We start from the raw sequence: 57,671 nt of genomic DNA, 5'->3' as shown, positions 1-57,671 counted from the left end.
AACCCCACAAACCACTGCCGCTATCGCACCGGAAGCTCCTGCTGCTGCCGTCGAACAGCCAACCCCTGCGAAGAAGGCCTGGTGGAAGATTATCGGCAACTAGCATCCCGAAAGTAATCATGCCGGAAAAAGCAATCATGAATGCCGAGATATACGATCTTCGCGGCTTGAATTGCCCCTTGCCGGTGCTTAAAGCCCGCAGGAAGCTAGCGGATATGATGACTGGTAGCCGCATATGGGTTGAAACAAGCGACCCGCTAGCTGTTATCGACATGCCGAATTTTTGCCTGACTGAAGGTCATAGGCTGATCGAAACACTCAGCACCGACGGTGGCCACCGATTCCACATCGAATGCGGTTCATTAGCCTAGTTTCACACCGGAAATTGCCAACGGATTGTCAATCAGCGCGGTACGATCCGGCATATCGATCTGTGGCCGATCAAGAAATGCGTTGAAGAGTTGGCTGACATAGCTCTTCGGTAAATCCTTGACGATCAACACCAGGCGCGTTTCGCGAACACCATCCGGCCACGCTGCCAGCCGTGCTGGTGGATGAAAAATCTGCTGCACCCCATGTATGACGAGAGGCCGCTCCGGATCGTCCTCTAACTGTACGATACCCTTCACGCGCAGCAATTTTTCGCCATGGGCCGAACGCAACAAGTCAAGGAACATGTCGAAACTGTGCAGGGGTATCGGGGCATCGTGTTTCAGCGAGAATGACCGGATCTTGGCGTCGTGCCTGTTGACGTCGTGATGATGGTGTTCTCCATGCTCATGGTGGTGCCCATGATCGATCTGATCGTGTTCACGCTCGCGATCACGGTAGGCTTCCGCCTTTAGCCAATGCTGAACATCGACGGTCTTGGTTTCTGGATTATAGACGCCGCATTCGAACAACGCCGCATATCCCGTGCGCGAGTCGGCTACGTCGATCAGGTCGGCCCCTGGATTTAACGCAGCAAGCCTTGCGCGCAGCGCCGGGAGTTCATTTTGAGCTTCCGGCAAATCTGTCTTGGTTATAACGATGCGATCAGCAACAGCCGCCTGTTTTATCGCTTCCTCGTGCGCGTCGAGCGTTGCCATGCCATTGATCGCGTCTACGGTGGTGATCACGCCATCAACACGAAAGGCTTGCAACAACACCGGGTGGCCCATAACGGCATGCAGAACTGGCGCAGGGTCTGCAAGCCCGGTCGTCTCGATGATGACCCGTTTTAATCGCCGCAATTTGCCCGTCTGCAATCGGTCGATCAAATCCGAGAGCGTGTCGACCAGTTCGCCGCGTACGGTGCAACACAGACAGCCATCGGAAAGCTCGATGATGCCTTCGCTGGCTTTCTCGACAAGCAGATGATCAACGCCCACATCGCCGAATTCGTTGATAATTACGGCCGTATCGACCAGAGCTGGATCCTTCAACAGTCGGTTGAGGAGCGTCGTCTTTCCTGATCCCAGAAAGCCCGTGAGGACCGACACCGGTATGGGAGCGTCGGACATCAGTTTACTGCCTTCAAGGCATCACTCGCATCCGTCAGCGACGAGCGGGCAGGCCGCGGCATTGGAACAGGCACTCGGCTCAACTCCATCCCCAATGAATTGACCTTCGCGGGCAGCAGCGCAACTTTTTCCACTGCCGGTTCATGCTCCATCCTCTTCATATAAGGCGACCCCTGAACGATGTGCCCTTCAAGGTCCTTGCCGTCCCAGGTATCGGATCCCGATGCGTCTTTCGAACAGACACTCGGTCGCATGTTGACCGCCACGTCGCGCGTGGGTGCACCATAGGGCTGTAGTGTATCGATCGTCGTGCCGCTGCCTTGGGTCTCGAAGCCTTTGGCAAGAAGTTCCGCTGCCTTCGTCGCCCGCGTTGTCAATTTCAATTCGCCTAGCACAACCGTGATGATCGTCCTGCCGTTGCGCGTTGCGGAGCCGATCAAATTGTAGCCCGACGGGCAAACAAAACCAGTCTTCATGCCATCGGCACCCTGAAACCGGCCGATCAGCGCATTCAGATTAGGCTGAAGCTTCTTGCCACCATAGTCGATAGCTTCGATATCAAAATAATGCGCGTACTGCGGAAACTCTCGACGCAACTGCAGAGTCAGGATCGCGAGATCCCGCGCAGTTGTATAATGGTCATCCGAGTGAAGACCGTTTGGATTAACGAAATGCGAACCTGTCATGCCCAGACGCTGGGCTTCGGCGTTCATGAGCACAGCAAACTTGTCTGAAGAACCGCCCAACGTCTCACCCACCGCCATGGCGATATCATTGGCGGACTTCACCATCATGATCTTGAGCGCATTGTCCAATGTCAGCTCGGAGCCAACTTTGTAGCCCATCTTGCTTGGAGGTTGTTTGGCGGACAACGCAGTGATCTTGATTGGCGTATCCAGGGTAACCTGGCCTGACTCAATCATCCGGAACACCACGTAAACGGTCATCAATTTGGTCAAAGACGCTGGATACCAGCGTTGGAAAGCATCCTCTTGCGAGAGGATTTCGCCGTTGCCGGCGTCGACTGTAATATTCGCACCGGCAAGTGCCGCCGATGCAGCGGTCATCGTTATCACGCAACCCGAAAGAAAGAGTGCTACAGTTTTCCGCATTTCTGAAATCCGACCTGTCTATATAAACAACCCGGAAAGGCGTTAAGCCGCGCTTCACACCAGGCTGCAATGCCCTTATCTATCTTATGTGGCAGGCAAAAGGCAAAACACCTTTATTCTGTTCACCGAAATGTCAGACCTGAATTTGGAGTTATCCTCGAATGCCTTTGCTCAATCGCGCGATCGAAATGCAGGATGAGGTCTCCGCGTGGAGGCGCCATCTGCACGAGAACCCGGAAATAATGTTCGACGTGCATGAGACAGCGCGGTTCGTTGCAGAAAAGCTGCGCCAATTCGGTTGCGACGAGGTCGAGACTGGTATTGGGCGCACCGGTGTCGTCGGCATCATTCGCGGGCGCCACGGCGAAGGCCCGACTGTGGGCTTGCGCTCCGACATGGATGCGCTGCCACTTACTGAAATTACCGGTAAGCCCTGGGCTTCCCGTACAGATGGCAAAATGCACGCCTGCGGCCATGATGGCCACACGGCCATGCTTTTAGGTGCCGCGCAATATCTGGCCGAAACCCGCAACTTTGGTGGTTCAATCGCGGTTATCTTTCAGCCTGCGGAAGAGGGCGGCGGCGGGGGCCGTGAAATGGTCAAGGACGGCTTGATGGAGCGCTTCTCCATATCGGAAGTCTATGGCATGCACAACATTCCCGGACTTCCCATTGGTCAGTTTGCCATTCGCAAGGGCCCTATCATGGCAGCAACGGATGAGTTCACCATCATTGTCGAAGGTCGCGGCGGCCATGCAGCGCAGCCGCACCGGACGATTGACCCCGTCGTCATCGGCGCTCAATTGGTCAATGCCCTGCAAACCATCGTCTCGCGCGGTACAGACCCCCTTGATTCTGTCGTTCTGTCCGTCACCAAGTTTCATGCCGGCGATGCCCATAACATTATTCCTCAACGGGCCGAACTCGCTGGCACCGTCCGCACCTTGCGTTCAGAAATGCGCGATTTTGCCGAAAAGCGCCTGATCGAGGTCGCTGAAGGCGTTGCCGGAGCTTTGGGCGCAACCGCAACTGTCAATTATGCCCGCAACTATCCAGTAACCTTCAATCATGCTCGAGAGACCGACTTCGCGGCTAAAACGGCTCGCAGCGTCGCGGGAAATGATGCGGTCAATGAGGAAGTCGCGCCCATGATGGCCGGCGAGGATTTCTCCTACATGCTGGAAGCACGTCCAGGCGCGTTTATTTTCATAGGCAATGGTGAGAGCGCCTCGCTGCACAATCCCTCCTATGATTTCAACGACGACGCAATCCCGCACGGCATCAGTTACTGGGTGAAATTGGCTGAAAGTACTCTTCCCCCGCATCCTGATTGGGACCGGACTCCTGGAAATTTCCACTCATCTTGAGACTTGGCGACCGCCGCGAAAAACAGTATGTCAGGTCAGTTGGTCCCGTAGCTCAGTAGGATAGAGCGACAGATTCCTAATCTGTAGGCCACTGGTTCGAATCCAGTCGGGATCACCACTACATTTTTCGATCAAAAGGAACGAATTCAGAAAAACGTCCACGTTGTGCTCATTCAAAAGCAGTACTTGCAGTTGCGAAGCAAATGCAATATTTTGTTGTTATATGCCCTTATACTAATTTCCGGCCGCTTCCGACTGTAGTCGAAGCGGCCCCTTTTTGGGTGCCTTGCCCAACCGCCCTTGGCGTTTGTGCGAGGCGAGGTGTGATGCCTGATCCTGTTTGAGGCAGTTTTGTTTTATGATAGAGGCGGTTGCATTGGCACGCTTCTGGCAACCAAAACGTTTCAATCGAACTCTTTAGTTTCACCGTTCACCCATGGCTTGGGATGTGATCTCGGCGAGCGGTGAGAACAAGTATTCCAGAATGCGTCTCTTACCTGTCTTGACCTCGACGGTGACAGCCATCCCGGGAGAAAGCGGCATAGCTTTGCCGTCAACGTCGATCGTGATCTTGCTCGGTTTGACTGTAACGGGGAACACCAGGTTCTGTATGCGCTGGGCATTGCCGGTCGGGATCGTGCTCTGCAGCTCCTTGGCAGCTTCTGCCTCCACTTGCTGCGCGTCGGGTTCAGGGATGGCATCCGTAGCGACGCGCAAAACCCGACCTTCAATCATGCCGTAACGGGTGAACGGATAGGCTTCTACCTTGATCACTGCATCCTGGCCTGCCGAAACGAAGCCGATATCGTGATTGGGGAGATAGGCTTCGATCTCAAGCGCCGCATTTTCTGGAACGATCCGCATCAATTCGGAGCCAGCCGAAACCACCTGGCCGACCGTGGTAATGGCCGAGGCCTGCACAATCCCGTCGACCGGGCTCAGAATCGTCATGGATTGCATTTGATTGTTCGACTTGACGACTTGCTGTGTCAATTCATCGACCTGACGCGCTGCTGCCGCTTGTTTTTCGGTAGTGTCCGCTACGAACGTGTGGACCAATTTTGCCGACTCACTGGCCGCCACGTTCAATGCAGTGCGGGCTGTCGCAAGTTGTCCGGTTTGGCTTGCAAGAGTGGCTTGAGCCTCCTGCAACTGCTGAAGTGCATCGATGACCTGCGCTCTCGACCCGGCTTGCGAGGCTATCAGTTCAGAGCGCATAGCGACACGCTCGGTCAAGGTCGTCACCAATTTTTGCTGCGCCGCAATAGTTTCATCCAGGCCCTCGACCTCCGCCTGGCGCTGCTGACGCTGGGCATCGAGATTGTCCAGAGATGCATCGAGCTGCGAGAGATCGGCATTGTAGACGAGCTGTTCACGCGCAGCGATGTCGCCGGGGATGTCTTGTGGGAAGGCCAGCTTCAAGGCCATGCCAGTGCGGATGGCATCTGGGTGTGTGAGCCAATCATCGATCGTTACCTGAACAGCCTTGCGCCGGGAGACTTCGGCCCGATAGGCATAAAGATTTGTTAAGCCTGCGGTTTGCTCGGCCGTGATTTCAGTATCGTCAAGTCTAACCAGCACGTCGCCAGCTTTGACTTTGGTTCCGTTGTTCACAGGTATGGCAATGGTCTTGCCGACCTCGATCGACTGAATGACCTTGACCCGGCCGGTCGGCTGTACCTTGCCCTGCGCAGAGGCAACGATGTCGAATGTACCAAACCATGTCCAGATCAAGGTAGCTGCCGCCAGTACGCAAATGAACCAGATCATGGCAGTGCGCAATGGCGATGCCGGTGTTTCCAAAATCTCCAGAGCTGCGGGAAGAAACTCATTGTCTGAAGCGACACGTTTTGACGGCCGCCGATTTGATTTGACCGACGGTGTTTTCATTTGCACGTTCATTCCCTGCCTCCGGATTGCAGCTTCCACAGGTGCGCGTAAAGGCCACCTTCCCGAGCCACCAATGTCTCGTGCGTTCCCTCCTCGACGATTCGCCCGTCCTGCATGCCGATAATGCGATGGCAGTGACGCACGGTGGCAAGACGATGGGCAATGATGATCACTGTGCGGCCGCGCACGATCTCGCGCATATTGCCGAGCACGATCCGCTCGCTCTCATAGTCAAGTGCGCTGGTCGCTTCATCGAGGATCAGGATTGGCGGGTTGGTTGCCAACGCGCGGGCGATGGCCAGCCGCTGCCGCTGCCCCCCCGACAGATTAGCGCCGCGCTCTTCGATCAGCGTCTCGTAACCGCGCGGAAGTTTTGCGATGAATTCGTCTGCGCCCGATAACCGTGCCATCGCCATCACGCCTTCGCGCGACATGGCCGGATTGGCGAGCACAATGTTGTCGTGAATTGTGCGGTTGAACAGCATGTTTTCTTGCAGCACAACGCCGATATGTTTGCGCAACCAAGCTGGATCAGACTGTGCAATATCCATGCCGTCGATAAATACCTGGCCATTATTGGGAATGTAAAAACGCTGTACGAGCTTTGTAAGGGTCGATTTCCCCGAACCTGAGGGGCCAACGACACCAATTACCTCGCCCGGTCGAATCGCCATGCGGATGTCCTTCAGAACGTCCTGGCTATCGGGACTGTACCGGAACGTAACGCCCTTGAAGACAATACCGCCCTTTGGTGCAGGCAGGCTGATAGGTGTCGCGGGACGCGGCTCCTGAGGGGCGTTGAGAATATCTGCAAGTCGCGAGATCGAGACCTGAACCTGCTGAAAATCCTGCCACAGCTGAGACAACCGTAAAATCGGCTGGGCGACCTGGCCGGCAATCATATTGAACGCCACGAGCGCGCCGACCGTCAGTTCACCATTGATAACCGCCTGTGCACCGAACAACAGCAGCGCCGCATTGGTTAGCTTACTGATATACTGAATAGCATTCTGTCCCTTTGCTGCAAGCATGACTGCAGCAAACGACGAGCGGACATAGGCAGCCAGTCTCTCTTCCCACTCGGCGGCAACGACCGGTTCTACAGCCGAGGCTTTCAATGTCTGCACACCGACTACAGTCTCAACCAATAACTGCTGGCTATAGGCGCCACGATCGAATTTTTCGTCGATGCGTTCCTTTAGGAAGGGCCGAATCAAAAAACCGATGGCGAGGTAGAACGGAATCGACGCGACAACGATCCAGGCGAGCTTCGCAGAGTAACAGAATAGCACAAAGATGAAGATGAACGTAAAAACGAGATCGAGCCCGGAAAACAGACCCTGACCGGTCAAAAAATTGCGGATGGTTTCAAGTTCCCGTATCCGCGCCACCGTCTGTCCTGTTGCACGCGTTTCAAAATAGCTGAGCGGCAGATTGAGGAGGTGCCGGAAAAGCCTGCGGCCAAGTTCGACATCGATACGGTTTGTCGTATGTGATAGGGCATAGGTGCGCAGATATTGCAGGACGACGTCGAAAAGGCCGATCGCGGCCAGACCAATGACGAGAACGATCAGTGTTGAGTAGCTGCGATGCGCCAGCACTTTGTCGACTACGACCTGGAAGAACAGGGGCGTGACCAGGGCGAAGAGCTGAACGAATAGCGAAGCGATCAGGACGTGGCCGAATGCTTTGCGGTAACGCCAAATCGACGGTAAAAACCAACGAAATCCAAAACCTTCGCGCGACGCACCCGCTCCGCCAATACGCCGCTGAACCAGAATAAAAATCCCGTTCGTCAACGCCAAAAGTTCCGAGCCGCCAATCGCTCTAGACTTAAAACCGATCGGATTGATGAGTTTGAAATCTCCGCCGGAGGATTCGCCAAGAAGCGCAAAGCTTCCATCGTTAAGACAAGCAATCGCGGGAACCGGCATGGTCTTGAGCCGGCCTTCGCCGCCGCCGCTCACGATACGTGATTTAAGACCGATCGATTGTGCGGCCCTCAAAATGTCTTCTGATTTTGCCGCGCTACTGAGCGCCAATTCGTGCGCCATTGTTTCGGGCTGTGCTGCAATGCGGTAAAAACCGGCAATGGCCGCCAGCGCGATTAAACCGCTATCGGCTTTACCCTTATCGCTAGTCGATCGAGAAACTTCATCAACAATAATATCTGCATCATTCATGATTCAAAACCAAATATACTTCTAAAAAAACACGATGCGCCGGCTAATAAGAGCCGTGAAAGAATATGAAACACCCGAGAGACCGGATTGCTGCCGATACCACTGCCGTCCCAAAAAGTCCAACGGTACAGCACCAGTTACTGGTCTTGGGCGTATGGATACGCAAAAAAGCACGCCGACATGTGTCAGGGAGAGTTGAGGTATTTATTTTCGCTGGTATGGCTTCGTTCAAGCAATCCTGAAAGTGCCGTTGGTTATGACAAGGCCGGCACGCCAGTTTAAATTAGTTTGCGAAGCATGTACGAGGAGGCAGCGCAGATATCGCGGGGAACGGGCCGATGATAATCTCAAATTGGCCGGCGTTGGAACCAATCGAGAATGGTTGCCGCCCGGCAGTGTTCGGATCCGCGTCGGCTAATGAAAGGTCGATTTGTCATTGCTGAACCGGCCGATCCGAAATGCGGGATTCGGCGGGATTGTTTCCGCCGGCCAAGTAACCGATTCTATTGGTCGGCTATGATCATACCTTTGAACAGGTCAAACTTTAGCCTTCTGCCAGTTCATCACGCTTTTGTTAAGATCCGCTTTGGCAGATTGGTATTCGTTGACCGAAGTCCAGTAGCGTAATGTTATTGCTGCGGTCGCGTCACCCAGTTCGGCCACAAAGGCTGAAGGAGCCGGGTCTTTCTTGACCCGCTCGTCGGTTTCAGCCTGTTCGATCAAGGATTGCTGCACCTGGTCCAAATCATCCTCGTTGGAAACCGTAATCGTGATGTCATTGCGCCGAATACCGTTTCGGGTAAAATTCTTGACGGGCAGGGTCCAAAGCGTCGAATTTGGCGCAAGAATGTATATGCCGTCCGCAGCACGCAATCGCGTCGCAAAGAGTCCGATTTCTTCGACTGTACCGCTGACGCTGCCGACCTCTACGTATTCACCGATGCGAAGGGGACGGAGCGCCAAAAGCATGATTCCTGCTGCGATATTCTGCAACGTTCCTTGCAAAGCCAGCCCGATTGCCAAGCCGACAGCACCGATGGCAGCAATTACAGAAGCCGTCTGGATACCAAATTGACCGAGCACCATTACCACGACAAGGCCGAGCACCACATAGCGCGCGATCTTGGAAAAAAACCGGCGCAATGTCAGGTCAAAGCCGCCGACTTGCCCAAGCCCGGCATAGACCCAACGCTCCACGAGACCTGCTACAACAAATCCGATGATCAGCAACAGAACTGCGCCAATTACTGAGAATGCATAAGCAACAACAAGGGCGCTTGCTTCACGAATGCCAGTCTGAATTGCGGAAAACGCGTTCTGAGGATCAAGTTCCATGAGAGATTCCTTTCCGGCAAGAGAATACCAACCTTACAACTGTGATGTTGGTTCCCCTATTGAAGGCAAAAGGCCAGTAAGTATTCATAATGTTTCCTGCGTTGGACGGACAATCACATCGGCTTGCGAACAGCATAGACAGTAACCGGCAGAGCAGAACGCCACGTATCAAAACCACCCAGAGGTTGCGCGTACGAAAAAGCAAGCTTTGTGAGTTCGCCGCCATGGGCGGAGCGCCAGCCAACAATTGCCATTTCACTCTGAATTGTCACAGCATTGGCAACCAGGCGCCCACCTGGCTTGAGGCCCTCCCAGCACGCCTCCATTACCCCTTCATCGGTCACGCCGCCACCGATGAAGACGGCATCGGGTTCTGCGAGCCCTTGCAAAGCCGCCGGCGCTTCACCGCGCACAAGTTGAAGGTCAGGCACACCCAACGTCCGGCTGTTGCGCAGGATCAAATCTTGCCGCTTGTCATTGGCTTCAATTGCCAAGGTCCGGCATGAACTGTGTGCGCGCATCCACTCAATGCCGATCGAGCCGCAACCCGCCCCGACATCCCATAAGAGCTCCCCCGGCAGCGGCGCGAGATATGCCAGAGTAACGGCACGGACATCCCGTTTGGTCAATTGCCCATCATGTTCGAACGCTTCGTCGGGCAAACCGGCACACGTAGAATAGATCCGGGCTGGTGGCATCGCTTTGCCGCAATCCACAGCAAGCACATTGAGATCGGCACAGCGAGGTTGGTTCCAGGCATTTGCAATGCCATCAATTCGCCCCTGCGCAGCACCCCCCAGATGTTCCAGCACAGTCAAGCGCGCTGAGCCGAACCCGGTTTTGCTCAGCATCTGCGCAACCCGCAAAGGTGTGCCTCCATCATTGCTGAGAATAAGCAACTTTGCCCCAGGCGCGAACGCCTTGAACAGGGCCTCGATTGGCCTGCCATGAACACTCAGCAGTTGTGTCTCCTGTATCGGCCAGCCCATGGCAGCGGCCGCCAGCGAGAATGATGAAGGAGCCGGAATTATTCGCATCTCATCGGCCGCGACATAGTGCGTCAGAGTGGCACCCATGCCGAAATGCATCGGATCGCCGCTGGCCAACACAGCGACAGGCTGGCCGCGCACGGCAAGGAGCATGGGGTACGCGTCCGAGAATGGGCTGGGCCATGCAATACGTTCACCAGTCAGCCCTTCGGGCAACAGATCCAGATGGCGCTTGCCGCCGAAAATGGTTCCAGCACCTGCGAGGGCATCACGGGCATTCTGACCGAGACCACTATATCCATCCTCGCCAATCCCGATAATCGTCAACCATTGTGTCATCATACATTCCATCGAATTGCGGCTACCATGCATGCCCGAAACCGCTTGTTGGGTCAACGAAGCGAGCGCTATGAGAAAGGTTGGCACGCCCCGAGGCATCCTGTAAAACCGACAATGCCATGAGCCATCTGAAAACCACTATCCAGCGATCAACCGTCGACGCACGGCGCTCTGCCTGCCCTGGGTTGTTCCGCATGGCAAAGGCCCTCGACGGCGGTATCTGCCGTTTGAAACTGACCTTTGGCGATCTGAGCGCAGTTCAGGCGCGCTTCGTCGCGGATGCAGCACAGCGTTGTGGCAACGGCACGATCGAAATCACCAATCGCGCCAATCTGCAGATTCGGGGCGTGCGTCCGGAAATGGAAGAAGCATTGGTTACTGCTTTGCTGGAAGCAGGGCTCGGACCGTTGACCGACCGCGGCGATGACGTTCGCAACATTATGATCAGCCCGTTTGCCGGATTTGACCGGACGCTGCCGGACGTGCGGCCTCTGGCCCTGCGCGTCCTGACAATCGTGCAGACGAATCTGCTCTACCAGACTCTTTCGCCCAAGTTTTCCATCCTCATTGATGGAGGCGAAAGCGTTGCGATGGTTGATCACCCCCATGATCTTTGGCTCAGTCCTGTCGATCTGGAAAGTGGTGCGGCGCGCTTCGCCTTCGGCATTGCAGGCGTGCCGCCCACAAAAGCCGATGCTCAGCCTGCTCTTGGTAGCATCGCAACCAAGCAAGCATTTGGTCTCATCACTGGCATGCTCGATATCTTCATCGAATGGTGCCGTGCACACCCGCAAGCTTCGCGCCTCCGTCATATGACGGACGAAACTGGGGCCGAATACCTCGTAGACCAGTTGGAATCGCGCCTCGGAGTTCCGATACGAAGTGAGAAGATTACAAATTGGCGCAGATACCCTGCCCGCGAAAATGGCCATCTTGGCCCCTCGCCGGAAGCTGAAAACTCACACTGTTTTGTAGGCGCCATGCCTCCACTTGGCCGCCTTGATCCAGGCCTTTTACAATCGCTGGCAGACGTTGCCGAAAAGTATGGCAACGGAACATTGCGCATGACACCTTGGCAAAGCGTTCTCTTGCCGCAAGTTTCAATCGGTGATGCAAAGACAACGCTCGCTGCGCTCGAAGCACTCGGACTGGGCGCCAATCCTAAAAAAGCGCTTGCGACGATGATCAGCTGTTCGGGGTCGGCGGGATGCAGTTCGGCCTTGGCAGCCACCCAGTCAGATGGGCTGAAGCTCGCGTCGCTAATGCAGGGTAGTCCCGCGGTTCCGCGAATCCATATGAGCGGTTGCAGCAAATCCTGTGCGTCGCCCTCGGCCAAACCTATCACGCTCGTGGCAACTGCCGCAGGACGTTACGACGTCTTTCTGTGCGCGACTAATGGACCGTCGCGTTTTGGCAAGCTATTGGCTGCCAATGTCACTATCGACGAAGCTGCCGAATTGATCGGTGAGAATTCCGGCTCTGGGGGGCCAATATATGCTTGACTATATCCGCGACGGTCAGGCGATCTATGATCGCTCGTTCGCTATCATTCGTTCCGAAGCCGATTTGAACGGCATTCCAGCTGACCTGGAAAAGCTGGCCGTGCGCGTCGCCCATGCTTGCGGCATGGTCGATGTGATACAGGACCTGGCGTTTTCCGAGGGTGCTGCAACAGCTGGTCGCAACGCATTGCTGAGCGGCGCGCCGATCTTGTGCGACGCACGCATGGTGGCGGAGGGTGTTACACGGTCGCGTCTGCCGGCTCAAAATCAGGTGATTTGCACCTTGGGAGATCCCTCGGTCGCCAAATTGGCGCTCGACATAGGCAACACCCGCTCCGCCGCGGCTTTGGAACTATGGCGCCCCCACTTGGCGGGTGCGGTTGTTGCCTTCGGCAATGCGCCCACTGCCCTGTTTCGATTGCTCGAAATGATCGACGAAGGTGCTTCGAAGCCGGCGCTGATTCTCGGCTTTCCAGTCGGCTTTGTCGGCGCGATGGAATCCAAGGCGGCGCTTGCCGAGGACAGCCGCGGAATTCCCTATGTCGTCGTGCATGGCCGCCGCGGCGGCAGTGCCATGGCTGCCGCAGCGATCAATGCTCTCGCGTCGGAGAAAGAATAATGCCGAAGCCCGGGCGGCTTTTTGGGCTGGGCGTTGGTCCCGGCGATCCTGAACTCATTACATTGAAGGCGTTGCGTCTGCTTCAGTCTGCTCCCGTGGTCGCCTATCACGCTGCCAAAGGCAAGAAGGGTAACGCATTGGCCATCGTCGAGCGCTATCTTGATGAGAAGCAGCTTCTCGTCCCGCTGATTTATCCAGTCACGACGGAGATACTACCCGCTCATATGAACTACGATGCTATCGTCAGCGATTTCTACGGCGAAATAACTGCGCTTTTGCGCACCCATCTCGACGCGGGAACCGATGTCGCGGTTATCGCCGAGGGGGATCCATTCTTCTACGGCTCCTTCATGTACATCCACGACAGACTGGCTGAAGACTACGAAACCGAAGTCGTGCCAGGTGTATGTTCCGTCCTGGGCGGAGCCGCCGTGCTTGGTGCACCTCTGGTCTATCGGAATCAGACGCTTACCGTTCTCTCCGGTGTCCTTTCTGCACAAGATTTGAAAACCCGGCTCGCCGCCACCGAAGCCGCAGCGATCATGAAGCTTGGTAAAAACCTCGCGAAAGTGCGTGGTGTAATCGACGATCTTGGCCTGCTCGATCGGGCGCTTTATGTCGAACGGGCAACGATGGAGGCACAACGCATCATTCCATTGGCGGAAGTCGATCCCGAATCCTCGCCCTACTTCTCATTGATTCTCGTTCCGGGAGAGAAATGGGCGGGTAGCGCCGAATGATATATCCCATAGCCATAGTGGCCCTGTCGGCGCTCGGCATGGAAACGGCATTGCGAATCAAAGCGAGCATGCTGGGAGTAACTATCTATGGGTTGGAAGCCCGCGTCGACGGCGCCGATATCTCCTACACGAACTTCGGCGAAACAGTCCGACAGCTCTATCAGAACGGTCATGCAGTCATCGCTCTCTGTGCCGCCGGCATTACTATCCGCTCCCTCGCCCCGGCTCTTGGTGACAAGGGCGCCGAACCGCCCGTTCTGGCGGTGGCGGATGATGGCAGCGCGGTAGTTCCCCTCTTGGGTGGCACAACAGGCGTGAACGTCCTTGCCCGACAAATTGCAGCTGTTCTTAAGATCTCACCCGCCATAACGACATCAGGTGAACTCCGGTTCGGTACTTGCCTGCTCAATCCTCCCCCGGGCTTCGAATTGAAAAATCCCGAGGATGCCAAGACGTTCATTGCTGATTTGCTTGGAGGCAAAACTGTTAGAATAGAGGGGGACGCACCTTGGCTTCAGGAGGCCAACCTTCCTCTGGATGACGACGCGGAACTGCGCATTCTGGTTACATCTTCGGATGTTGCACCCCAAAAAGGCGATCTGGTTTTTCAGCGCAAGCCGACAGATTTTACGAGCTTGCCTTCCCTGGAATCTACCGTTGCAGGCCATAGCCGTGGGAGGCTTGCAGTGGTAGGTCTCGGGCCAGGCAGCCCTGATTTCATGATTCCGGCGGTTAAACGGGAACTGCAGAACGCAGACGATGTGCTTGGCTACGAGACTTACGTCCGCATGGCGGGGCCTTTCCGCTCAGACCAGACTCTGCATATGACCGACAATCGCGAGGAAATGCAGCGCGCGCGACACGCTTTCGAGCTTGCCGCAACGGGCCGGTCCGTCGTGATGGTTTCTTCCGGTGATCCCGGTGTTTTCGCCATGGCTGCTGCAGTGGTCGAGGCATTGCATGAATCTGCGGACGTCTCCTGGCATGCTGTGGAGTTGGAAATACTGCCCGGGGTTTCCGCTGCGTTGGCGGCAGCCAGTCTCAGTGGCGCACCACTCGGCCATGATTTCTGTGTTCTCTCGCTTTCCGACAATTTGAAGCCTTGGGAGATTATTGAGAAACGCATTTCATTGGCCGCCGAAGCAGACCTTGCAATGGCATTCTACAATCCAATCTCAAAGCATCGTCCTTGGCAACTGCCACGCGCCATCGATATCCTGCGCAAGTACCGGAATGTTGATACCCCTATCGTCCTTGGTCGAGATATCGGCCGTCCTGCGGAAACCTTGCGTGTCATCGCGCTTGCCGAGCTAACCCCCGATCAGGTGGACATGCGAACGGTGATCATTGTCGGATCGTCGCTCACGCGCAGTTTTGAACGCAGGGACGGCGGCAAATGGGTCTATACGCCTCGCTGGTACGGAACCAAGCCCGAAGGTTGAACAGAAAGTCCATGCCGGAAAAAGGACTGAGCGCTTCGCTTTTGTATCGACGCCGTTCGACGCTGCTCACTATGATCCTGCAAGATCAGATCGCCTGCACCCGGAGATACCATGCCAGACAAGAATTATGTTCTTACCCTTTCCTGTGAAGATCGACCGGGTATCGTTGCGTCGGTAACGACGGAGCTTGCCGGCATGGACGCGAATATTGCCGAGAGCAATCAGTTCTGGGACAGACAGACAAATCGCTTTTTCATGCGCATCGCCTTCACGGCAGCCGAAGGCACAACCAAGGATGATGTCGAACGAGCTTTGAAACCCGCCATTCAGCGCTTCGACATGAAAACCAGTCTTGTTGACCAATCGAAAAAGCCGAAGATCATCATCATGGTATCCAAGTTCGACCATGCGCTGTTGCATCTGTTCTACCAGATCAAAGTTGGCTGGCTGGACGCCGATGTTGCTGCGATCGTCTCCAACCACGAAGACAGCCGCCGCTTTGCCGAACATGAAAGTATTCCTTATCACGTCCTGCCGGTCTCCAAGGACAACAAGATCGAGCAGGAAGAGGCTCTGCTCAAGATCGTCAAGGACACCGGCGCTGACCTTGTAGTCCTGGCGCGCTACATGCAGGTCCTGTCAGACAATTTGTCGAAACGGTTGTTCGGCAAAGTCATCAATATCCACCATTCGTTCCTGCCAAGCTTCAAGGGTGCCAAGCCCTATCACCAGGCTTTCGAACGCGGCGTGAAGCTTATTGGCGCGACAGCGCATTATGTGACGCCTGACCTCGATGAGGGTCCCATCATCGAGCAGGAGACCGAACGCGTTACCCATGCCATGAGTGCGGAAGATTTCGTGGCTACCGGCCGCGACATTGAAAGCCGAGTGCTGGCGCGGGCAGTAAAGAAACATCTCGAATCGCGCGTCATGCTCAACGGTCACAAGACGGTTGTATTCGGATAATCGCCCGCGCCTTCACTTGGTTGAAAAGTAGTTGTCCAGATTGGAAACGACACGGTCGGCCATCGCCTTGCGCGTTTCGACCGTGGCGCTGCCCATATGCGGCTGCAACACCACATTATCCAGTGCAAACAGGGCCTCGGGAACGTTCGGTTCGTCCACGAACACGTCGAGGCCGGCGCGCCCAAGTTCTCCCGATTGCAAAAGCTCGACCAAGGCAGTTTCATCGACGACTGTGCCGCGTGCGATATTGACAAAGGTTCCCTCGGAGCCAAGCGCCTGTAGCACATCGCGTGAAATGACGCCTTTCGTTGCATCCCCACCGGGCAAAATTGCGATCAAGGCAGAACACCTGCGCGCCATTTCGACCAGATCAGGAAAATACTCGTATGAGACGTCGTGTCTCTTGTTGCGCGTGTGATAAACGACTTCGCAGCCAAAAGCAGTCAATTTTCTTGCGATGACGCTGCCAATCCGACCAAGCCCCACCAGTCCGATCTTCTTGCCTTCAATCCCCTGCGCCAAGGGTGGTGTTTCCCCACTTGCCCAGCGCCCCTCCCGAACGAAACGATCATTCGCAACGATGTCGCGGGTAGCAGCCAGCAGAAGTGTGATCGCCATATTTGCGGTGTCTTCGTTGAGAACGTCCGGCGTATTGGCGATCTTTATTCCCTTGGTTTCCGCGTAAGCAATATCCAGCGAATCGGTGCCAACACCAAACGATGAAACGATCTCAAGTGAAGGCAGCAAATCGATCATATCCGCCTTGAGGCCAGTGAACGTACTCGTGACCGCCGCGCGAAAGCGTTCTGCATTTTGCTGCAGAAAGCCTAGAGCGTCTTTTTCCTCGTAGAGCTTTTCAGTTGCGTATCGCTTCTTCAACTCCTCCGTTAGGTACGGCATGAGAGGGCCAAGCAAGAGGAGAGGTTGTTTTTCCATCAGATCGGATCCCGTCGAGTGCAGACTGAGTTAGAACAATAGCTGCACTCGAGGGGCAAAGACAAACTATTTGCATATGAAGCAAGTCTTTATCTGCAGTCATTTGTTGAGTTGGCGCTTGCCTTTTTGGATACATTGGTGTGAAAACCATCGCACCATTGCTGCAGGGCGGAACATGAAAAAGACAGTTGAAATTGCCGATCTGAAAGAACTAGCCAAGCGGCGCGTCCCGAAAATGTTCTTCGACTACGCCGATTCTGGTGCATGGACGGAGAGCACTTATCGCGCAAACGAAGAGGATTTCCGCAAGATCCAATTGCGCCAGCGTGTTGCGGTCGACATGACCGACCGTACCCTCGAAAGCACGATGATCGGCCAGAAAGTTTCCATGCCTGTCGCTCTTGCACCAACCGGCTTGACGGGTATGCAGCATGCAAATGGCGAGATGCTGGCGGCGCAGGCGGCCGAAGAATTCGGCGTTCCGTTCACGCTCTCAACAATGAGTATCTGTTCAATCGAGGATGTTGCATCGGCGACAACCAAGCCTTTCTGGTTCCAGCTTTATGTGATGCGCGACCGCGATTTTATCTATAATTTGATCGACCGTGCCAAAGCTGCCAAGTGCTCGGCTTTGGTTCTGACGCTTGATCTGCAGATTTTGGGCCAGCGCCACAAGGATTTGCGTAACGGTCTTTCTGCCCCCCCGAAGTTTACACCGAAACACATCTGGCAAATGGCCACTCGTCCACAATGGTGTATGGAGATGCTCAGGACCAAGCGCCGTACATTCGGCAATATCGTCGGTCACGCCAAAGGCGTGGGCGATTTGTCGTCCCTGTCAGTCTGGACAACCGAACAGTTCGATCCACGTCTCTCCTGGAACGATGTCACCTGGATAAAGGAACGGTGGGGCGGCAAACTTATCATCAAAGGCATTCTTGATGTCGAAGATGCAAAGATGGCGGCGGCGACTGGTGCGGATGCGATTATCGTATCCAATCATGGAGGCCGCCAGCTTGACGGTGCACCCTCGTCCATTTCAGTACTTGCAGATATCGTCGACGCCGTTGGCGACAAGATCGAAGTGCACTTCGACGGTGGTATTAGATCTGGCCAGGACGTGTTGAAGGCGCTCGCCATCGGAGCCAAAGGTACATATATCGGTCGAGCCTTTCTTTACGGCCTGGGTGCCGGCGGAAAAAAAGGCGTCACCGAGGTATTGGAGATCATCCGCAAGGAGCTCGATATTACCATGGCCCTATGCGGCGAGCGCGACATCAACGTTCTTGACCGAAACAACCTCTACAAGAGCGGGCTCGAAACAAAACCCCGAATGGCCGAAGTGAAGAAGAAGCGCGCCCGCACAGCCGACGCGTGAAACCTAAAACACGCTCTTGAAGAAGCCAAGACCGGACAGCTGCTTCGAGTTTTCGAACTTTACAGAGACATCCGAAGTAAGGTTGTCCAGCCTTCCGGCCGTGATTGCCTCAAGCATCGTCTTGTAGGCACGAGAACCCTTGAAATACTGCCCGCCCTCTATCGCCTTCTTGACGAATTCTTCCGTTTCACTAAAGAATTTGAAATGCAGAAGTGAGCCATGGATGGGAGAAAAGTTGCGGTGGAATGGCCACGGCTTATGGATGCTGATGGTAAATGCGATATCGTGTTCAACATAGAGCAGCGGATATTTCATCAATTCATCATAGTACTCGGGAGAGTTCAACAACCTATCTCTTGGCCCTCCCATCATCGACATGGCCGAGTTGGTGCGGAACAGCCGATACCCTTGCCGATCAAAGGTGTTGGCAATCTCCCAAGGCATGACGTCCAAGGAGCCGTCGAAGACCGCCGACTTGAGTGAGGCTGATGGATAACAATCGATCATCGGTGCCGGGCAGTGCAGCACTCCCTTTGCTTGCAATCCCGCAATCAGCTCTGGCAGCTTTCTCGTCTCGCACTCGTCATAAATAAAATACTCGTCGCAATCGACATTCATGTACCAGCGCTTGGTTCCATAAATCCGGACCAGAGCCTCACGCCAAAGATTGCCGCCGTTTGCCTGGCGATACCGGATATTCGAACCGAAGAGATCGACATCATGTTCGTCGAGCAGTTTTTCTCGAGTACCATCCGTCGATTGGTCATCCACACACAAGAATCGCGTTATTCCCAATTTTCGATAGTGCGCAAGGAACGACGGCAGAAACTGAATGCTGTTATGCGTCAGAAAGATGAGCGGTATATCGTTCGGCCCAAGAGGCCGGACGTCACCTTTTCTTAGAGACAATAATTCAACCGGATCGTGACGCTTCTTTACATTGAAATTGCGCCAACGCGTGAGCAAGGACTGGCTTCGACTGCTCGGGAAAGCGGCTGGACTGCCAGGACGGTATGGGAAGGGGATTTCCAGTCTTGGAAACAAGAAAGTTTGATGCCGTTTCAACAGGTGGGTCCGCCTTGAACGAGAATCGGTTCTTTGGTGGGTGTGACCCCAGAAAGCCGACCGATTAAACTTGCGCGTGTGGAAGGTCAAGTGTGACTCGATGAGTGCCGGCAGCCAGCATTGTTGACGTGAAAGCCGGAATGCGCGCCGCAATTTGGCGGCAATGAGGGGTTTTTCTTTTCCGCATTTGGTTTAAAACCCTACCCTGACTCTCAGAATATAAAGCGAGGCATTATGCAGAATGAACTTGATATCTACGTGGGATGGGACTCACGCGAACCGATCGCCTATGAGGTCGCCAAGAGCACTGTATTGAAACATGCGACCATTCCTGTTCGCGTAATTCCGATCAAGTTGGAAGAACTTGTGGAAAAAGGCGCATATACGCGTGATATCGACCCTCTCGCCTCGACCGAGTTCACCTATTCACGCTTCTTCACGCCTTGGCTCGCTGGCTATAAGGGTTGGGCACTCTTCTGCGATTGCGACTTCCTGTTTTTCGGTGATGTGGCAAAACTGCTCGAATACCGAGATGAAACGAAAGCGGTCGTCTGCGTCAAGCACGACTATACGCCGAAGGAAGGCACGAAGATGGACGGCAAGGTCCAGACCAGCTATCCGCGCAAAAATTGGTCATCGTTCATGCTGTTCAATTGTGATCACCCCTCAACACGCCAACTCGCCCCGGAACTTATCAATCGGGAGAGCGGTGCGTATCTGCACCGGATGCAATGGGCGCAAGACGACGAAATTGGCGAGGTTCCGGTTGAATGGAACTGGCTGGAAGGCTGGAACGAAAAGCCGGTGCACGGTTATCCAAACGCCGTCCACTTCACCAATGGCGGACCTTGGTTCAAGGATTGGCAGAATGTGGACTACGCCGACGAGTGGCGCGCGGCCGCCAGCGCTGTCGATCCGAATTGGAAAACTATCTGAATCTCCGATAGTCCGGATTTGCAATAATAAACCGCGCTGCCTTTAACGACACGCGGTTTATACCGCTAAGCGCGAAACGATGCGTCCGCATTCATCGCATTGAATTTGCTGAGAGCTTCATCTGTCCATAAGGGAAGGCCGGAGTTTTTGGCCACGTCGTGATCAGCCGTGTAGAGCGAATATCCTCGATCGATGAGTACCTGTAGTATCTGCTTGTCGGTACCAGCGTGCAAACGTTTCAGATTAGCGTCGTTGTAAACATGTCCTGACGAATCAGGATTGATCCCACTGATAATCACAACCTTGGCGCCGCTCAGAATGGCATAAAAGACTGCTGTAAGCCCATTTGAGAACTTCATATTATCGTCGATTTCGACATTGAGGTCTCCCATGACAGCCTCATACATTGCCATGCGCTTGAAGCGGTTGATCACCTTTACGTGGTCATAAGAATAGTTGAACGCCGCGAGCCCTTGTTGAAGCAGGTCCAAGCTTTTAGGCCAGCGTACGACGTAAAGGAGCCGTGTACGTTTTCCGTCAAGCACCTTACGAACGTGCAGCGCGTTGGTCGTTTGCCCCTCAACCTGATTGAACTGCATGAAGGTCGCGTCGGGGACGTCAACTCCCCACTTGTCCAAAATGCTTTGCGAACCATTGACCGTGATCACATGAAACTGTGAGCCGAAGCCGGCGGGGACCGTCGAAACGGGTGCCGACCCTACGACCACGACTGGTCCCCTAAATTCAACCGGATGCGTGGGGGCACGGGGTCGCAAAATCCTGTAAATTACAGACCGCCGGATCTTGGTCAGGATTTCAAACCGAGGCAACCTCATAAAGCGCGGCCTTTCGCAATGCGGTTTGAACATCCTCGCGCATAAAGGTTATGATATGCGGATATACTGGTACGCCCAAGGGGAATCGAACCCCTGTTTGCGCCGTGAGAGGGCGCCGTCCTGACCGCTAGACGATGGGCGCGTCGCAGGTAGCTATGAGGGGGTATAATCAAGCGTACGGCAAAGTGCAATAATGATTTCTCACCAGCTTCCAACTAACCCCTCGCCCTATCAATTGCCAGCGGCTTCCGAAATTCGTGCCACCACGCGTTTGGTTGCAATATCATAGAGAAGGATTTGCCGGGTTCCGTCGGCCAACCTCGTTTCCAAAGAAAGCGTATTGTTCGTGAGATTGTGGGAAAGTATCCGCGTCCCTGGATCGAGCGTTATAGCCTCGCCGGTCAGCGCCGCACCGAGTGGTTGTCCAGGAACCTCGGAACGAACCGCCGTAACCACTTCAGGAACCGGCTGGCTAATCTTGTAGACAATGGCCGCCAGCACCGCCATAAGACCGATCACCATGATACCGATGGAAACAGCCAATAGCCGGATCATCTTGCGCCGGACCCGTTCCATTGCCGGATCAAGGGGCTGTTCGTCCCTATCGATGTCCGGGTTGATGTTGGCCATATATAATGTTCTCCGAGGTTTCAAACCAAGCCTCCTGTAACGAAGGGACCGAGGTTTTGAAAGAGCTAATTACCGATACTGATTCAAGCGGCAAGAGACTGGACGCCTGGCTTTCGGCGCAGCTGACGCCAGATCTTTCGCGCAATCGCATCCAATCGCTCATCAGCGGGGGCCAGGTAAGTATTGACGGCAAACCAATCCGCGAGACCAAACACAAGCTGCGCGAGGGTCTTCGCGTTACGATCGAGATCCCCGAACCCGAAGATGCAACGCCCAAGGGTGAAGATATCGCACTCCACATCCTCTACGAGGACGCCGACCTGATCGTTATCAACAAACCTGCCGGCCTTGTGGTCCATCCCGGAAATGGCAATTGGACCGGTACCTTGGTCAATGCATTGATCTATCATTGCGGCGATACCCTGTCTGGCATCGGCGGTGTCAGACGGCCGGGAATCGTACATCGTCTCGACAAGGAAACCAGCGGCATCATGGTCGTCGCCAAGAACGATCTCGCTCATCGTCATCTCAGCGCTCAGTTCGCTGATCATGGGCGCACGAATGATCTGGAGCGCGCGTATCTTGCCATCGTATGGGGAACACCTGATCGAACAACTGGCACCATCGATGCTCCTCTTGGCAGATCACATCGAGATCGCACCAAGCAAGCTGTTGTCCATGAGGAACGCGAGGACGCCCGTCACGCGGTTACGCATTTCGAGGTTAAGGAGCGATATGCCGCCAAGGAGGACGCAACCGCCCTTGCATCACTCGTGGAGTGCCGTCTGGAGACAGGAAGAACCCATCAGATCCGTGTCCATATGGCTCATTTAGGCCAACCTCTGGTGGGCGATCTGGAGTATGGCAGTGCTTACAAGACCAAAGCTAACAAGCTCGACGAACCCTTGCAAAGCATCGTCAAGGGTTTCACTCGGCAGGCACTGCATGCAAGGCTTCTTGCTTTCGAGCACCCATCGACCGGCGAGCTCCTGCGGTTTGAAGCACCAGTACCGGAAGATATGGCCGAATTGATCAAGGCTTTTCAGGAAAGAGCATGATATAGTTCGAATGACGGAACCTTTAGTGACGTCCGGAGTTCGTTAACAATGAGCAAAACCTGACCGTATTGTTCACATTTGTGTGACGGATTGTTTCGCTGCTTAATGCACCGTGTTTTTGACAAAATGATACCTATATATTGATAGCGCTAATCCTGTCCGCGCCAAGCTATTGGGTGGGCGGTTAATGCGGACCTGCCGATAATGGGGGTCTATTCCAAAATGAGGAGGGGTGCTCAGTGGCCCAAAATCTTCCAAGTATCTTAGGTGGTGACGGTGGATTGACCCGTTACCTAGAAGAAATTCGTCGCTTTCCGATGCTCGAACCGCAGGAAGAGTACATGCTCGCCAAGCGGTATCTTGAACATGCCGATCCGAAAGCCGCGCATAAGCTTGTCACAAGCCATCTGCGTCTAGTTGCCAAAATTGCAATGGGTTATCGCGGCTATGGCCTGCCGATCGGCGAAGTTATATCCGAAGGAAACGTTGGTCTGATGCAGGCCGTAAAACGCTTCGAACCGGAACGCGGCTTCCGTCTTGCCACATATGCAATGTGGTGGATCAAGGCTTCGATCCAGGAGTATGTCTTGCGTTCGTGGAGCCTGGTCAAAATGGGCACGACTGCAAACCAGAAGCGTCTTTTCTTTAACCTTCGTAAGGTGAAGAGCAAGATTCAAGCACTCGACGATGGCGATCTCAATCCTGAACAGGTCAAGGAGATTGCGACTCGTCTCAGTGTTTCTGAAGAAGAGGTTGTTTCGATGAACCGCCGCCTGTCTGGCGACGCGTCGTTAAATGCGCCAATTCGTTCATCCGATGGTGAAGCCGGCGGCGATTGGCAGGATTGGCTTGTCGATGACCATGATAGCGCGGAAACGATGCTGATTGAACAGGACGAGCTGGAAAATCGCCGTGAGATGCTCACGGGGGCGATGTCGTCACTCAATGACCGCGAACGTCGCATCTTTCAGGCACGGCGCCTTGCCGATGATCCTGTAACCCTGGAGGATCTTTCAACGGAGTTCGGCATCAGCCGCGAACGCGTTCGCCAGATCGAAGTTCGCGCATTTGAAAAAGTGCAGGACGCCGTTAAGGCAGCAGCTGTCAGACAGCAAAAGGCACTGGTTTCGACGGGTTCCGACGCGCGTTGAACCAGTTTGCTGGATTGAAAAAGGCCGCTGATGCGGCCTTTTTGCGTCTGCTTAGCCTCCCGCTTTCGCGGCCCAGGACTTTAAAACCTCATCAAACGCTTTCTCACCAGGCAAACCCTTCTCAAGTGTAATCAGGGCCCGCCTACCCGTCTTATAAGCGATGGGTATGTCGATCCACGATTGGCGCCGTATCAGTGACATGTTGGTGTCGACAGCTGTCTTTGCGTCGTTCATGGCAATGATGAAAAAATTATCGGCGATCTTGGCCGGAATGGCGACAAGCGGGCTTCCTGGAGCTTGCTCAGTGTCCTTGAAGGTCATGCGTGAGACGTTATCTATCGATCCCCCTGGAAAGCCCTCCGGCACAGTAAAGATCATCTCGACCAGATGGCTGGCCGGAAGTGACTTATCCCCATTGCGCCGTATGATCATGCGCAAATTAATGCCCCGGTCGGGAATAGTTACATCGGCCTTGATGGCAGGCTCGGGTGGAAGGTCATTACCGGGCGATTCTTGAACAACGGACCAGACTACACCGCCAGCATCGGCAGTTCCTGCATCCTGCCCGGAGCGCTCTTCATAGAAGAAGGCTTTCTGGCCGATAGGCAGAGCCGCAGGTGGCTGTGTTTGGCCAGCGGCTTGCTGCTGACCTTGCGCTTGAGGCGGCTGTGCCGGCTGATCCGGCGTCGACGCGGCCACAGAAGTGCCCTCTCCCAGTGAAGGAGTGTCATTCGCAGGGCCAGGATTAATCTCCTGACCGTCCGGGAGGAGACGTTGAGTAAGCTTTGGTTCAGCCTTTGACTCCGCGGTCTCGGGCTTGGGTGATGGGCCAGGCGTGGTCTGAGCCGGCTTGGCGGGCGATGCTGGAGTCGTTGGCTCGTTCGTCGCGGTCTTGGCTGGCGGCGTGTCCCTGTTAGTCAGGTTGGCCAGGTAGGTTTTTAAGGCAGTCGCCTCCTGAGCAATTCGGTCGCGATAGTTCCAGCCCGCATAACCGGCGCCAGCAATGATCAGTAGCAAGGCTGCTATACCAAGCAGAGGCACCAACGAACGTCGTTGCGATGGCCGTTTAAGGGGGCCCCGCGTATAGACACCATAATCACCTGAAGAGCGATCCTCGGTGGCTGTGCTCAGATCGTCATCCCGTTCCTCAGGACCGCGTCCTGAATCCACAGGCCCGGTTAAGGTAAAGCCATCATGATTGTCTTTCTTGTCACGTGTTGACCCGCCCGCATCGTGGCTTGACAGAAAGTCTTCTAGTGCATCCGGCTGAGTCTCGACCTTGGCAAAGGAAGGCGCCGCAGATTTGGTCGAAGCAGCGGGCGCCGAAGGTGCGGATGCCGGTACTGATACTGGTGTTGGAATGGGTGGAGGCGGCGAAACCGGAGCGGGTTCGGGTATGATATCCTCAACTGCAGGTGCAAAATCGGACTCGACCTCGACAATGGCGTCTTCAAGTGCCTTTATCTGACGTGTGGCCACGGCCTCCGGCGCATTCAGTGTTACAAGCTTCTGCTCAATCGTTGCCCGAGCTTTCGCATATACACGTTGCCGTAGCGCCGGCGTTGGGTCCGCCAGCCCGTCAATTGTCTTTCTCAATACCGCAACGAAATCTGCCATTCACCCAAACCCATGGTTTTGTTGTAAGATTATCTCCCAGGACGTGCTCCTGACTCTAATCATGAAACGGATCGGTAACAAGTATCGTATCGTCGCGTTCGGGGCTGGTGGACAGAAGCGCGATCGGCGCACCGATCAACTCTTCCACATAACGCACGTACTTTACCGCCTGCGCCGGAAGTTCGCTCCAGCTGCGGGCACCCGCCGTGGTCCCTTTCCAACCCTCCAGAGTCTCGTAGATCGGCGTCACCCTCGCCTGCTGGCCTTGACCCGCCGGAAGATAGTCAATTACTTCACCATCGAGCTCGTACCCGGTACAGACCTTGATCTCATCAAGCCCATCCAGCACGTCAAGCTTAGTCAAAGCGATACCGCTGATGCCGTTGTTGGCAACCGCTTGGCGGACCAGAACAGCATCGAACCAACCGCAGCGGCGCTTGCGCCCCGTAACGGTCCCAAATTCGTGGCCGCGTTCGCCAAGAAATTGTCCGACTTCATTCTGTTGTTCCGTCGGGAAAGGACCCTCGCCAACGCGCGTGGTATAGGCCTTGGTGATACCAAGAACATAGTGCAATGATCCTGGGCCAATTCCTGATCCGGCCGATGCCTGTCCCGCAACCGTGTTCGATGAGGTCACGAATGGGTAGGTGCCGTGGTCGATATCAAGGAGGGTCCCCTGCGCGCCTTCAAAGAGAATACGTTCACCGGCTCGTTTCTTCTGGTCGAGCACATACCAAACCCTGTCCATGAACGGCAAGATATGTGGGGCAGCTTCATTGAGTTCAGCAAGCAATCTCGCGCCGTCGACTTCCTCTATGCCGAGACCGCGTCTTAGGGGATTGTGATGCGCAAGCAAACGTTCGATCTTGGCAGGCAGCGTGTCCGGATCAGCAAGATCGAGGACGTGGATTGCGCGGCGGCCCACCTTGTCTTCATAGGCCGGTCCGATGCCGCGGCCTGTCGTTCCGATCTTCGTACCCGAATTGGAAGCTTCGCGTCTGCGATCGAGCTCGCCGTGAATTGAAAGAATTAGCGTCGTGTTTTCGGCAATCTTCAGCGTTTCGGGCGTAATAACAACGCCCTGCGCTTCGAGTTTCTTCTTTTCAGCAATGAATGCGTGTGGATCGAATACAACGCCATTGCCGATAATTGAAAGCTTGCCCTGGCGCACGACGCCCGATGGCAAAAGAGACAATTTGTAGGTAACGCCATCAACCACCAGCGTGTGACCTGCATTGTGACCGCCCTGAAAGCGAACAATGACATCAGCACGTTCTGAAAGCCAATCGACAATCTTACCCTTGCCCTCATCACCCCACTGGGAACCGATCACAACAACATTTGCCATCCAAAACTCCTCAATCATAATCTCGTAGTGCTTATGCTCGACTACCTCTCGGATGCAGCAACAACACTTTAATGGCGTACAACCCTTTCAAAAACCGATTCTGGTTTTGGGGTTATGCGCTAAATGCGGTGCTTCTATACAGGCTGGTTCATAAAAGCGCGACAATTCTTTCGATTGCCAACCGGCCAATTTGGCTTTATCGCGCGATTAAACCTGTCGTCTCGGTGATTTATGCGGGATGATCAATTGTAGGCGACAGAGCTATGAACCGCACGGCTTACGTTTTTCTTTTGACGACTGCCCTGTTGTGGGGCGGCAATGCTGTTGCAGGCAAATTCGCTGTTGGTCACATTTCTCCAATGCTCCTGACGTTGTTGCGTTGGCTGCTTGCCTTCCTTTTTATTAGCGCTTTCAGCTTGAAGCAGGTTCGGCGGGACTGGGAACAGTTGCGACCAAATCTACCCATGTTAGCCGCACTAGGCGCTTTCGGCTTCACATTTTTCAACATGGCTCTCTACAGCGCACTAAATTACACCTCGGCTATCAATGTCACGATCGAGCAAGCCGGCATACCAATGGTAATTTTCGTGGCAAATTTAATGTTGTTTGGCACACGTGTACAACCAGGACAGATTTTTGGGTTTAGCCTTTCACTTGTTGGAGTCGCCTTGACAGCGGGCCATTGAAGTTTCGCACGTTTGGCTAGCCTCGACGTCAGTTCTGGCGACGCGCTGATGCTTCTCGCGGTACTCCTCTATAGCGGCTACACCGTCGCGCTACGCTTTAGACCAAACATCAATTGGCAAAGCCTCATGACGGTAATGACCTTTTTTGCGTTTGTTACGGCCGTTCCGTTCACGATTTGGGAATGGCAGAATGGGACGATGACCCCGCCCGACCCCACAGGAACAATGGTTGTCCTTTATACCGCCATTTTTCCTTCGCTCGCGGCACAGGTACTTTTCATCAAAGGCGTCGAATATATCGGTGCGAACCGCGCTGGCTTGTTTATCAATGCAGTTCCGATTTTTGGAACATTGCTCGCAGTTGCATTGCTGGGCGAGGACTTCCAAATCTATCACGGCGTAGCGCTGGTCCTCGTGCTGGGCGGAATCTGGATTGCCGAACTCAGCGGCCGCAAACATGCCGGTACTAGCGGAGCTGGCGCAGCATGAAACAGGCGTCATTAGAATAGGTTGCAAGCTTTTCAACTAGTTCCGATCGATCAACCGTCTCAAATCCGTGTCTATGCCAGAAAATCGATGATCCATTGACTGCAACGAGCGAGATCGTTTGGCAGCCGAGCTGTCTGGCGTGGTCGATCACCGTTCGTACGATTTCACTTGCAGCGCCACTGCCGCGCGCCGCATTCACCAACGCTACATCGTGGATATAATAATTGTCTGGCCAATCCGGCAAAGCCACGAGCACCGTATTCAGAGGCGGAATGTCAAAGCTTTTCCACGGGTGAGTGATCGCATAACCAAGAGTGGTTGCCCCGTTCTCAAAAACATATGTACCTTGCCCGTGCAATGAAAAACGATTGAAAAAAACCGCGTCATCTTCCGGAAAATGGGGATGAACCTCAGCCGCAACCGCGCCGACAGAAGCAAGATCGCTTGCTTCCATCAAACGCCAGCACGGTGCATTTTCGACGGACTTCATAATGGTCAACCGATGTCGAATTCCAACGGCTTGGCAGAAACGATCGCCTTGTTAATGCGCAATTCTTCCAGAACATGGTCCGGAATCCGTTCGTCAAGATAGAGCATGGCGATTGCGTTTCCACCGGGATTGTCACGACCCAGCGAGAAGTTCGCGATATTGACATTGTTGTTGCCGCAGATAGTACCGAGCAAGCCAATCATTCCCGGCGTATCATTATTGGTTGTGTAGAGCATATGCGGACCGACTTCGGCATCGAGATTGATACCCTTGATCTGGATGAAACGTGGCTTGCCATCCGAGAAACAGGTGCCGGCAATTGACCGCGTCAACGATGCAGTCTTCACGGTGAGCTTTATATAACCATCAAATACGCCGGATTTATCGCGCCTTACCTCGGAAAGAACGATACCACGCTCCTTCACCATGACCGGCGCCGAGACCATGTTTACATCGGCCACCTGAGGACGGATAAGGCCGGCCAGAGCGGCGCTTACCAGTGCACGCGTATTCATTGCAGCCGTTGAGCCATCGAACAGAACCTCCACTTCCTGGATGGGATCTTCAGTGACCTGGCCAACAAATGCTCCGAGCACCTCTGCAAGCTTGACGAATGGCCGCAATCGCGGTGCCTCCTCTGCAGTGATGGATGGCATATTGATCGCATTCGAGACAGCACCCTTGATCAAATAGTCCGACATCTGCTCGGCCACCTGCAGCGCGACATTTTCTTGTGCTTCACTGGTAGAAGCACCAAGATGCGGCGTGCAGACAACGTTGGGAAGATGGAACAATTCATTCTCGGTAGCAGGTTCCACCTCGAATACATCAATGCCAGCGCCGGCCACCTTGCCGGACTTCAATGCGGCAATGAGGTCCTTCTCGATGATGAGGCCGCCGCGGGCGCAATTGATGATACGCACGCCATCCTTCATCTTTGCGATATTCTCTGCATTGATGATGCCACGTGTCTTGTCGGTCATCGGCGTATGCAAGGTTATGAAATCGGCGCGCGCCAGCAGCTCATCGAGTTCGACTTTCTCGACGCCCAGCTCTTCAGCTCGCCCTTCCGAAAGGAAGGGATCGAAGGCAATCACATGCATTTTGAGGCCGACACCACGTGCGGCGACGATGGACCCGATATTACCACAGCCGACGATCCCAAGCGTCTTGCCCGTGATCTCGATACCCATAAAGCGGTTCTTCTCCCATTTGCCTGCGCGCGTGGACGCATCGGCCTCGGGCAATTCGCGCGCGACCGCAAACATCAAGGCAACGGCATGCTCGGCCGTCGTTATAGAGTTACCGAAGGGTGTATTCATTACGATAATGCCGCGCCGTGAGGCGGCTGGAATATCGACATTGTCAACGCCAATACCTGCGCGCCCGACAACCTTCAGATTCTTTGCAGCAGCAATCAACTTTTCGGTAACCTTGGTCGCAGAGCGGATGGCAAGACCATCGTACTGGCCGATCACTTCGAGCATTTTTTCCTTATCCGGACCGAGGTCTGGAAGATAGTCGACTTCGACACCGCGGTCCTTGAATATCTGGACCGCTGTAGGGGAGAGTTTATCGGATACGAGTACACGTGGTGCCATCATGGCCTCCATCTTTCAATGAGTAGCGTTGAATCGGAATAATGCGATCGACGACGGCCGCGGTGCTGCAGCATTTGGCCGAATTCAGGCCGCCTGTTTCAGAGCAGCTTTTTGCGACCGGAAAGCCCAGTCGAGCCAAAGCGTCAAAGCTTCAAGGTCAGCTGCCTCGACAGTGGCACCCGCCCAGATGCGCAGGCCCGACGGCGCATCGCGATAGGCGCCAATGTCATAGGCGACGCCCTCTTTCTCCAGCACCGCCACAAGGTTCTTGGCGAAATTCGCCTGGGCTTCTGCATCAAGAGCGATAATATCCGGGTCGACGATCGTCAGGCAGACAGAGGTGTTGGATCGCGTTGCCGGAACCCTCGCGAGATTGGCAATCCATGGCGTCCGCTCGACAAAAGCATCTAGAACAGCAAAATTTTGGTCTGCACGGCCAACTAGACCATCAAGCCCCCCGATGGACTTCGCCCAGGCCAATGCATCGAGGTAATCTTCAACGCATAGCATCGAGGGCGTATTGATTGTCTCGCCAGCGAAGATGCCTTCGATCACCTTGCCGCCCGAGGTGAGCCGGAAGATCTTGGGCAAGGGCCACGCCGGCTTGTAAGTGAGAAGCCGTTCAACCGCGCGGGGGCTAAGGATCAACATGCCATGCGCACCTTCGCCACCGAGCACTTTTTGCCAGGAGAACGTTACAACGTCGAGTTTATCAAAATCCAGTCGCTGCGCAAAGGCCGCGGACGTCGCATCGCAGATGGTGAGCCCTTTGCGGTCAGCGGGAATGAAATCGCCATTCGGTACCCGGACGCCGGAAGTCGTGCCGTTCCATGTGAAGACAACGTCCCGGTCGAAATCGACTTTGGAAAGATCAGGTAACTCGCCGTAGCCTGCTTCGATGGTGCGGGCGTCGCCAAGTTTAAGCTGCTTGACAACATCCGTTATCCAGCCGGAGCCGAAGCTCTCCCACGCGACCATATCGACGCCGCGCTCGCCGAGCAGCGACCAGAGTGCCATTTCGACAGCGCCCGTATCGGAGGCCGGCACGATACCGATGCGATAATCGGCGGGAACCTCTAGAATTTCGCGAGTGAGATCGATCGCCTGTTTCAGCTTGATCTTGCCGACCTTGGCGCGATGCGAGCGACCAAGCGAGGCGCCGGAAAGCGCGTCGAGCGACCATCCGGGGCGTTTTGCACATGGACCTGATGAAAAATTAGGATTAGCCGGGCGCTGCGCCGGCTTTGATAGCGTCGTCATGTTTTCTCCTATCCTTACAGATAGCTCGCCTCTCGTTGGGGAGAGGTGGCCCACTCCGGGAACTAGGAGAAATGTCGTTGGCAGTCAAGAAATATGTTTGTGCGCGACATCAAAATTGTCCGGAGCATAGGAGAGGCATAAAGAAAATACAAAACGACGACGGCAGGAGAAACCTCCTGCCGCTCGAATTTCCATTGGAAAATCAATCAGAATGCGTAGCGCACGCCAACCTTGAAGTCATGCGACGTAATGTCCTTGAATTTGAACGGTTCCGGGTTGGGCCGCGTTTGCGAGGGGATGAAGTTGGATGCATTAGCTGTCTGGCCGTCTCCAAGATCCAGGTAGCTGTAACCGAGATCGATTGTCATGCGGTCAGTCGCCTTAATGCCCACACCGGCATGCAGCGCCCATGCAAATTCCCACTGGGAGTCAGAACCTGCAAACCCGCCGCCCCCTGTAATTGCGTTGTTATCGGTAAAATTTGATATTGTATTTCGCGATGCACCAATACCTGCACCGACGTAAGGCGTGAGGCCGGCGTAAGTACCAAGATCGGTATAGGCGTTGGCCAAAAACAACCATTCTGACTTCTTCGCGTGGTATTCGTTCGTTGCCTCATCGCCATTGTCCGGAATTCCATCCGTATCATAAAAATCCAGAGCGCTGAACTCGGTCTTGCCACGATACTGGCCTGTGACGTCTGCGCGAAACCAATCGTTAAACTGATATCCAACACCAATCTGACCGGTTATGCCGGCGTCGAAATCTCCCTCATCGTGCCAGCCGTGAACAGCAGGATCCGCAAAGCCCACATAATCCAATCCATCGAATTGCTGGTTGCTCATGCCGATGTCGCCGCGCAAATACCATCCGCCAAACTGCTGGACTTCCACTACCTGCGGATCCTGTATGTCGGCCGAATATGCCGGGACAGCACCCAGGCACAGAAGCGCTGCACCCATGACAGCATGTTTGGTGAAAGTGCTCATTTCGTTTCCCTCACGAAGCCCAATGATTGAAGTGCAGCGAATGCTACTAAGGTGTTAGAAACCAATATGAGGGGGAAAAGTTAAATCTCGCTTAACCGTGTTTCTTCACCATATCCATTAACGTTAATGAATCGGAAACGACGCTGTTTGCTGGCAAAATACAAAACGGGCCCAAGGGCCCATTTGCATTAATACGTAGTAGTGTTGTTCTATGCGGCCGAAGAAATCACCGAAATAATATCGTTGACGACAGTCTCGACAAGTTTGCGGTCGTCGCCTTCTGCCATGACGCGTATCAAAGGTTCCGTTCCAGATGGCCGGATTACAAGACGGCCTGCTTGCCCCAGTCGATCCCGGGCCTCATCAATGGCGCTTTTGACCTTTTTGTTCTCCAACGGTTTACCACCAGTCGTACGAACGTTTTTCAACAGCTGCGGCACAGGAACGAACTTGCGGCAGACCTCGCTCACCGGCCTGTTCTGTTCCTGGACCACCGCAAGGATCTGCAGGGCCGACACCAGGCCATCGCCGGTTGTGGAAAAATCCGACAGCACAATGTGGCCGGACTGCTCGCCGCCAATATTGAAACCATGGCTGCGCATGTGCTCAACTACATATCGGTCACCAACCTGCGTGCGTGCCAGCGTCAACCCACGATCGACCAGGAAGCGCTCAAAGCCGAGATTGGACATGATTGTCGCAACGACACCGCCGCCGACCAGGCGGCTCGACTCTTGCCAAGATTGAGCAATGACCGCCATGAGCTGGTCGCCGTCGATGATGGCGCCGTTCTCATCCACGATCAGCACGCGGTCGGCGTCACCATCGAGCGCGATGCCGATATCGGCTCTGACTTCATGCACTTTCTTGATCAAGCCTAGTGGATGAGTTGAGCCGCAATCCTCGTTGATGTTCGTACCATTGGGCTCGTTATTGATCGTAACCACGTCGGCGCCAAGCTCCCACAATGCTGCGGGTGCAACCTTGTATGCCGCTCCGTTGGCGCAATCGACAACAATCCGCAACCCCGCCAGCGAGATGTTCTTTGGCATCGTCCGCTTGGCGAATTCGATATAGCGATAGATATCGCCGTCAACACGCTTCGCCCGGCCGAGCGCATCGAAACTGGACAGCCGATCTGTCAAATTCTCTTCCATCAATCGCTCAATTTCGAGCTCGATCTCGTCGGAGAGCTTGAAACCATCCGGACCAAACAGTTTGATACCATTATCATGGTAAGGATTATGCGATGCTGAAATCATCACACCAATATCGGCGCGCAAGGATCTGCAGAGCATGGCGACAGCCGGCGTCGGAATCGGGCCGAGGAGAAATACATCCATGCCTGTCGAGGTGAACCCGGCCACCAGTGCCGTCTCGATCATATAACCGGAAAGCCGTGTATCCTTTCCGATCACGACGCGATTGCGATGTTGGCCGCGCTTGAATGCAAGGCCTACAGCCATACCCACCTTCATTGCGATATCTGGCGTCATCGGATAGGCGTTTGCCTGCCCGCGAATACCATCTGTCCCAAAATATTTGCGAACCATTTGATTGTCCAATGCTTGGGGCTCTGGCCTTATCATATGGCCAAGAGTAGCCCTCGTTTGCTCGTGCTCGATCTCCGCTTATTGCAGAAGACCATCGATTTCGCATCTCACAATTTGTGTGGGAATTATACTTGACGCAAATGAATGAACAATTCGTACAAACGGCCGGTTTTCACCGGCCGTTTGTATAAGTTGGATTACCCCATTCAGGACGTTGGCTGCGGCTCCAAACCCTTGTCCGGTTCATCGCCCTTGCGTGGCTTCTTGGCACCAGCCTTAGGGACAGCTGAACCGCGTGACGGCGGTGTATCATCGCCGAGATCACGAGCAGGCTTGTTGCCGGCCATCAATGCCTTGATCTCTTCGCCAGTAAGCGTCTCGTATTCAAGCAGCCCTTCCGCGATGGCGATCCATTCCTTCTTCTTCTTGGTCAAGATCGTGCGGGCATGAGTATAGGCATCATCGATCAGTTTACGCACTTCCGCGTCGATCAGTTGTGCCGTCTCTTCCGAAACATTCTGCGTGCGCGCAACGGAGTGCCCGAGGAAGACTTCTTCCTGGTTCTCGCCATAGGCAACTTGGCCAAGCTTGTCCGAGAAGCCCCATCGCGTAACCATGGCGCGCGCCAGCTTGGTCGCCTGTTCGATGTCGGATGAAGCACCTGAGGTGATGTTTTCCTTACCGAACTTCAGCTCTTCGGCAATGCGGCCACCCATCATGATAGCCAGCCGGGAAATCATCCACTTGTAGCTCATCGAGTAGCGATCGCCTTCAGGCAATTGCATAACCATGCCGAGGGCACGGCCGCGCGGAATGATGGTCGCCTTGTGCAACGGATCGGCCACCTCGACATTGAGCGCGACAATGGCGTGGCCCGCTTCATGATAGGCAGTCAGTTCCTTTTCCGCCTGGGTCATGGCGGTCGAGCGACGCTCTGCACCCATCATGATCTTGTCTTTGGCGTCTTCAAATTCGAGCATGGTGACAAGGCGCTTGTTTCGGCGCGCCGCCATCAAGGCAGCCTCGTTGACAAGATTCATGAGGTCGGCGCCGGAAAATCCGGGGGTACCACGAGCCAGAACCTTCAGATCGACATTCGGTGCCAAGGGTACATTGCGTGCATGCACCTTTAGGATTTTTTCGCGGCCCGTAACATCTGGGTTTGGTACGACGACCTGACGATCGAAGCGGCCCGGACGCAATAGCGCAGGATCAAGCACGTCCGGCCGGTTGGTTGCAGCAATGAGGATCACGCCCTCGTTGGCTTCAAAACCATCCATCTCCACCAGCAACTGGTTGAGGGTCTGTTCGCGTTCATCGTTGCCACCGCCAAGGCCAGCGCCACGATGACGGCCAACCGCGTCGATTTCATCGATGAAGATGATGCATGGTGCATTCTTCTTCGCCTGTTCAAACATGTCGCGGACGCGCGATGCGCCGACACCAACGAACATTTCGACGAAGTCCGAACCGGAGATGGTGAAAAAAGGCACATTTGCTTCGCCAGCGATAGCACGAGCGAGCAGCGTCTTACCGGTACCGGGAGGGCCAACCAACAGCACTCCGCGTGGGATACGTCCGCCGAGTCGCTGGAATTTCTGTGCATCGCGCAGGAACTCGACAATTTCCTCAAGATCTTCCTTGGCTTCATCAACACCAGCCACGTCCTGGAACGTCACACGTCCATGCGCCTCGGTGAGAAGCTTGGCTTTGGACTTGCCAAAGCCCATGGCGCCGCGTGAACCCCCTTGCATCTGACGCATGAAGAATATCCACACACCGAGAATGAGGATCATCGGCAGCCAGGAAATCAGCATGCCAACGAGCGATGTCGAACCATCGGATTCAGGACGCGCGGCAATCTGAACACTCTTGCTTTCGAGGCGGCCCACAAGACCAGCATCCCCGGGTGAGTAAGTCTGGAAGCTTGCGCCATTGTCGGAATAGGTACCCGTGATCCGGTTGCCCGCGATCGTCACCGATTTTACTCGGCCGCTGTTCACGTCGTTGATGAACTGCGAATAAGGTACATCGCTCGACGCCGAACGAGAGCTTGGACTTTGGAAAAGGTTGAACAACGCAATTAGAAGCAAGGCGATAATCGCCCACAGCGCGAAGTTCCTGTAGTTAGGATTCATATCGGGTCCCATCAAAACATAACCGCAAGGACGCGGAATTTATACGTAACATAGGTTCGAAGCATGCCATTGCCAAGGCTGGCGTTCAAACTCACGTCAATTCTTATTAATCTGGTTTACAGGAGATCGCTTGTACCCCTGTAGTTGAAAGGTTTCTGCAACGGATTGAGCGAGGATTTCATCATAGCCTGAAAGGATATGATCGAACAGCGCAAGGTACCGTGTCACAGAAATTCCATTGGGCACTTTCATGTGATCGCCGATGGCCGGAATGCCGGCTATTTCGCCAACGACGACCACAGCCGGACTCGACAAAGCCGACGGCCGATGAAAATCGGCATTGTGGACGCCACCCAGAAACCCCAGCCCCTTATCGCCAGTCGCGGTGATGGTCATTGGTTTGTTGGTATGATTGCTGATCTGATACCGCCCATCCCAGACAACACTTCTGCCCGGATCGAGTACGATGCTCGGCAAAGAGCGCATTTCCCGGTAGATGAGCACCTTGTCTTTCCTGAGTTGAATAACACATCGGTTCATTGTGATGCGTCCGGACGAACGTTTCGAATGAATATGCTCCAGGACCCCGTCGCAATTTTCTACTGGTGGGAGATATGATTGCCCGCCCATCGTTGCCATCAGAATGGCAACGACAAGTTGCTGGACGTCCTGTTCTTGCAAACCCAAATCTGCCCGACTGACTTCAGCACGGATGCCATCGTAAATAGTCACACAATCCGGTAAAACCCGCGCAACCTTATCGTTCAGCGCGCGTCTTTTGCTTGCTTTTACCACGACCTCACCGGCAATTCCCCGATTATCCATAAGTCGCAGCGCCTTGCGAATTCGAACGCGCTCGTACTTTGGATTGTCATTGGAGGGGTCGTTTCGCCAGGTAATCCCTCTGGCGCGGAGATAGTCGCGCAACTTTTCCCGTGAGACGTCGAGTAAAGGTCGCAGGAGCCAGACCTCGCGATCAAGTAAAGTCGCCAATGCCATGCCTGCCAGTCCCCGTTCGCTCCCTCGTTTACCCGTTCGTGCAGAGCGCATGACAAAGGTCTCGATCTGATCGTCAAGCGTATGACCAGCAAGAACCATATCAGTATCTGCATCGCGCGCTGCACGGCACAGGAGTTTGTAGCGGACTTCGCGCGCCTTGGCCGACAAGCCAGTATCCGGTTTGGGTCCGTCCCAGTTCAGGATCCGATGCGCAATCCCAGCTGTCTTGCAGAGCCCTGCGACAAAATGCGCTTCATCAGCAGATTCAGGTCGAAGTCCATGGTCAATCGTAACGGCAATGATTTCTGGAAAGGTGCTTTGTGTCGCGCGATAGCTGATCAGAAGGTGCAACAAAGCCAGCGAGTCACTGCCACCTGACACAGCAACGACGACAGATCTCAGCTCCTTGAAATCAATCGCATCGAAACCGCTGGCAGGATTAATATCCGGCTCAGCATTTGTTGGCGGCACGTTCATTCTTCACGCGCTCTTTGATCGCTGCAGAAATATTTGGATAGCGAGAATTGACCGAGGCAAACGTCGCACAGGCAACCTCATGGTCCTGCATTTTTGCCAGAGTCATGCCAAGCTTCAGAAGATTTTCGGGGCTTTTCTTGGCGTCGGGAAATTGCTTGTGATTATCGAGGAAGACTGAGGCGGCTTCCTGGAAACGCCCTTGACTGTAAAGCGATTCACCGAGCCAATATCGCGCATCAGGATCCGCAGGGTCTTTCGGAAAACGATCCACGTGGCTGCGAAACGCCGCCTCGGCACTTTTGTAGTCGCCAGACAGGAACAGTTGATAGGCCTGGCTGTAAAGCACCTTCGGATCATCGGTATCCGGCAGCGCTGCGACCGTCGTGTTATCTGAAGACGGACCAGCCGGGGCATCGTTTCTGGAACCACCAATTACGTTGCCATTGGCATCAAACTCGATTTGTCCAAGGGGACGTGGCGGCTCGCCGAGCTGTGGTGAGCCGGAAGCATCGGTTTGTGGGTCAATAGCAGCGGAATCAGTGGTATCGGGCAACGAGTTTATTGTGGGCGCCGTTGAGTTGGTGGAGGCATCGGTCGATGCCTCCCCGGTTTTCCGCGAGGGCGTTACAGAGGCAACGCTGCGGTCGCTTTTGCCGCCAGCATCTGAGCGCTTGCCCTTTTCCAGTTCCTGGAACCGGAATTCATTGTCCTCCTGTACCTTCCGCATTTGTTCCTGCATTTGCAGAATCTGGAAGTTCAGTTCCTCGATCTTGCCGGTAAGCTGCCTGATCTGTTCCTCCAGCTGGCTGACACGCGGATCCCCTGCCTGCGCCATCAGCACGGGCGCATCGTTCGTCATAATGGTTGCCTTTGGCGTCAGCGAGGGGAAACCATCCTCAACGCTTGAAGCATGGCCCACGCCGGTCGCCAGAAATGGCAGCACCGTCATTGCCAGCACCATTCTCTTCAGTCGTTTATTCATTCCTTTTACCGCCCTGATGTGGGAAATAGAAACACCGCTGGGATTTGCGGCAGCTTATCTAACACGAGCAACGTGACTTCGGCCAAATTTTGTTTTGACCGGAGACCAAACAAAAAAAGCGGCCCGAAAGCCGCTTTTCCCTGATAGAATCAGCGGGCTGTTAGCTGCCAGCGCCGCCAAGAACTGTGATGGCGCGACGATTCTGCGACCAGCACGATTCGCTGTCGCAAACGGCGACCGGACGCTCATTACCGTAAGAAAGTGTCTTGATACGTGCTGCAGGTACACCCTGAGATGCAAGGTAGTTGCGCGTCGCTGCCGCACGCCGTTGGCCAAGAGCCAGATTGTATTCACGCGTGCCACGTTCGTCCGCATGACCTTCGACCGTGATCGCATAGTTCGGATAGCGCTGGAGCCACTGTGCCTGCTTGGCCAAAGTCTGCTGTGCATCGGCGCGAATGACGGAAGAGGCAACGTCGAAGAAGATGCGATCACCAACATTGACTGTGAAATCTTGAGTAGAACCAGGTTTTGCGCTGCCAGCAAGGCCGAGATCACCGGCGCTGTTGGGCATGTTTTTCTTCGAAGCACAACCCGCAATGGCGAGAGACAGGAAGAGTGCAACGAAAACTGGACTGCGGGCGATCATTTCGAAGCGGCGCATAGCCTGGACTCCTTAAGAATTGAATTGTTTCGGTGAACAAGCAGTAACCATATCGAGGTTAAGGCCCGGTTCAGAAACAGGGTTAATCCACTCTTAACACCAGGATTAACAGCGAATTTCAGAATGTGTTCTGCACCCTAAAGGCACAAATTGAGGCGGAAAGACGACATTCGCGGTAATGTCTTGAAACACTGATGCGATTGTCAGTTGTGACTGGTTTTTCCACCGATTCATTCAAGAAGTGGCGACCAGGCAGGATCCGACGCGAGATTTGGCGTTTGGATCTGACGCAGATTTCGACCGGTCAAATCGACCGTCGACAGCTTGGGGCTGTTGGAGCCCGGCGGCAGCCGGAAGAACATCAGCACGCGGCCGTTTGGAGCCCAGGTCGGACCCTCGTCATGATAACCGCTGGTCAGGATTCGCTCGCCCGATCCATCGGTCTTCATCACGCCGATGGAAAACTCGCCACCAGACTGTTTGGTGAAGGCAATCAGATCGCCGCGTGGAGACCACACCGGCGTCGAGTAAGAACCATCTCCGAAAGAAATGCGTTGCGGATTGGAACCGTCGGCACCCATCTTGTAAATCTGCGGACGGCCGCCGCGATCCGACTCGAACACCACCTGGCTCCCATCGGGAGAATAGGACGCACCCGTGTCGATAGCTGATGTACTCGTGAGGCGCGTGGTGGTACGACTGCGCAAATCCATCGTGTAGACGTTCGCGCTCCCATCTTCCTGCAACAGGCTCATGACGACCTTCTGACCGTCCGGTGAGAAGCGGGGCGCAATGGTCATGCCCGGGAAATTACCGACAAGCTCGCGCTGACCTGTTTCAAGCTGCAGAAGATAAATCTGTGGCTTGCCACCCTCGAAAGACATGTAAGTGATTTCCTGACGGCTTGGCGAAAACCGTGGCGTCAGGACAAGGTCCTTGCCATTGGTAAGATAGCGCACATTGGCCCCGTCCTGATCCATGATCGCGAGGCGCTTGATGCGCTTTTCCTTGGTACCGGATTCATCGACAAAGACAACGCGTGTATCGAAATAGCCTTTCTCGCCAGTGAGCTTCTCATAGATTGCATCTGCAATGATATGAGCGACACGGCGCCAGCTTTCTGGCGAAGTAAAGAACTGTTGGCCGTCAAGCTGCTGGCCGGCGAATGTATCCCAAAGGCGGAATTCGGCCTTCAGACGGCCATCGCCTTGTTTGGTAACACGACCCGTTACAAGGGCCTGAGCATTGATAACCTTCCAGTCCTCAAAGCGTGGTGCTGCATCGGGATTCGAGATCTTCTCGATGAAAGCGCCTTTATCGACAGGTGCGAACAACCCGGATCGCTCAAGATCCGCAGCGATCACATTGGAAATATTCGCACCCAATTGATCGCCGGAAAGAAAATCCGTGATTGCTATTGGCATAGGCTCGACAACACCTTTGGTGATATCGAGTTTCAGCTGGGCTTTCGCAGGTAGCGTCGCCACGATCAAGGTCGCCATGACCATCGCGAAAGCTGCACATAAAGTCCGGAGTATCTTTGGCATTAGTTCAGGGCCCTCTTTTGGCTGGCCTATAATCGACATCAGGTAGCACCGGGATGGAACGTCAGTTCAACGCTCGACCAGGTGTCGTATTTATCTTGAGGCAGGTTAAACGGCGCTGATTTCATCACCGCCCGCAAGGCACTGCTCTTTACGGCATCCAATAATCCGGAGTCACCGCCGCTGCCGCTGACCTCGGGCCGACCGTCGATCTCCCCATCCTGCGTCAGCCTGAATTTCACAACGATAATCATTTCAGGGGTCTCTTCAGCTCCCACTGGCTTGTTCCAGTTTCCTTCAATGAGACCCTTCAGGGCATCCATCTCGCTTTGGCTGAGCTTTGAACCTCCCGTAGCCTTGTTCGCTCCAAGAGAGGCCTGATCGCTTGATCGCTTGGCGCCTCCAGCCGACGGCTGCTGTTTGTTCAGAAGCTCTGCGACTTGATCAGCGATACCGTCTTTATCTTTGGAGGGTGTCGCCGCCGTTTGCGTCGGTTTGGGCTTCTCCTGAACCTCCTTGCGATCCGGCGTTTTCGCGGTCTGCGCCGGCGGCGTCGGTTTGGCTTCAGGCTTAGCGACCGTATCGGGCAGCTTGAATGCCTCTTCCGCAGGCTTGTCTACCGGAGGTGTCGGAGTAGGCTTCGCTTCCTCTTTTGGCGCTGGCTCGGATTTGGTCTCATTGATCGCCTCGGCCACTGGATCCGGCTTTACCTCTTCCTTCGGAGCGGGCTCGGTCTTTACCTCCGTTGCCGGTACAGGGATTGGTTTGGGCTCTGGCTTGACTTCGGGCTTCGGTTCCAGCAGCGGATCTGGCTTAGCTACTGGTGCATCCGAAGGCCTCGGCGCCTGTGCAGCTTCGATCGGTTTTGGTTTCGTCTCTGGAGCAGGTTTGATGTCTGCGTCCACTTCACTGTCGCCGACGCTCTGAGCCTCCGGAATTGTCTGTGGTTTTTGGGTGGGCTTGGGTGCAGGCTTTTCGGCCCTGTCTGCCTTTTTATCGCCCTTCTGCAGTTGGCTTATATCTGAAACGATATCGATCGGCATAGACTCCGAATTCGCCATATCCATTGGTGTCGGCGTTGAAAACGACAGAAGGCCCCAGCCGATGACCACAGCGTGGATAATTGCGGAGGATGTGACGCTAGCCCGCATGGTTGATCAGTTAACCTCCGGAAGACTGACGAGACCGATATTCTTGAAACCTGAGCCAGAAATCTGTGCCATGACCTTCATGATCGTGCCGTAGTCGGCGGATTTATCACCCTTGACGAAAATGCGTTCGTTGTAGCCAGTCTTGGCAATTGCCTGCAGTTTCGGAACGATCTCCTCCAGCGGAATCTCGGTTTCCTGCAGGTAGATCTGCCCCTGTTGATTGATCGTTACGTAGATTGGGTCAGCTTCGCTGTTGAGGGTCTGTGCCGATGTTTCCGGCATATCGATTGGAACGCCCACGGTCATCATCGGTGCCGTCACCATGAAGATGATCAGCAATACGAGCATGACGTCAACGAGCGGCGTAACGTTGATTTCGCTCATCACGCCCTTGCTGGCGCGTCCGCGACGCCTGCGTCCACCTGAAGAACCGTTGTTACCTATCGACATGCCCATGGCACCAAATCCCACAATTTCTGTATCGGTTTACTGGACGGTTACTCAAGCCCGCGGCAGTTTCTCATCGATTTGCCGCGAGAGTATGGCGGAGAATTCATCAGCGAAGCCTTCCATGCGCGCAGTCAGTTTTCCAGCGTCGCTCGAAAGCTTGTTGTAGGCGATAACCGCCGGAATGGCGGCGACCAGGCCGATGGCCGTTGCCAGCAGTGCCTCGGCGATACCTGGTGCAACAACAGCAAGGCTGGTCGATTTTGACCCCGCGATGCCCATGAACGAGGTCATGATACCAATAACCGTGCCGAACAGACCGATAAACGGTCCAGCCGAGCCGATGGTTGCGAGGAACGTCAGTCGCGCTGCGAGGTAGTCGCTTTCCCGGGCCAGCGCCACATCCATCGCCTTGTCGATACGCATTTGCAGTGCGATTGGCGAACGCGCGCCCTTTTCAAACGATTTCTTCCATTCCCGCATGGCAGCAATGAAAATTGAGCCCATGCCCGTGGTGCGTTTATCACCAAGGTTGCGGTAGAGCTCTTCAAGAGATTGCCCTGACCAGAATATTTGCTCGAAACGGTCGAAGGCGCGCTTTGCCCGGCCAAATCCAAGAATTTTGTCGATGATAATCGCCCAGGTCCAGATCGACGCGCCGAGCAGACCCACCATCACAAGCTTGACGACAAACCCAGCCTGCCAGAACAGCCCCCACAAGGACATGTCCGATGTCTGAACGGCAACCGCTAAATTTTCCATATCTACAATCCTCGAATCCGAAAACCCGGCGTGTCGACCGGGGGCGCAATCGTCTCAATCCAGATGAGCCACGCTTAAAACCGGAATTTTCCAGTAACCATAACGCGGCTTCTTTACGTTAATTTTGGTAAAACGAAGGCGTTAACGTGAAACCTGTCGTCTGCACGTCTTATTCATGATTTGTTATGGTTAAGGATGAGTTTATGTTTTGAGGGCAACGGGCAATTATCAGCGCTTATTTCTTCGAAGCTGGCTGAAAAAGTTTGATCCACTCCGGCGGAAATCGTCGCGGCCGGCCGGCACCGTTAATCATGGCCGCCTCTACGATCGCCGAAATAAGAAGATCATCTCCTCGTTTTATGGCCTGCGCCATCCGCACCCTTGCGCCAGATATTTCCGCTGTTCGCGTCTTGATCGTCAATACATCATCGATCCTTGCCGCAGATTTGAAGTCTATTTCCATACGCCGGACCACCCAAACGATGCTTTCGCCAAGTTTCCCGTCAACAAGCTCTGAATGGTGCACGCCGAGAAGGCGCAAATAATCGGTACGGCCCCGCTCCAAAAATTCGAGATAGCGGGCGTGATAGACAAGTCCGGAAAAATCCGTGTCGGCATAATAAACGCGCGCCAGCAAGCGATGGCCAGCATCCGTAAGCTCCCCGGCCAATCCAGTGGCGATTAATGATGAAGAATTGTTTTCGACCATAGCCCTTCCTTTTTGCAGCCTTGGTAGGCATTTTGTCCATAGTCCCCACGAAATAGGATACGAAGAGTTGGTTTTCACACTGCTGCGAGTCCTCCTTTGTCTCCTCTGTCTGGTCGCCGGTTCTGTGGCTGGATCAGCTACTACTTTCACCATGCAACGAGGTCTCAATCTCGAGCTATGGACCACATGGCCCAGGCCTGATCGCTGGGACGAAGCGTCTGTCCTCGATAACTTCCCCGAATGGCGGCAGGGCACTACTATCAGCGATCTGGAGCATATACGAACGGCGGGTTTTGACTTCGTCCGTATGCCAATCGATCCCGCAATCTTCCTGGAGGACGCATCGGAAGATCGCGTAAAAAAATTGATCGCCGAGACACTCGAAACAGTCGACGTGCTGCACAAGGCAGGACTGAAGGTGATTGTCGATTTTCATTCAATTCCGAGCGACGATCGCAAGGTGGACACAAACCACATCCTGGCTGACGAAGCACTCTTCACACGATATGTGCAGATGGTCGGGCGGCTCGGCAAAGCGCTGTCCGATACGGATGCGGCAACCACTGCATTTGAACCGTTCAATGAGCCGGTGATCGACTGCGACCCCACACTTTTCCCCAAATGGCCCGCGATGTTGATGCAGTTGCATAGGGCGGCTCGTGGGGCAGCGCCAAATCATACACTGATTTTGTCTGGCGGCTGCTGGTCGAGTGCGTATGGGCTGGAAAAGGTTGATCCTGCTTCCATTGCCGATCACAATGTCATCTGGACCTTTCATTCCTATGAACCTTATGTCCTGACGCATCAAGGTGCCGACTGGACCGGGGATTCCATGAGCTATGTCGAAGGCTTGCCCTACCCGCCGGATTTGATGGGCGAAAAAGCATTTGAAGAGCGTCTCGCAGCGATTCGGAAAACAATCGAGACCAAAGCCCCTAAGGAGCGCCGGGAGGAACTGCTCGTCGGGTTCAACGAAATGGCTGGCGGCGTGACCACCTATAAAGAAGTTCTCGCCGCTTTGGATGAACCATTCGACAAGGCGGCAGCGTGGGGAAAGAACAACAACATCCCCCCCGAGCGCATTTTCCTGGGCGAATTCGGCATGATACGCAGGGAGTATCAGAAGAAGTTTCGCATGCCGTCAGACTGGCGCGCTTCTTATATGAAAGATATGACCGAAGCCGCGCGCAAACGCGGCTTCCCCTGGTCGGTGTGGTCATGGGGTGGTGCTTTCGGCATTACACTCGATGACAAACAGCGAGTGCTCGATCCGGTTATTCTGAAAGGTTTGGGGCTAAAGACCCCTTAATCAGCTGTCTTCCTGGAAAAGGTTGATCTGCTGCTGGATAATATCCGCCGGAGCGTTGAGGCCGAGGTGTTTCCAGGCATTGACGGTCAGAACCCGCCCGCGTGGTGTGCGCTGAATGAATCCCTGCTGGATAAGATACGGCTCGATGATGTCTTCGATCGCATCACGCGGTTCCGAAAGCCCGGCGGCAATCGTTTCGATACCAACCGGCCCGCCGCCGAAATTGTGCGCTATCATGGCAAGATAACGCCGGTCGAGCTGGTCCAGGCCGAGCGAATCAACCTCAAGGCGCAACAGTGCCGAATCCGCCGTTTCGCGGTCGATCTTGTCTTTGCCGTCGACAATAGCGAAATCCCGCACGCGGCGCAGAAGACGTCCGGCGATACGGGGTGTACCGCGTGCACGGCGAGCAACTTCCAGCGCTCCGTCATCGGTGACGCCAATACCCATGATCCGTGCCCCGCGCCGCACGATATGCTCCAGTTCTTCGACCGTATAGAAATTGAGCCGGATAGGGATACCGAAGCGATCTCGCAACGGCGTGGTCAAAAGCCCTAGCCTCGTTGTCGCGGCAACCAGCGTAAATTTGGCGAGATCAATTTTTACCGAACGGGCGGCAGGTCCCTCACCGATGATCAGATCGAGCTGGTAGTCTTCCATTGCCGGATAGAGAATCTCTTCGATTGCCGGATTGAGACGGTGGATTTCATCGATAAAGAGAACATCGTTCTCTTCGAGATTGGTCAAAAGCGCGGCGAGATCCCCGGCCTTTGCAATAACCGGTCCCGAGGTCGAGCGAAAGTTGACGCCTAGTTCCTTGGCCATGATTTGCGCCAAGGTGGTTTTGCCAAGTCCAGGCGGCCCGACGAACAACACATGGTCAAGTGCTTCGCCACGCGACTTCGCTGCTTCAATGAAGACCTTCAGATTGGCGCGTGCCGCCGCCTGCCCAACAAAATCGGCAAGGGTCTGCGGCCGCAGCGAGGTATCGAGATCCTCGCCACGTTTGTCCGGCGAAATCAGGCGGCTGGCATCACTCATTCGCGTGTCTTGGCATAAGCTGCTTGTTCAAACAACCGCATCAGCGTGACAACTCCTTCAGGCCAAGCCGGATCAACTTGGTAGAATCGGCCCCCTCACCAGCATCCTTCATCACAGCGGCAATGGCGTTGGCCGCCTGATCACGTGAATAACCGAGATTAGTCAAAGCCGACACTGCATCCGTCACCGGAGCGGGAGCAACGCCCTCGCCCAATTCCTGCTTGAGCCCGATCGTCCCCATCGCCTCACCGGCAAAGGCTGGTGCCTTGTTCTTCAGTTCCGTTACGATGCGTTCGGCGACCCGCTTGCCAACGCCCGGCGCCCGGCTGACCATGGCGATATCGCGCAGCGCTATGGCGTTGGCCAGATCAGACGGTGTTAATGTTCCGAGAACGCTCAGCGCAACCTTGGCGCCAATACCCTGGACGCTTTGCAGCAAGCGGAACCACTCGCGCTCAAGCGCGGTGCCAAACCCAAACAGGCGTATCAAATCTTCGCGCACATACGTTTCAATGAGCAAGACAACCGCCTCGCCCGGGCCCGGCATGTTGGAAAGTGTCCGGGCCGAGCAGAAGGCGACGTAACATACGCCATGCACATCGACCATCACATGGTCCTCGCCGATTTCGTCGACCGTACCTTTGAGCTTTCCGATCATCCGAGTGCCGCCAGTTTCTGTTCGATGGCAATACGCCCGATTGCGCTTTGCCGATGATGTGCGTGGCAAATGGCAACCGCCAGTGCATCTGCGGCATCGTCGGTGTCGAATATAGCCTTCGGCATCAACACTTTCACCATCATGTGAATCTGTTTTTTCTCCCCGTGCCCGACACCGATAACAGCTTTCTTGACTGCATTAGGCGCATACTCGGCAACATGGAGCCCAGCAAGCGCGGGTACGAGCAGTGCGATCCCGCGAGCTTGACCGAGCTTGAGCGTCGCCGTGGCATCCTTGTTGACGAAGGTATGTTCTACGGCTGATTCATGCGGCATCATCGCGTGAATCACACCGGCAAGACCATCATGCAATTGACAGAGACGAGAGGCGAGGTCGAGCTTGGCGTCTGAAAGAACGGTGCCTGCTGCAACAAAACGTAGTGAATTTCCCAACGTCTCGATGATACCCCAGCCTGTCCGCCGGAGACCTGGGTCAATTCCGATAATACGAATCGCTTCTTTCATGCCCGAACCTTATCCATGTGTCACACATCTTGACAGCAGAAAGGTGAACAAAAGAGAAACAAATCTCTGCGTCGTTAACGGTGGCCGAATGCCGTCGCCAACAAACTGATCTGATCGGATACAGGATTGGTCGAGAGAGCCCGTTTTTGCTCGGTACGGGCACCATCATTGTAAATCTCATCGTCCATTTGGCGAACGCGTGCCTGCAGGCGCAACGAGCGGTGCACGATATCACAATAGGATAGCGGAATTTCATCCCAGCCAATAACCGTTTCGGGCGCCGAATCCGTATCAAGCCGAACCTTGGCTTTTTCAGAAAGCACCTGTTCGAGGGTCATCTCACCGCTACGCGACGCCCGTTGCAAAAGCAGCCATGATGCGACCTGCATCAGACGTGTCGTCAGCCGCATCGATTCCGCCGCGTAAAGCGTCGCCGCAATGCGCGACAGACGTTTGGCCGCCTCGCGGCCCTCGCCATCAAGGTAGAATGCGGCTTCTTCCACGAGACTCATGCCTTCATCGTAGAGATGATTGAAACTCTCCGAGCGGACCATACGCTCTGCAAGTCTTATCGTGTTGTCTACGTGGAATTCCTGTTCGGTCATCATACGCCCTGTCACCTAAAATGCGCTGCCACGATCCGCGATTTTTCCAAAGCAGTGCTCCCTTACTGGAACAGCAAGCGAGGTATCACAACGGTCGGCGAGCAGTAGTCCCCAGCAACCTGCCTGCATCCTCACAGCAGCGCAAGTTTATCCTTAATAAAGGGTTAACGTCAGGCTTAAACTTTGGATATGAACATAAAAAAAGAGCCGCAAAAACGAGGCGGCTCTCAGGAGTCTAACAGGGAGGCGTCAAACAAAGTGGCCAAACCACTTGGTAAGAATCCAGAAAACTGGATGATCAATTTATAGATTGTAATGCTTAACGACTGGTTAACGACAACAGGAAAGTTGATTTTATCGCGAGGCCGCTGCGCTCGTCGCCGGCTTCATCGTCCCATCCCTCAACTTGCTGGCAACTGCAATTTGAGGCTTGACCGGCTTTTGTACCGGACGCCCGCCCCAACCTATACGCGGCAGCCATTCGAGATAATAGGCCAAGGCAAATTGCGCCATGATCCCGCTCGCGACCAGGAGCGTGTCGTCCAGCAAACCACCTGGATTCAGTACCTTGACGACCTGTGCCACCATGGCGAGCATCGTACCGGCAACAAAAACCGGCAGCGAATGTTTGCCTAGGATGGCCAGCGGATGATCTGGGGCGCGACGGGCCAGATTAGAGATCGCCGGCACGGAGACAACCACATAAGCGAGTGATAGGATATGGGCCAATCGCGTCAACGACAGAAATGTCTTGTCGAAACCCGTGATGACCATCGGCAGGCCCAATGACGTATCGACACCCCATAATGGCCAACGCACCCAAACGAGTGCAATCAGGATATAGGCCGCCGAAAGCCCGAACAAATACTTGTTGAACGCAATGGTCCCGCCTCGGCGCACATGCATAATTCCCGCTATCCCGATAACGAACAGGAACTGCCACGACAGCGGATTGAGAAACCACACACCATTGGTCGGATAGTTTGGCGGAGCGATTTGGTACACGCCAGATATCAGCCACAGCATGCCAGAGAGCACGACCATGCCAGAAATGCTGATTCTCGCGATCAGCAGGAATATCGGGAGCATCAGCAACAGTACGCCATACATCGACAGGATATTGTTGTAGCCAATCTGATGGCCCATCGTCGCAATTCCGATGAGTGCCTTTGCCGGCTGATCCATCAGCGGACCTATGTTGATGAACGACATGAAGTCGGGGCGTTTCAGATAAATGCCTGCGGCACAGAAAATCGCCAAAGTAGCGATCGTCGTGAGGATGTGAGCGCAGTAGAGTGTTGCAGCCCGCCGCCACGCCTTGAGAGTTATCAAAAGACGACTGCCGGATTCGAACCTGGAACCATATGCGAGACCGACGGCGATACCGGAGATCAACACGAACGCCTCGGCGGAGTCGGAAAATCCAAAATTCTTGTGCGTGAGGTTCTCATAAACCGTCCCCGGAATATGATTTATGAAGATCGTCAGAAGAGCCAAAGCCCTGAAAACGTCGATACGGGTGTCCCGCTGTTTGAGCTGGTTCTGTGTCATAGCGTCCACCAATATCCTGTCAATGTACGGTAATTCCGCTCCCGGCCTCGATGGAAGCGACTCGCTTGTGGCTGCGATCAGTAATGTTGACATAGGGCAAAAGTTGCGATTGCGCCGATCAACTTTCGTTCAAAAATATGACAAGTTGGCAATTCCGTCGTAGGTGAGCTTCAAGCCCATCAGTAAAATCATTGCATACATGAATGGATAAAATACCTCCGGTCGCATCCGCTTTACGATCCAGGCGCCAGCGAATGTCGCTAGGGGTGCAAGGGGTACAAGCACAGCTGAAGCTTTCAAATTCGTGGCGTCAAATTGTCCGAGAGCAAAGTAGGGAATGACCTTGATCGCATTGATAACGGCAAAGAAAATGACGCTGGTGCCATTGTAAATCTTTGGATCCTGCCGCAGCGGGAGGGTATAGACCTGATAGGGTGGGCCACCGGCATGGGCAACAAAACTTGTGAATCCGGCAATCGTTGACCAGAGCGTGGCCGAAGCGCCGTTATGAGATTGTGAGGCCGCGCGCTTCGCCGCGCTTGCGAAGACGTAACGCGCAAAGAAAATGATCGCAACGAGTCCAACGATCAGCTTCACTATGTCGTCCGTCACGATGGAAGCGGTGAGCCAGCCAATACCAACGCCGAGCAGACCGCCGGGCAACATCATTTTCAATGTCGTCATGTCACGATAGCCGCGCCACGACCAAAGGCTTGCAACATCCATGATGATCAGAATGGGCAGCATGATCGCCGCAGCCTGAACCGGTGGCATGACCAGCGCCATGAGCGGGACACCGACCTGACCCATCGCGCCACCAAGCCCGCCTTTGGCAAGCCCGATCAGAATCGTGGCCGGGACAGCAGCAGCATAGAACCACGGGTTCATCAGAAGATCGGGCATGTCGGGGAATCCGGCAGGAAGTACTTCTCCTTTAACTCTGCTCATTACGATTGAAAAATGCTTTTTTGGAAATATGCTCCGATTTGGTACATAAGATGTTGAATTTGCAACAAGGCAAATCGAAACCTTTGGGTCTGTTCAAACCATCCGCCATCCTCTATGCCCGAATTCCATCACGATTGCCCGGTCTATGAAGAACGATTGTAAGGTCGCAACCCATGAACATCGAACCGACACCTCGACGCTGCCGTATCGTCTTGATCGCCCCTCCCGCTGCAAGCGGGGATGAACTTGCGACGTTGCTTGACGCGGCGCTTTCCGGCGGAGATGTTGCTTCGGTACTGTTGCCCTCCTATGGGGCGGACGAAGCTCTGTTCCAGACCCTCGCTGAAATTGCCGTCCCGATTATCCAAAGCGCCGGGGTAGCAGCAATCATCGTCGGCGACACCCAGATCGCCGGTCGGGTCAAGGCAGATGGTCTGCATATCGAGGGTCCGGCAGCTGACATTGCAGCCAATGTGACGCGCTTTTCGCCCAAAATGATCGTCGGCACCGGCAACATCAAGAATCGTCATACCGCACTGGAAATCGGTGAAGCTCAACCGGACTATGTTCTGTTCGGCAAAATTGGCGCCGACAACAAGCCGGAGGCGCACCCGCGCAACATCGATCTTGCCGACTGGTGGGCTTCCATGGTTGAAATTCCTTGTATCATTCAGGCGGGCAATACCCTCGACAGCCTCCCCGATGCCGTAGCGACAGGTGCGGAATTCATCGCTCTTGGTTCGGCCGTTTTTGATGGAGCAGATCCGGCAGGGGCTGTCCGGGAGGCCAACCGGCTTCTTGACGAGCACGCGCCTAAATTTGAGGAATAATTCTATGGGAGCAAGATCAGGAAAGCTCGTCTGTTCTGTTGCGGCCGCACTGATGGCCATGCCGGTTTTTGTCGCGGGAGGCCTTGCCCAAACCGCTCAAACACCTGCGGTGGAACCGACGACGACTCCTGCACCTGCCACGCCGGCCTCGCCCGAAACGACTCCGAAGCAAGCCAAGCCTAAATCACCCAATGATCCCGCTCTCGATACGATCAACCCGACGCGGTTTGGCAAAGGTCCGGAAGATGACGCCTTTGGCGCCTACCAACGCGGTCTCTACAAAACGGCTTACAACCTGGCTTTGCCGCGAGCGGAGGCCGGCGATCCAAATGCCCAGGTCTTGCTTGCAGAAATTCTGGCGCGTGGTCTTGGCGTCCCGATTAATATGCAGGAATCCGCAAACTGGTACGGCAAAGCTGCCGATCAGGGACTACCAGAAGCTCAATTCCGCTACGCAGTAATTCTGCTCCAGGGGAAATATGCTCCAAAGGACCCCAAGAGGGCGAAGGAGTTGATGAAAGCCGCCGCAGACGCCGGAAATGCTCCCGCAGAGTTCAATTTCGGTCAAATCCTGCTGCAAGAGCGACCAGGCGCCACAGGCGTCGAAAACGCTTATCCCTGGTTCCAGAAAGCTGCAGACAAGGGCCTTCCCGATGGTGAATATGCGCTCAGCCAGATTCTCGCGAACGGCACACTGACTATTCCGCGCGATGACGCCAAGGCGCGGCAGTATTTGGCTAAAGCCGCTGTGAAGGGATACGACACGGCTCAACTCGACCTGGGGAGTTGGCTCGTTACAGGTCGTGGCGGCGCAAAAAACTATAAAGCTGGTTTCGGCTGGATGTTGCGCGCGGCAACGGGCGGCAATGTCGCAGCGCAAGCGCGTCTCGCCAAACTTTACCGCGACGGCATTGGCGTCGAGGGCGATTTCATCAAGGCTGCTGCATGGTACATCGTGGCCAAACGTGCAGGGCTGAATGATCCCGAGCTTGAATCATTCATGGCCGGACTTGATGATAGTCAGACCCAAGCCGCAATCACGGAAGCAAATAAATTGCAGTGAACTGGTCTTGATCCAACACGTTGACGCGCTGATCATCCACGCAATAGATTTCGGAACGTACCGATACTGCAACCAGCCGATGGGAATCCAAAAATGCCGTTGATCAACCGCGCTCACGAGATGCAGCAACACGTCGCTGAATGGCGCCGGCACCTGCACGAAAATCCGGAGCTCATGTATGACGTGCATGAAACGTCGCGGTTTGTCGCCGAGAAACTGCGCGACTTTGGCTGCGACAGTGTCGAGACCGGCATTGGCAAGACCGGTCTGGTCGGCATTATTCGCGGGCGGCATGGTGATGGGCCAGTGATCGGGTTTCGCGCGGATATGGACGCTTTGCCGATCACCGAAGCGAGCGGAAAATCCTGGATGTCCAAGATTCCGGGAAAGATGCACGCATGCGGCCATGACGGGCACACCGCAATGCTGCTCGGTGCAGCAGAATATCTTGCCGAAACCCGTAACTTCAAAGGTACGATCGCTGTCATTTTTCAGCCCGCCGAAGAAGGCGGCGCCGGCGCGCTTGCCATGATCGACGATGGTTTGATGGAGCGTTTCGGGATCAGCGAAGTCTATGGCATGCACAACGCACCCGGCCTGCCGATTGGTCAATTCGCTACTCGGAAGGGTTCCATCATGGCGGCAACTAACGAGTTCGAGATAACGGTAACGGGTCGCGGCGGCCACGCGGCAAAGCCTCAATCGGCGATCGACCCCGTGGTGATTTCCGCCCATATCATTCTTGCCCTGCAGTCAATCGTGTCGCGTGAGACAGATCCTCTGAATTCACTGGTCATATCCGTGACACAGCTCAACGGGGGCGACGCATCTAATGTCATTCCGGATGTCATCAAGCTTGGCGGTACAGTAAGGACCCTCTCACCGGAAGTTCGAGCGTTTGCGCAACAACGTCTGACGGAAGTCGCTGAATCGACTGCGGCAGTCTTTGGCGGCAAGGCAGAAGTCAGATATCATCAAGGTTATCCCGTAACGTTCAACCATGAGCGGGAAACAGAGTTCGCTGTCAGCGTCGCCCAGACGATTGTCGGCAACGCTGCTGTGACGACGGACATGCCGCCTGTGATGGGGGCCGAGGATTTCTCCTATATGCTTGAGAAACGGCCCGGCGCCTTTGTTTTTATCGGCAATGGCGATACTGCGAGCCTGCACAATTCAGCGTATGACTTTAATGATGATGCGATTCCTTATGGCATCAGTTACTGGGTCTCATTGGCGGAAACGGCGTTGGCCGCCTGAGCTCGCGGGTAAAAATCGGAAGAACGCCTTACGGCTGTTTTCGTGCCCACTCTTGCCTATTTCACGAATTTGTGGTCTTGGAGCGCCATTCTTGACCGCTGCCGCAGGACTGGCGCGGGTATTCAACACAAATCCGAGTAGACAAATGAAAATCAACGGTAATGAAATCCGCACCGGCAATGTGATCGAACATGATGGCGGCCTCTGGGTTGCTGTCAGGACCAATCATGTCAAACCCGGCAAGGGTGGTGCTTACAATCAGGTGGAGCTGAAAAACCTTATCAATGGCACCAAGCTGAATGAGCGTTTCCGCTCTGCCGAGACCGTCGAGAAGGTCCGCCTTGAGCAGAAGGATTTCTCCTTCCTCTATGAGCAGGGCGAGGCGTTGATTTTCATGGACACCGACAGTTACGAACAGCTTGAACTGCAGAAAGATTTTGTTGGTGATCGCGCTGCCTTTCTTCAGGACGGTATGATGGTCACGGTCGAGCTTTACGACGAGCGCCCGATCGGCATTTCGCTTCCGGACTACGTAACGCTGGCAATCACCGAGGCCGATCCGGTCGTCAAGGGTCAGACAGCTGCGTCTTCGTATAAACCGGCAGTTCTGGAAAACGGCATTCGCGTCCTCGTGCCTCCCTTTATCTCGTCGGGCGAACGTATCGTCGTTGATACAAACGAACTGACTTATGTTCGCCGCGCTGATTAAGCTAATTTTGAATTGACGGAGAAATAAACCGAAATGGCGCGTTCAGCGATTCTCAACGTAATGGTGCAAGCTGCTATGAAAGCCGGCCGCTCGCTCGCTCGCGATTTTGGCGAAGTACAGAACTTGCAGGTCTCGTTGAAAGGACCTGGCGATTATGTCAGCCAGGCCGACAAGAAAGCCGAAGAAATCGTCTACACCGAACTGCGGCGGGCCCGTCCGGACTACAGCTTCCTGATGGAAGAATCGGGCGTCGTCGAAGGCAGTGACAGCCAACACAGATGGCTGGTCGATCCGCTCGACGGCACCACCAATTTCCTGCACGGAATTCCGATTTTTGCCGTTTCGATTGCACTTGAGCGCCAGGGCCAGATCGTTGCGGGCGTCATTTTTAATCCGGCCATGGACGAGCTCTATACAGCAGAGCGCGGCGGCGGGGCATTTCTCAACGACCGCCGGCTGCGCGTTTCAGGGCGCAGCAAATTGGTTGACTCCGTCATAGGTACCGGCGTTCCCCACCTCGGTCGCGGCGATCACGGTAACTACCTCTTGCAGATGCGCAACGTCATGGCCGAAGTATCCGGTATCCGCCGAATGGGCGCGGCGGCTCTCGATCTGGCCTATGTGGCGGCAGGCCGCCTCGACGGTTTCTGGGAAGAAGGTCTTTCACCGTGGGATATTGGCGCCGGTATCATCATGATCCGCGAGGCTGGAGGCTTCGTCACAAATCTTGATGGCGAGCAAGACGTGATCGAAAGTAAAGTCATCGTCGCGGGTAATGAGGCAATCCAGCGTGCTCTTCTAAAGACCTTGAAAAAGCCAGTCTAGTCGCTGCAATTGTTGCTTGTCCGGAACAACGACGGAGTTTTGCTCAAACGGGAGCAAATTCAACTTTCGGGCACCTTTCAATTTCACCATAATTTCGGTTAGGGTCGCAGAAATCGATTTGACTTGCGCGAAAAGCGTGCAGGCAAAGCGATTTTATGTTCATTGTGCATCTGTTAGGTGCACCGGATTGCGATGCGGAGACGACACGATGGCTGATTTCAGTTCGACCCGCCAGGGTATGGACGGCGATGATTTTGATCCTTACCGGCTCTCCAGCCCGCGGTTCGTGCTTTTATCGATGGCGATCTTTCTGGCAATCGTTGCCTTTCTTGCCGCCATTCTGTTTCGCCAGATATCGGTCTTCTTCACCACCAATCCCGGTCTCAATGGCTTGATTGTTGGCGTTCTTGTCGTGGGCATCCTCCTAGGGTTCGGCCAGGTTATTCGGTTGTTTCCTGAGGTTCGCTGGGTCAATTCTTTCCGAAAGGGCAACAATGATCCGAATGCCAAGCCAATCATGCTCGCGCCGATGCGCGCCCTCATCGGGCGACGCCAATCCATGGCGCTTTCAACCAGCGCGATGCGTTCCATGCTTGATTCCATTGCTGCACGGCTTGATGAAACCCGTGATATCTCCCGTTATCTCATCGGCCTTCTGGTGTTTCTCGGTCTTCTGGGCACCTTTTGGGGACTTCTTGAAACGATCGGCTCCATCGGCCAGACTATCCAGTCACTAGACCCACGGGCCGGCGATGCCAATAGCGTCCTCGACTCACTGAAGGCCGGTCTTCAGTCTCCGCTCCGCGGTATGGGCACGGCGTTCTCCTCCTCGCTCTTCGGCCTTTCCGGATCACTCATATTGGGTTTTCTCGACTTGCAGGCGGGTCGGGCTCAAAACCGCTTTTACACCGAGTTGGAAAACTGGCTATCAAGCGTTACGGATCTCGGCTCGGACCTGCACGCGCTCGATGCCGCGAGTAGTGGTGCCTCCGATGAACTGCGCGCATTGTCGGAACGCCTGCAAAACATGCAGGAGACCGGCGGATCGAGCCAGCGTACAACGGCTGCTTTGGCAAGCCTTGCCGAAGGCATCCAGGGACTTGTGAAGAACATGCGGTCCGAGCAGCAGATGATGCGCGATTGGGTAGAAAAACAGTCCGACGAACAAAAGGCCATTCGTCAGACACTTGCTAAATTGGGCGATGCTATCGCTCGCGACAAGGCAAACTGATGGCTCTGGGTCGTAACCGCAAAGCCATTCGCCATGTCGATTATTGGCCGGGTTTCGTCGACGCACTCTCGACGCTGCTCCTGTCGATCATGTTCTTGCTCTCGGTATTCGTTCTGGCACAGTTTCTCTTGAGCCAGGAAATCACCGGCAAGGATGCAGTTCTCAATCGGCTTAACTCGCAGATAAACGAGCTTACACAGCTGTTATCGCTGGAACAGGGCAACAAGCAGGATCTCGAGGATACGATTGCCAACTTGCAGGCTTCGCTCACCAGTGCGCAGAATGAGCAATCGCGGCTTCAGTCCCTGTTGTCTCAAGGCGCAGGTGCCGGGGCGGCGGCAGAAGGCAAGATCAACGAGCTTTCGACAGGCCTTGAGAACGAAAAACAGATCAGCGCTCGCGCACTGTCGCAGGTTGAAATTCTTAATCAGCAGATCATGGCGTTGCGCAAGCAGATCGGCGCCCTCGAGGAGGCGCTCAACGCATCGGAATCGCGCGACAAGGAATCGAACGCCAAGATTGCCGACCTCGGCAAGCGGCTTAACGTCGCTCTCGCACAACGCGTGCAGGAGCTTAACCGCTATCGCTCGGACTTTTTCGGCCGTCTGCGCGAAATTCTTTCCGACAGGGAGAACATCCGCATAGTCGGCGACCGTTTCGTCTTTCAGTCGGAAGTGCTGTTTCCGTCAGGAACAGCGATCCTCAATCCGGCCGGTTCCGATGAGATGAAGAAGCTTGCAGCCGCTCTGCTCGATCTGCAGAAGGAAATTCCTGATGACATCAACTGGGTTCTGCGCGTCGATGGCCATACGGACGACGTCGCTCTTTCCGGGACCGGTCAATTCAGAGACAATTGGGAGCTTTCGTCAGCACGCGCCATTTCCGTCGTCAAATTCCTCATCGCCAATGGTGTTCCGGCAAATCGTCTTGTCGCTGCGGGTTTCGGCGAGTTTCAACCGCTTGAACCGGGGGTAGCACCTGAAGTGCGAGCCCGTAACCGCCGTATTGAGCTGAAACTGACTGAACGCTAGACCGCTCACTACGGCCACCTCTTTCCCGTAAATCTGTGTCCATCATGTCAAAGAACCGGGTGTGCTTTCCCCTTGCCACGCCCTCCTCGGAGTCTGGCCATTGTTTGCATGCTGGGAAGACGGGCGGTCGTCGAAGCGCGTCTTGGTAGATAAATAATGCGATCCGAAGACCGCCCGCTAACGTTGTCCCCCTGCCGGCCAGCTTCT

General features: G+C 54.7%; 52 protein-coding genes, 2 tRNA genes and 1 pseudogene (1 of these 55 running past the window's edge). 22 read left to right on the top strand and 33 right to left on the bottom strand.

Going from position 1 to position 57,671, the window contains the following annotated elements; genetic code table 11:
* Together C7476_RS19805 and C7476_RS19800 are read left to right on the top strand one after the other, a co-directional pair.
* Positions 1-103, top strand: the 3' portion of a protein-coding gene (locus C7476_RS19805; protein WP_114431597.1) for a L,D-transpeptidase family protein. Its footprint begins 1,169 nt before the window's first position; the window shows 103 of its 1,272 coding nt (coding positions 1,170-1,272); the start codon falls outside the window, past its left edge; the stop codon is at positions 101-103.
* A 16-nt stretch (positions 104-119) separates the two neighbouring features.
* Positions 120-371, top strand: coding sequence for a sulfurtransferase TusA family protein (locus C7476_RS19800; protein WP_245426428.1), 252 nt, complete (start codon positions 120-122; stop codon positions 369-371).
* On the opposite strand, the gene C7476_RS19795 is transcribed toward C7476_RS19800, so the two are convergent.
* Positions 363-1,502, bottom strand: coding sequence for a CobW family GTP-binding protein (locus C7476_RS19795; RefSeq protein WP_114431596.1), 1,140 nt, complete (start codon positions 1,500-1,502; stop codon positions 363-365). The genes C7476_RS19800 and C7476_RS19795 overlap by 9 nt on opposite strands.
* Positions 1,502-2,614 carry a D-alanyl-D-alanine carboxypeptidase family protein gene (locus tag C7476_RS19790; protein ID WP_114431595.1) on the bottom strand — a complete coding sequence of 371 codons (1,113 nt, stop codon included), beginning with the start codon at positions 2,612-2,614 and terminating at the stop codon, positions 1,502-1,504. Before C7476_RS19790 ends, C7476_RS19795 begins: the two co-directional genes overlap by 1 nt.
* 161 nt (positions 2,615-2,775) lie before the next feature.
* Here C7476_RS19790 and C7476_RS19785 point away from each other — a divergent pair, with 161 nt between their 5' ends.
* Together C7476_RS19785 and C7476_RS19780 are read left to right on the top strand one after the other, a co-directional pair.
* Positions 2,776-3,981 (top strand): M20 aminoacylase family protein, encoded by a 1,206-nt coding sequence (locus C7476_RS19785; RefSeq protein ID WP_114431594.1) that lies wholly within the window; start codon positions 2,776-2,778, stop codon positions 3,979-3,981.
* 41 nt (positions 3,982-4,022) lie between these two features.
* Positions 4,023-4,099, top strand: a tRNA-Arg gene (locus C7476_RS19780).
* A gap of 305 nt (positions 4,100-4,404) precedes the next feature.
* On the opposite strand, the gene C7476_RS19775 is transcribed toward C7476_RS19780, so the two are convergent.
* The 4 genes from C7476_RS19775 to cbiE all read right to left on the bottom strand — a co-directional run bounded on the left by C7476_RS19775 (position 4,405) and on the right by cbiE (position 10,717).
* On the bottom strand, positions 4,405-5,883 hold the full coding sequence (locus C7476_RS19775; RefSeq protein WP_114431593.1) for an HlyD family type I secretion periplasmic adaptor subunit: 1,479 nt from the start codon (positions 5,881-5,883) through the stop codon (positions 4,405-4,407).
* Complete coding sequence (locus tag C7476_RS19770) at positions 5,880-8,054, bottom strand: type I secretion system permease/ATPase (protein ID WP_114431592.1); 2,175 nt, start codon at positions 8,052-8,054, stop codon at positions 5,880-5,882. Before C7476_RS19770 ends, C7476_RS19775 begins: the two co-directional genes overlap by 4 nt.
* A gap of 537 nt (positions 8,055-8,591) precedes the next feature.
* Positions 8,592-9,389 carry a mechanosensitive ion channel family protein gene (locus C7476_RS19765; RefSeq protein WP_114431591.1) on the bottom strand — a complete coding sequence of 266 codons (798 nt, stop codon included), beginning with the start codon at positions 9,387-9,389 and terminating at the stop codon, positions 8,592-8,594.
* A gap of 113 nt (positions 9,390-9,502) precedes the next feature.
* Positions 9,503-10,717, bottom strand: a complete 1,215-nt coding sequence (gene cbiE, locus C7476_RS19760) for a precorrin-6y C5,15-methyltransferase (decarboxylating) subunit CbiE (RefSeq protein WP_114431590.1) — start codon at positions 10,715-10,717, stop codon at positions 9,503-9,505.
* Positions 10,718-10,836: 119 nt separating this feature from the next.
* Between cbiE and cobG the strand changes: the two genes are divergently transcribed.
* From cobG to purU, 5 genes are all read left to right on the top strand, one after another.
* Entirely contained in the window at positions 10,837-12,219 is a 1,383-nt protein-coding gene (gene cobG / locus C7476_RS19755; protein ID WP_147274689.1) for a precorrin-3B synthase, read from the top strand.
* On the top strand, positions 12,212-12,838 hold the full coding sequence (locus tag C7476_RS19750) for a precorrin-8X methylmutase (RefSeq protein WP_114431588.1): 627 nt from the start codon (positions 12,212-12,214) through the stop codon (positions 12,836-12,838). Before cobG ends, C7476_RS19750 begins: the two co-directional genes overlap by 8 nt.
* Positions 12,838-13,578 carry a precorrin-2 C(20)-methyltransferase gene (locus C7476_RS19745; protein WP_114431587.1) on the top strand — a complete coding sequence of 247 codons (741 nt, stop codon included), beginning with the start codon at positions 12,838-12,840 and terminating at the stop codon, positions 13,576-13,578. Before C7476_RS19750 ends, C7476_RS19745 begins: the two co-directional genes overlap by 1 nt.
* A complete protein-coding gene (gene cobJ / locus C7476_RS19740) occupies positions 13,575-15,020 on the top strand; it encodes a precorrin-3B C(17)-methyltransferase (RefSeq protein ID WP_114431586.1) in 1,446 nt (481 codons plus the stop codon). The genes C7476_RS19745 and cobJ overlap by 4 nt, the downstream gene beginning before the upstream one ends.
* A 111-nt stretch (positions 15,021-15,131) precedes the next feature.
* A complete protein-coding gene (purU, locus tag C7476_RS19735; protein WP_112523679.1) occupies positions 15,132-15,986 on the top strand; it encodes a formyltetrahydrofolate deformylase in 855 nt (284 codons plus the stop codon).
* A gap of 12 nt (positions 15,987-15,998) precedes the next feature.
* Here the strand turns inward: purU and C7476_RS19730 are convergent, their stop codons facing one another.
* Positions 15,999-16,922 carry a 2-hydroxyacid dehydrogenase gene (locus tag C7476_RS19730; protein ID WP_114431585.1) on the bottom strand — a complete coding sequence of 308 codons (924 nt, stop codon included), beginning with the start codon at positions 16,920-16,922 and terminating at the stop codon, positions 15,999-16,001.
* A gap of 175 nt (positions 16,923-17,097) precedes the next feature.
* Between C7476_RS19730 and C7476_RS19725 the strand changes: the two genes are divergently transcribed.
* Positions 17,098-18,300, top strand: coding sequence for an alpha-hydroxy acid oxidase (locus C7476_RS19725; RefSeq protein ID WP_114431584.1), 1,203 nt, complete (start codon positions 17,098-17,100; stop codon positions 18,298-18,300).
* Positions 18,301-18,303: 3 nt separating this feature from the next.
* Here C7476_RS19725 and C7476_RS19720 read toward each other — a convergent pair whose 3' ends face one another.
* Complete coding sequence (locus C7476_RS19720; RefSeq protein WP_281032734.1) at positions 18,304-19,209, bottom strand: glycosyltransferase family 2 protein; 906 nt, start codon at positions 19,207-19,209, stop codon at positions 18,304-18,306.
* Between the two features lie 390 nt (positions 19,210-19,599).
* Here C7476_RS19720 and C7476_RS19715 point away from each other — a divergent pair, with 390 nt between their 5' ends.
* The gene (locus C7476_RS19715; protein WP_114431582.1) at positions 19,600-20,301 is read left to right on the top strand and encodes a glycosyltransferase; all 702 of its coding nucleotides are present in this window, start codon (positions 19,600-19,602) and stop codon (positions 20,299-20,301) included.
* Between the two features lie 65 nt (positions 20,302-20,366).
* Here the strand turns inward: C7476_RS19715 and C7476_RS19710 are convergent, their stop codons facing one another.
* The 3 genes from C7476_RS19710 to C7476_RS19700 form a co-directional block, all read right to left on the bottom strand.
* Positions 20,367-21,029 (bottom strand): membrane-anchored protein, encoded by a 663-nt coding sequence (locus C7476_RS19710; protein ID WP_245426427.1) that lies wholly within the window; start codon positions 21,027-21,029, stop codon positions 20,367-20,369.
* A gap of 175 nt (positions 21,030-21,204) precedes the next feature.
* Positions 21,205-21,279 (bottom strand) — tRNA-Glu (locus tag C7476_RS19705).
* 89 nt (positions 21,280-21,368) lie between these two features.
* Positions 21,369-21,767 carry a fimbrial protein gene (locus C7476_RS19700; protein WP_114431580.1) on the bottom strand — a complete coding sequence of 133 codons (399 nt, stop codon included), beginning with the start codon at positions 21,765-21,767 and terminating at the stop codon, positions 21,369-21,371.
* A 5-nt stretch (positions 21,768-21,772) separates the two neighbouring features.
* Between C7476_RS19700 and C7476_RS19695 the strand changes: the two genes are divergently transcribed.
* Together C7476_RS19695 and rpoH are read left to right on the top strand one after the other, a co-directional pair.
* Complete coding sequence (locus C7476_RS19695) at positions 21,773-22,825, top strand: RluA family pseudouridine synthase (protein ID WP_181872527.1); 1,053 nt, start codon at positions 21,773-21,775, stop codon at positions 22,823-22,825.
* A 239-nt stretch (positions 22,826-23,064) separates the two neighbouring features.
* Entirely contained in the window at positions 23,065-23,976 is a 912-nt protein-coding gene (gene rpoH / locus C7476_RS19690; protein WP_112523703.1) for an RNA polymerase sigma factor RpoH, read from the top strand.
* A gap of 51 nt (positions 23,977-24,027) precedes the next feature.
* Here the strand turns inward: rpoH and C7476_RS19685 are convergent, their stop codons facing one another.
* Positions 24,028-25,593 (bottom strand): transcriptional regulator, encoded by a 1,566-nt coding sequence (locus tag C7476_RS19685; RefSeq protein WP_114431579.1) that lies wholly within the window; start codon positions 25,591-25,593, stop codon positions 24,028-24,030.
* A 55-nt stretch (positions 25,594-25,648) separates the two neighbouring features.
* Positions 25,649-26,941 carry an adenylosuccinate synthase gene (locus C7476_RS19680; RefSeq protein WP_114431578.1) on the bottom strand — a complete coding sequence of 431 codons (1,293 nt, stop codon included), beginning with the start codon at positions 26,939-26,941 and terminating at the stop codon, positions 25,649-25,651.
* 263 nt (positions 26,942-27,204) lie between these two features.
* On the opposite strand from C7476_RS19680, the pseudogene C7476_RS19675 reads away from it, so the two are divergent.
* Positions 27,205-28,116: pseudogene (locus C7476_RS19675) on the top strand (DMT family transporter).
* Here C7476_RS19675 and C7476_RS19670 read toward each other — a convergent pair.
* The 14 genes from C7476_RS19670 to ybgC all read right to left on the bottom strand — a co-directional run bounded on the left by C7476_RS19670 (position 28,094) and on the right by ybgC (position 43,882).
* The gene (locus tag C7476_RS19670; protein ID WP_114431577.1) at positions 28,094-28,606 is read right to left on the bottom strand and encodes a GNAT family N-acetyltransferase; all 513 of its coding nucleotides are present in this window, start codon (positions 28,604-28,606) and stop codon (positions 28,094-28,096) included. The pseudogene C7476_RS19675 and the gene C7476_RS19670 overlap by 23 nt on opposite strands.
* Positions 28,607-28,611: 5 nt before the next feature.
* A complete protein-coding gene (serA, locus tag C7476_RS19665; protein WP_114431679.1) occupies positions 28,612-30,207 on the bottom strand; it encodes a phosphoglycerate dehydrogenase in 1,596 nt (531 codons plus the stop codon).
* An 84-nt stretch (positions 30,208-30,291) separates the two neighbouring features.
* Positions 30,292-31,467, bottom strand: a complete 1,176-nt coding sequence (locus C7476_RS19660) for a phosphoserine transaminase (RefSeq protein ID WP_114431576.1) — start codon at positions 31,465-31,467, stop codon at positions 30,292-30,294.
* Positions 31,468-31,673: 206 nt separating this feature from the next.
* Complete coding sequence (locus C7476_RS19655) at positions 31,674-32,456, bottom strand: outer membrane protein (protein WP_114431575.1); 783 nt, start codon at positions 32,454-32,456, stop codon at positions 31,674-31,676.
* Positions 32,457-32,665: 209 nt separating this feature from the next.
* The gene (gene glmM, locus C7476_RS19650) at positions 32,666-34,009 is read right to left on the bottom strand and encodes a phosphoglucosamine mutase (RefSeq protein ID WP_114431574.1); all 1,344 of its coding nucleotides are present in this window, start codon (positions 34,007-34,009) and stop codon (positions 32,666-32,668) included.
* A 206-nt stretch (positions 34,010-34,215) separates the two neighbouring features.
* On the bottom strand, positions 34,216-36,147 hold the full coding sequence (gene ftsH / locus C7476_RS19645) for an ATP-dependent zinc metalloprotease FtsH (protein ID WP_114431678.1): 1,932 nt from the start codon (positions 36,145-36,147) through the stop codon (positions 34,216-34,218).
* Positions 36,148-36,243: 96 nt separating this feature from the next.
* Entirely contained in the window at positions 36,244-37,623 is a 1,380-nt protein-coding gene (gene tilS, locus C7476_RS19640; RefSeq protein ID WP_114431573.1) for a tRNA lysidine(34) synthetase TilS, read from the bottom strand.
* Positions 37,598-38,605, bottom strand: coding sequence for a tol-pal system protein YbgF (ybgF, locus tag C7476_RS19635; protein WP_114431572.1), 1,008 nt, complete (start codon positions 38,603-38,605; stop codon positions 37,598-37,600). The genes tilS and ybgF overlap by 26 nt, the downstream gene beginning before the upstream one ends.
* A gap of 160 nt (positions 38,606-38,765) precedes the next feature.
* Entirely contained in the window at positions 38,766-39,269 is a 504-nt protein-coding gene (gene pal / locus C7476_RS19630; RefSeq protein WP_114431571.1) for a peptidoglycan-associated lipoprotein Pal, read from the bottom strand.
* Positions 39,270-39,499: 230 nt separating this feature from the next.
* Complete coding sequence (tolB, locus tag C7476_RS19625) at positions 39,500-40,816, bottom strand: Tol-Pal system beta propeller repeat protein TolB (RefSeq protein WP_114431570.1); 1,317 nt, start codon at positions 40,814-40,816, stop codon at positions 39,500-39,502.
* A 38-nt stretch (positions 40,817-40,854) separates the two neighbouring features.
* The gene (locus C7476_RS19620; RefSeq protein WP_114431569.1) at positions 40,855-41,964 is read right to left on the bottom strand and encodes a hypothetical protein; all 1,110 of its coding nucleotides are present in this window, start codon (positions 41,962-41,964) and stop codon (positions 40,855-40,857) included.
* A gap of 6 nt (positions 41,965-41,970) precedes the next feature.
* Positions 41,971-42,420 (bottom strand): protein TolR, encoded by a 450-nt coding sequence (tolR, locus tag C7476_RS19615; RefSeq protein ID WP_114431568.1) that lies wholly within the window; start codon positions 42,418-42,420, stop codon positions 41,971-41,973.
* A gap of 45 nt (positions 42,421-42,465) precedes the next feature.
* The gene (gene tolQ, locus C7476_RS19610; protein WP_106719136.1) at positions 42,466-43,173 is read right to left on the bottom strand and encodes a protein TolQ; all 708 of its coding nucleotides are present in this window, start codon (positions 43,171-43,173) and stop codon (positions 42,466-42,468) included.
* Between the two features lie 235 nt (positions 43,174-43,408).
* The gene (gene ybgC, locus C7476_RS19605) at positions 43,409-43,882 is read right to left on the bottom strand and encodes a tol-pal system-associated acyl-CoA thioesterase (protein ID WP_114431567.1); all 474 of its coding nucleotides are present in this window, start codon (positions 43,880-43,882) and stop codon (positions 43,409-43,411) included.
* A gap of 67 nt (positions 43,883-43,949) precedes the next feature.
* On the opposite strand from ybgC, the gene C7476_RS19600 reads away from it, so the two are divergent.
* Complete coding sequence (locus C7476_RS19600; protein WP_147274688.1) at positions 43,950-45,191, top strand: glycoside hydrolase family 5 protein; 1,242 nt, start codon at positions 43,950-43,952, stop codon at positions 45,189-45,191.
* On the opposite strand, the gene ruvB is transcribed toward C7476_RS19600, so the two are convergent.
* The 6 genes from ruvB to C7476_RS19570 form a co-directional block, all read right to left on the bottom strand.
* Entirely contained in the window at positions 45,192-46,232 is a 1,041-nt protein-coding gene (gene ruvB / locus C7476_RS19595; protein WP_114431565.1) for a Holliday junction branch migration DNA helicase RuvB, read from the bottom strand. It abuts the gene before it with no gap.
* A 40-nt stretch (positions 46,233-46,272) separates the two neighbouring features.
* A complete protein-coding gene (ruvA, locus tag C7476_RS19590; protein WP_114431564.1) occupies positions 46,273-46,890 on the bottom strand; it encodes a Holliday junction branch migration protein RuvA in 618 nt (205 codons plus the stop codon).
* Positions 46,887-47,414, bottom strand: coding sequence for a crossover junction endodeoxyribonuclease RuvC (ruvC, locus tag C7476_RS19585; protein WP_114431563.1), 528 nt, complete (start codon positions 47,412-47,414; stop codon positions 46,887-46,889). Before ruvC ends, ruvA begins: the two co-directional genes overlap by 4 nt.
* A gap of 74 nt (positions 47,415-47,488) precedes the next feature.
* Entirely contained in the window at positions 47,489-48,022 is a 534-nt protein-coding gene (rcdA, locus tag C7476_RS19580) for a protease adaptor protein RcdA (RefSeq protein WP_181872526.1), read from the bottom strand.
* A 351-nt stretch (positions 48,023-48,373) separates the two neighbouring features.
* Positions 48,374-49,570: an OpgC family protein gene (locus C7476_RS19575; protein WP_114431562.1), complete on the bottom strand. Its 1,197-nt coding sequence runs from the start codon at positions 49,568-49,570 to the stop codon at positions 48,374-48,376.
* A gap of 129 nt (positions 49,571-49,699) precedes the next feature.
* Positions 49,700-50,473 carry a sulfite exporter TauE/SafE family protein gene (locus C7476_RS19570; protein ID WP_114431561.1) on the bottom strand — a complete coding sequence of 258 codons (774 nt, stop codon included), beginning with the start codon at positions 50,471-50,473 and terminating at the stop codon, positions 49,700-49,702.
* A 218-nt stretch (positions 50,474-50,691) separates the two neighbouring features.
* On the opposite strand from C7476_RS19570, the gene C7476_RS19565 reads away from it, so the two are divergent.
* The 7 genes from C7476_RS19565 (at position 50,692) to C7476_RS19535 (ending at position 57,464) form a co-directional block, all read left to right on the top strand.
* On the top strand, positions 50,692-51,348 hold the full coding sequence (locus C7476_RS19565) for a thiamine phosphate synthase (RefSeq protein ID WP_114431560.1): 657 nt from the start codon (positions 50,692-50,694) through the stop codon (positions 51,346-51,348).
* A 4-nt stretch (positions 51,349-51,352) separates the two neighbouring features.
* Positions 51,353-52,411 (top strand): tetratricopeptide repeat protein, encoded by a 1,059-nt coding sequence (locus C7476_RS19560; protein ID WP_114431559.1) that lies wholly within the window; start codon positions 51,353-51,355, stop codon positions 52,409-52,411.
* A gap of 93 nt (positions 52,412-52,504) precedes the next feature.
* Entirely contained in the window at positions 52,505-53,668 is a 1,164-nt protein-coding gene (locus C7476_RS19555) for a M20 aminoacylase family protein (protein WP_114431558.1), read from the top strand.
* 145 nt (positions 53,669-53,813) lie between these two features.
* Positions 53,814-54,377: an elongation factor P gene (gene efp / locus C7476_RS19550; RefSeq protein WP_106719145.1), complete on the top strand. Its 564-nt coding sequence runs from the start codon at positions 53,814-53,816 to the stop codon at positions 54,375-54,377.
* Between the two features lie 33 nt (positions 54,378-54,410).
* Positions 54,411-55,202: an inositol monophosphatase family protein gene (locus C7476_RS19545; RefSeq protein WP_114431557.1), complete on the top strand. Its 792-nt coding sequence runs from the start codon at positions 54,411-54,413 to the stop codon at positions 55,200-55,202.
* A 208-nt stretch (positions 55,203-55,410) separates the two neighbouring features.
* The gene (locus C7476_RS19540; protein WP_114431556.1) at positions 55,411-56,433 is read left to right on the top strand and encodes a MotA/TolQ/ExbB proton channel family protein; all 1,023 of its coding nucleotides are present in this window, start codon (positions 55,411-55,413) and stop codon (positions 56,431-56,433) included.
* Positions 56,433-57,464: a peptidoglycan -binding protein gene (locus C7476_RS19535; protein ID WP_114431555.1), complete on the top strand. Its 1,032-nt coding sequence runs from the start codon at positions 56,433-56,435 to the stop codon at positions 57,462-57,464. The genes C7476_RS19540 and C7476_RS19535 overlap by 1 nt, the downstream gene beginning before the upstream one ends.
* The last annotated feature ends 207 nt before the right edge of the window (positions 57,465-57,671 follow it).

The organism is Phyllobacterium bourgognense (genome assembly GCF_003337575.1).
GTDB classification, from domain to species: Bacteria; Pseudomonadota; Alphaproteobacteria; order Rhizobiales; family Rhizobiaceae; genus Phyllobacterium; species Phyllobacterium bourgognense.
This window is presented reverse-complemented; position numbering and strand designations above follow the sequence as displayed.

Coding starts and splice junctions, on each gene's coding strand:
- C7476_RS19790 (WP_114431595.1), bottom strand. CDS start 2,614: ATGCGGAAAACTGTAGCACTCTTTCTTTCGGGTTGCGTGATAACGATG.
- serA (WP_114431679.1), bottom strand. CDS start 30,207: ATGGCACCACGTGTACTCGTATCCGATAAACTCTCCCCTACAGCGGTC.
- tolQ (WP_106719136.1), bottom strand. CDS start 43,173: ATGGAAAATTTAGCGGTTGCCGTTCAGACATCGGACATGTCCTTGTGG.
- purU (WP_112523679.1), top strand. CDS start 15,132: ATGCCAGACAAGAATTATGTTCTTACCCTTTCCTGTGAAGATCGACCG.
- ruvC (WP_114431563.1), bottom strand. CDS start 47,414: ATGAAAGAAGCGATTCGTATTATCGGAATTGACCCAGGTCTCCGGCGG.
- C7476_RS19700 (WP_114431580.1), bottom strand. CDS start 21,767: ATGGCCAACATCAACCCGGACATCGATAGGGACGAACAGCCCCTTGAT.
- tilS (WP_114431573.1), bottom strand. CDS start 37,623: ATGAACGTGCCGCCAACAAATGCTGAGCCGGATATTAATCCTGCCAGC.
- C7476_RS19795 (WP_114431596.1), bottom strand. CDS start 1,502: ATGTCCGACGCTCCCATACCGGTGTCGGTCCTCACGGGCTTTCTGGGA.
- C7476_RS19570 (WP_114431561.1), bottom strand. CDS start 50,473: ATGCCCGATCTTCTGATGAACCCGTGGTTCTATGCTGCTGCTGTCCCG.
- C7476_RS19695 (WP_181872527.1), top strand. CDS start 21,773: ATGTTCTCCGAGGTTTCAAACCAAGCCTCCTGTAACGAAGGGACCGAG.
- C7476_RS19745 (WP_114431587.1), top strand. CDS start 12,838: ATGCCGAAGCCCGGGCGGCTTTTTGGGCTGGGCGTTGGTCCCGGCGAT.
- C7476_RS19685 (WP_114431579.1), bottom strand. CDS start 25,593: ATGGCAGATTTCGTTGCGGTATTGAGAAAGACAATTGACGGGCTGGCG.
- C7476_RS19535 (WP_114431555.1), top strand. CDS start 56,433: ATGGCTCTGGGTCGTAACCGCAAAGCCATTCGCCATGTCGATTATTGG.
- cobJ (WP_114431586.1), top strand. CDS start 13,575: ATGATATATCCCATAGCCATAGTGGCCCTGTCGGCGCTCGGCATGGAA.
- C7476_RS19565 (WP_114431560.1), top strand. CDS start 50,692: ATGAACATCGAACCGACACCTCGACGCTGCCGTATCGTCTTGATCGCC.
- C7476_RS19770 (WP_114431592.1), bottom strand. CDS start 8,054: ATGAATGATGCAGATATTATTGTTGATGAAGTTTCTCGATCGACTAGC.
- C7476_RS19660 (WP_114431576.1), bottom strand. CDS start 31,467: ATGACGACGCTATCAAAGCCGGCGCAGCGCCCGGCTAATCCTAATTTT.
- C7476_RS19785 (WP_114431594.1), top strand. CDS start 2,776: ATGCCTTTGCTCAATCGCGCGATCGAAATGCAGGATGAGGTCTCCGCG.
- glmM (WP_114431574.1), bottom strand. CDS start 34,009: ATGGTTCGCAAATATTTTGGGACAGATGGTATTCGCGGGCAGGCAAAC.
- C7476_RS19545 (WP_114431557.1), top strand. CDS start 54,411: ATGGCGCGTTCAGCGATTCTCAACGTAATGGTGCAAGCTGCTATGAAA.
- pal (WP_114431571.1), bottom strand. CDS start 39,269: ATGCGCCGCTTCGAAATGATCGCCCGCAGTCCAGTTTTCGTTGCACTC.
- efp (WP_106719145.1), top strand. CDS start 53,814: ATGAAAATCAACGGTAATGAAATCCGCACCGGCAATGTGATCGAACAT.
- ruvA (WP_114431564.1), bottom strand. CDS start 46,890: ATGATCGGAAAGCTCAAAGGTACGGTCGACGAAATCGGCGAGGACCAT.
- C7476_RS19765 (WP_114431591.1), bottom strand. CDS start 9,389: ATGGAACTTGATCCTCAGAACGCGTTTTCCGCAATTCAGACTGGCATT.
- cobG (WP_147274689.1), top strand. CDS start 10,837: ATGAGCCATCTGAAAACCACTATCCAGCGATCAACCGTCGACGCACGG.
- C7476_RS19620 (WP_114431569.1), bottom strand. CDS start 41,964: ATGCGGGCTAGCGTCACATCCTCCGCAATTATCCACGCTGTGGTCATC.
- C7476_RS19725 (WP_114431584.1), top strand. CDS start 17,098: ATGAAAAAGACAGTTGAAATTGCCGATCTGAAAGAACTAGCCAAGCGG.
- ruvB (WP_114431565.1), bottom strand. CDS start 46,232: ATGAGTGATGCCAGCCGCCTGATTTCGCCGGACAAACGTGGCGAGGAT.
- C7476_RS19560 (WP_114431559.1), top strand. CDS start 51,353: ATGGGAGCAAGATCAGGAAAGCTCGTCTGTTCTGTTGCGGCCGCACTG.
- C7476_RS19670 (WP_114431577.1), bottom strand. CDS start 28,606: ATGAAGTCCGTCGAAAATGCACCGTGCTGGCGTTTGATGGAAGCAAGC.
- C7476_RS19750 (WP_114431588.1), top strand. CDS start 12,212: ATGCTTGACTATATCCGCGACGGTCAGGCGATCTATGATCGCTCGTTC.
- C7476_RS19680 (WP_114431578.1), bottom strand. CDS start 26,941: ATGGCAAATGTTGTTGTGATCGGTTCCCAGTGGGGTGATGAGGGCAAG.
- tolB (WP_114431570.1), bottom strand. CDS start 40,816: ATGCCAAAGATACTCCGGACTTTATGTGCAGCTTTCGCGATGGTCATG.
- C7476_RS19555 (WP_114431558.1), top strand. CDS start 52,505: ATGCCGTTGATCAACCGCGCTCACGAGATGCAGCAACACGTCGCTGAA.
- cbiE (WP_114431590.1), bottom strand. CDS start 10,717: ATGACACAATGGTTGACGATTATCGGGATTGGCGAGGATGGATATAGT.
- C7476_RS19655 (WP_114431575.1), bottom strand. CDS start 32,456: ATGAGCACTTTCACCAAACATGCTGTCATGGGTGCAGCGCTTCTGTGC.
- ybgF (WP_114431572.1), bottom strand. CDS start 38,605: ATGAATAAACGACTGAAGAGAATGGTGCTGGCAATGACGGTGCTGCCA.
- C7476_RS19575 (WP_114431562.1), bottom strand. CDS start 49,570: ATGACACAGAACCAGCTCAAACAGCGGGACACCCGTATCGACGTTTTC.
- tolR (WP_114431568.1), bottom strand. CDS start 42,420: ATGGGCATGTCGATAGGTAACAACGGTTCTTCAGGTGGACGCAGGCGT.
- C7476_RS19540 (WP_114431556.1), top strand. CDS start 55,411: ATGGCTGATTTCAGTTCGACCCGCCAGGGTATGGACGGCGATGATTTT.
- rcdA (WP_181872526.1), bottom strand. CDS start 48,022: ATGATGACCGAACAGGAATTCCACGTAGACAACACGATAAGACTTGCA.
- C7476_RS19715 (WP_114431582.1), top strand. CDS start 19,600: ATGCAGAATGAACTTGATATCTACGTGGGATGGGACTCACGCGAACCG.
- ftsH (WP_114431678.1), bottom strand. CDS start 36,147: ATGAATCCTAACTACAGGAACTTCGCGCTGTGGGCGATTATCGCCTTG.
- C7476_RS19800 (WP_245426428.1), top strand. CDS start 120: ATGCCGGAAAAAGCAATCATGAATGCCGAGATATACGATCTTCGCGGC.
- ybgC (WP_114431567.1), bottom strand. CDS start 43,882: ATGGTCGAAAACAATTCTTCATCATTAATCGCCACTGGATTGGCCGGG.
- C7476_RS19775 (WP_114431593.1), bottom strand. CDS start 5,883: ATGAACGTGCAAATGAAAACACCGTCGGTCAAATCAAATCGGCGGCCG.
- C7476_RS19730 (WP_114431585.1), bottom strand. CDS start 16,922: ATGGAAAAACAACCTCTCCTCTTGCTTGGCCCTCTCATGCCGTACCTA.